At 69.0% G+C, this 56,454-nt stretch carries 60 protein-coding genes and 2 pseudogenes (1 of these 62 only partly in view); 32 read left to right on the forward strand and 30 right to left on the reverse strand.

What is annotated here, in order from left to right; translation table 11 throughout:
* Window positions 1-878 precede the first annotated feature (878 nt).
* Entirely contained in the window at window positions 879-2,366 is a 1,488-nt protein-coding gene (locus ACWGKS_RS08230; protein WP_358505878.1) for a SulP family inorganic anion transporter, read from the reverse strand.
* A gap of 157 nt (window positions 2,367-2,523) precedes the next feature.
* A complete protein-coding gene (locus ACWGKS_RS08235) occupies window positions 2,524-2,931 on the reverse strand; it encodes a MerR family transcriptional regulator (RefSeq protein WP_358505880.1) in 408 nt (135 codons plus the stop codon).
* 357 nt (window positions 2,932-3,288) lie between these two features.
* On the opposite strand from ACWGKS_RS08235, the gene ACWGKS_RS08240 reads away from it, so the two are divergent.
* Window positions 3,289-3,486, forward strand: a complete 198-nt coding sequence (locus ACWGKS_RS08240) for a tyrosine-type recombinase/integrase (RefSeq protein WP_358505883.1) — start codon at window positions 3,289-3,291, stop codon at window positions 3,484-3,486.
* A 46-nt stretch (window positions 3,487-3,532) separates the two neighbouring features.
* Here the strand turns inward: ACWGKS_RS08240 and ACWGKS_RS08245 are convergent, their stop codons facing one another.
* Entirely contained in the window at window positions 3,533-4,072 is a 540-nt protein-coding gene (locus tag ACWGKS_RS08245; RefSeq protein WP_358505886.1) for an MOSC domain-containing protein, read from the reverse strand.
* A gap of 517 nt (window positions 4,073-4,589) precedes the next feature.
* Between ACWGKS_RS08245 and ACWGKS_RS08250 the strand changes: the two genes are divergently transcribed.
* The 4 genes from ACWGKS_RS08250 to ACWGKS_RS08265 all read left to right on the forward strand — a co-directional run bounded on the left by ACWGKS_RS08250 (window position 4,590) and on the right by ACWGKS_RS08265 (window position 8,672).
* Window positions 4,590-5,597 (forward strand): MerR family transcriptional regulator, encoded by a 1,008-nt coding sequence (locus ACWGKS_RS08250; protein ID WP_452522168.1) that lies wholly within the window; start codon window positions 4,590-4,592, stop codon window positions 5,595-5,597.
* A 219-nt stretch (window positions 5,598-5,816) separates the two neighbouring features.
* A complete protein-coding gene (locus ACWGKS_RS08255) occupies window positions 5,817-6,824 on the forward strand; it encodes a MerR family transcriptional regulator (RefSeq protein WP_358505892.1) in 1,008 nt (335 codons plus the stop codon).
* Window positions 6,825-6,920: 96 nt separating this feature from the next.
* Entirely contained in the window at window positions 6,921-7,613 is a 693-nt protein-coding gene (locus ACWGKS_RS08260) for a class I SAM-dependent methyltransferase (protein WP_358505895.1), read from the forward strand.
* Between the two features lie 183 nt (window positions 7,614-7,796).
* A complete protein-coding gene (locus tag ACWGKS_RS08265; protein ID WP_358505898.1) occupies window positions 7,797-8,672 on the forward strand; it encodes an aminoglycoside phosphotransferase family protein in 876 nt (291 codons plus the stop codon).
* A gap of 277 nt (window positions 8,673-8,949) precedes the next feature.
* On the opposite strand, the gene ACWGKS_RS08270 is transcribed toward ACWGKS_RS08265, so the two are convergent.
* Window positions 8,950-10,554, reverse strand: coding sequence for an FUSC family protein (locus ACWGKS_RS08270; RefSeq protein WP_358505901.1), 1,605 nt, complete (start codon window positions 10,552-10,554; stop codon window positions 8,950-8,952).
* Between the two features lie 59 nt (window positions 10,555-10,613).
* On the opposite strand from ACWGKS_RS08270, the gene ACWGKS_RS08275 reads away from it, so the two are divergent.
* From ACWGKS_RS08275 to ACWGKS_RS08285, 3 genes and pseudogenes are all read left to right on the forward strand, one after another.
* Window positions 10,614-11,099, forward strand: a complete 486-nt coding sequence (locus ACWGKS_RS08275) for a MarR family winged helix-turn-helix transcriptional regulator (RefSeq protein WP_358505904.1) — start codon at window positions 10,614-10,616, stop codon at window positions 11,097-11,099.
* 249 nt (window positions 11,100-11,348) lie between these two features.
* A pseudogene (locus tag ACWGKS_RS08280) lies at window positions 11,349-11,534 on the forward strand (hypothetical protein); the annotation flags it as partial.
* A 70-nt stretch (window positions 11,535-11,604) separates the two neighbouring features.
* Window positions 11,605-12,339 carry an SDR family oxidoreductase gene (locus tag ACWGKS_RS08285; RefSeq protein ID WP_358505906.1) on the forward strand — a complete coding sequence of 245 codons (735 nt, stop codon included), beginning with the start codon at window positions 11,605-11,607 and terminating at the stop codon, window positions 12,337-12,339.
* A gap of 76 nt (window positions 12,340-12,415) precedes the next feature.
* Here the strand turns inward: ACWGKS_RS08285 and ACWGKS_RS08290 are convergent, their stop codons facing one another.
* Together ACWGKS_RS08290 and ACWGKS_RS08295 are read right to left on the reverse strand one after the other, a co-directional pair.
* Window positions 12,416-12,601 carry a hypothetical protein gene (locus tag ACWGKS_RS08290; protein WP_358505909.1) on the reverse strand — a complete coding sequence of 62 codons (186 nt, stop codon included), beginning with the start codon at window positions 12,599-12,601 and terminating at the stop codon, window positions 12,416-12,418.
* A 4-nt stretch (window positions 12,602-12,605) separates the two neighbouring features.
* Window positions 12,606-12,752: a hypothetical protein gene (locus ACWGKS_RS08295; RefSeq protein ID WP_358505912.1), complete on the reverse strand. Its 147-nt coding sequence runs from the start codon at window positions 12,750-12,752 to the stop codon at window positions 12,606-12,608.
* A 174-nt stretch (window positions 12,753-12,926) separates the two neighbouring features.
* Between ACWGKS_RS08295 and pip the strand changes: the two genes are divergently transcribed.
* Window positions 12,927-13,877 (forward strand): prolyl aminopeptidase, encoded by a 951-nt coding sequence (gene pip / locus ACWGKS_RS08300; protein WP_358505915.1) that lies wholly within the window; start codon window positions 12,927-12,929, stop codon window positions 13,875-13,877.
* A 43-nt stretch (window positions 13,878-13,920) separates the two neighbouring features.
* Here pip and ACWGKS_RS08305 read toward each other — a convergent pair whose 3' ends face one another.
* Both ACWGKS_RS08305 and ACWGKS_RS08310 read right to left on the reverse strand, forming a co-directional pair.
* Complete coding sequence (locus tag ACWGKS_RS08305) at window positions 13,921-14,574, reverse strand: response regulator transcription factor (protein WP_358505918.1); 654 nt, start codon at window positions 14,572-14,574, stop codon at window positions 13,921-13,923.
* Window positions 14,574-15,767, reverse strand: a complete 1,194-nt coding sequence (locus ACWGKS_RS08310; RefSeq protein ID WP_358505921.1) for a sensor histidine kinase — start codon at window positions 15,765-15,767, stop codon at window positions 14,574-14,576. Before ACWGKS_RS08310 ends, ACWGKS_RS08305 begins: the two co-directional genes overlap by 1 nt.
* A gap of 135 nt (window positions 15,768-15,902) precedes the next feature.
* Here ACWGKS_RS08310 and ACWGKS_RS08315 point away from each other — a divergent pair, with 135 nt between their 5' ends.
* The gene (locus ACWGKS_RS08315) at window positions 15,903-16,205 is read left to right on the forward strand and encodes an SHOCT domain-containing protein (protein WP_358505923.1); all 303 of its coding nucleotides are present in this window, start codon (window positions 15,903-15,905) and stop codon (window positions 16,203-16,205) included.
* A gap of 162 nt (window positions 16,206-16,367) precedes the next feature.
* Complete coding sequence (locus tag ACWGKS_RS08320; protein ID WP_358505925.1) at window positions 16,368-17,354, forward strand: adenosine deaminase; 987 nt, start codon at window positions 16,368-16,370, stop codon at window positions 17,352-17,354.
* A 58-nt stretch (window positions 17,355-17,412) separates the two neighbouring features.
* On the opposite strand, the gene ACWGKS_RS08325 is transcribed toward ACWGKS_RS08320, so the two are convergent.
* Window positions 17,413-18,369 (reverse strand): DUF2332 domain-containing protein, encoded by a 957-nt coding sequence (locus tag ACWGKS_RS08325; RefSeq protein WP_358505928.1) that lies wholly within the window; start codon window positions 18,367-18,369, stop codon window positions 17,413-17,415.
* 42 nt (window positions 18,370-18,411) lie between these two features.
* Entirely contained in the window at window positions 18,412-19,407 is a 996-nt protein-coding gene (locus ACWGKS_RS08330) for a GlxA family transcriptional regulator (RefSeq protein WP_358505931.1), read from the reverse strand.
* Between the two features lie 202 nt (window positions 19,408-19,609).
* Here ACWGKS_RS08330 and ACWGKS_RS08335 point away from each other — a divergent pair, with 202 nt between their 5' ends.
* From ACWGKS_RS08335 to ACWGKS_RS08345, 3 genes are all read left to right on the forward strand, one after another.
* Entirely contained in the window at window positions 19,610-20,290 is a 681-nt protein-coding gene (locus ACWGKS_RS08335; protein ID WP_358505934.1) for an ABC transporter ATP-binding protein, read from the forward strand.
* Window positions 20,291-20,300: 10 nt separating this feature from the next.
* Window positions 20,301-20,801 carry a redox-sensitive transcriptional activator SoxR gene (soxR, locus tag ACWGKS_RS08340; RefSeq protein WP_358505937.1) on the forward strand — a complete coding sequence of 167 codons (501 nt, stop codon included), beginning with the start codon at window positions 20,301-20,303 and terminating at the stop codon, window positions 20,799-20,801.
* 234 nt (window positions 20,802-21,035) lie between these two features.
* Window positions 21,036-21,419: an MmcQ/YjbR family DNA-binding protein gene (locus ACWGKS_RS08345; RefSeq protein ID WP_358505940.1), complete on the forward strand. Its 384-nt coding sequence runs from the start codon at window positions 21,036-21,038 to the stop codon at window positions 21,417-21,419.
* A gap of 348 nt (window positions 21,420-21,767) precedes the next feature.
* Here the strand turns inward: ACWGKS_RS08345 and rnhA are convergent, their stop codons facing one another.
* The 3 genes from rnhA to ACWGKS_RS08360 all read right to left on the reverse strand — a co-directional run bounded on the left by rnhA (window position 21,768) and on the right by ACWGKS_RS08360 (window position 23,760).
* The gene (gene rnhA, locus ACWGKS_RS08350; RefSeq protein WP_358505943.1) at window positions 21,768-22,241 is read right to left on the reverse strand and encodes a ribonuclease HI; all 474 of its coding nucleotides are present in this window, start codon (window positions 22,239-22,241) and stop codon (window positions 21,768-21,770) included.
* 304 nt (window positions 22,242-22,545) lie between these two features.
* Window positions 22,546-23,211 carry a peptide deformylase gene (def, locus tag ACWGKS_RS08355; protein ID WP_358505946.1) on the reverse strand — a complete coding sequence of 222 codons (666 nt, stop codon included), beginning with the start codon at window positions 23,209-23,211 and terminating at the stop codon, window positions 22,546-22,548.
* 105 nt (window positions 23,212-23,316) lie between these two features.
* Window positions 23,317-23,760 (reverse strand): SMI1/KNR4 family protein, encoded by a 444-nt coding sequence (locus tag ACWGKS_RS08360; RefSeq protein WP_067603760.1) that lies wholly within the window; start codon window positions 23,758-23,760, stop codon window positions 23,317-23,319.
* Window positions 23,761-23,986: 226 nt separating this feature from the next.
* Here ACWGKS_RS08360 and ACWGKS_RS08365 point away from each other — a divergent pair, with 226 nt between their 5' ends.
* Window positions 23,987-25,255, forward strand: a complete 1,269-nt coding sequence (locus ACWGKS_RS08365; RefSeq protein ID WP_358505949.1) for a sensor histidine kinase — start codon at window positions 23,987-23,989, stop codon at window positions 25,253-25,255.
* Entirely contained in the window at window positions 25,204-25,863 is a 660-nt protein-coding gene (locus ACWGKS_RS08370) for a response regulator transcription factor (protein ID WP_358505952.1), read from the forward strand. The genes ACWGKS_RS08365 and ACWGKS_RS08370 overlap by 52 nt, the downstream gene beginning before the upstream one ends.
* Window positions 25,864-25,939: 76 nt before the next feature.
* On the opposite strand, the gene ACWGKS_RS08375 is transcribed toward ACWGKS_RS08370, so the two are convergent.
* From ACWGKS_RS08375 to ACWGKS_RS08395, 5 genes are all read right to left on the reverse strand, one after another.
* Window positions 25,940-27,970 (reverse strand): AMP-binding protein, encoded by a 2,031-nt coding sequence (locus ACWGKS_RS08375; RefSeq protein WP_358505955.1) that lies wholly within the window; start codon window positions 27,968-27,970, stop codon window positions 25,940-25,942.
* Window positions 27,971-28,100: 130 nt separating this feature from the next.
* Window positions 28,101-29,267: a multidrug effflux MFS transporter gene (locus ACWGKS_RS08380; RefSeq protein ID WP_452522306.1), complete on the reverse strand. Its 1,167-nt coding sequence runs from the start codon at window positions 29,265-29,267 to the stop codon at window positions 28,101-28,103.
* A gap of 212 nt (window positions 29,268-29,479) precedes the next feature.
* Complete coding sequence (locus tag ACWGKS_RS08385) at window positions 29,480-29,926, reverse strand: DUF3037 domain-containing protein (protein ID WP_358505961.1); 447 nt, start codon at window positions 29,924-29,926, stop codon at window positions 29,480-29,482.
* A complete protein-coding gene (locus tag ACWGKS_RS08390) occupies window positions 29,923-30,690 on the reverse strand; it encodes a HipA family kinase (protein WP_358505964.1) in 768 nt (255 codons plus the stop codon). Before ACWGKS_RS08390 ends, ACWGKS_RS08385 begins: the two co-directional genes overlap by 4 nt.
* A 473-nt stretch (window positions 30,691-31,163) precedes the next feature.
* Window positions 31,164-31,868 carry a hypothetical protein gene (locus ACWGKS_RS08395; protein WP_358505967.1) on the reverse strand — a complete coding sequence of 235 codons (705 nt, stop codon included), beginning with the start codon at window positions 31,866-31,868 and terminating at the stop codon, window positions 31,164-31,166.
* A 172-nt stretch (window positions 31,869-32,040) separates the two neighbouring features.
* Between ACWGKS_RS08395 and ACWGKS_RS08400 the strand changes: the two genes are divergently transcribed.
* The 5 genes from ACWGKS_RS08400 (at window position 32,041) to ACWGKS_RS08420 (ending at window position 36,734) form a co-directional block, all read left to right on the forward strand.
* The gene (locus tag ACWGKS_RS08400; RefSeq protein WP_358505970.1) at window positions 32,041-33,105 is read left to right on the forward strand and encodes an AAA family ATPase; all 1,065 of its coding nucleotides are present in this window, start codon (window positions 32,041-32,043) and stop codon (window positions 33,103-33,105) included.
* Window positions 33,106-33,118: 13 nt separating this feature from the next.
* On the forward strand, window positions 33,119-34,087 hold the full coding sequence (locus ACWGKS_RS08405; protein ID WP_358505973.1) for a DUF58 domain-containing protein: 969 nt from the start codon (window positions 33,119-33,121) through the stop codon (window positions 34,085-34,087).
* A 69-nt stretch (window positions 34,088-34,156) separates the two neighbouring features.
* On the forward strand, window positions 34,157-35,104 hold the full coding sequence (locus ACWGKS_RS08410; RefSeq protein ID WP_358505976.1) for a VWA domain-containing protein: 948 nt from the start codon (window positions 34,157-34,159) through the stop codon (window positions 35,102-35,104).
* 128 nt (window positions 35,105-35,232) lie between these two features.
* The gene (locus tag ACWGKS_RS08415; RefSeq protein WP_358505979.1) at window positions 35,233-35,958 is read left to right on the forward strand and encodes an HAD family hydrolase; all 726 of its coding nucleotides are present in this window, start codon (window positions 35,233-35,235) and stop codon (window positions 35,956-35,958) included.
* A complete protein-coding gene (locus tag ACWGKS_RS08420) occupies window positions 35,958-36,734 on the forward strand; it encodes an NUDIX hydrolase (protein WP_358505982.1) in 777 nt (258 codons plus the stop codon). The genes ACWGKS_RS08415 and ACWGKS_RS08420 overlap by 1 nt, the downstream gene beginning before the upstream one ends.
* Window positions 36,735-36,787: 53 nt before the next feature.
* On the opposite strand, the gene ACWGKS_RS08425 is transcribed toward ACWGKS_RS08420, so the two are convergent.
* Both ACWGKS_RS08425 and ACWGKS_RS08430 read right to left on the reverse strand, forming a co-directional pair.
* Complete coding sequence (locus ACWGKS_RS08425; RefSeq protein WP_358505985.1) at window positions 36,788-38,053, reverse strand: APC family permease; 1,266 nt, start codon at window positions 38,051-38,053, stop codon at window positions 36,788-36,790.
* A gap of 219 nt (window positions 38,054-38,272) precedes the next feature.
* Window positions 38,273-38,551: a DUF1876 domain-containing protein gene (locus tag ACWGKS_RS08430; RefSeq protein ID WP_452456767.1), complete on the reverse strand. Its 279-nt coding sequence runs from the start codon at window positions 38,549-38,551 to the stop codon at window positions 38,273-38,275.
* Between the two features lie 208 nt (window positions 38,552-38,759).
* On the opposite strand from ACWGKS_RS08430, the gene ACWGKS_RS08435 reads away from it, so the two are divergent.
* From ACWGKS_RS08435 to ACWGKS_RS08460, 6 genes are all read left to right on the forward strand, one after another.
* Window positions 38,760-39,419 (forward strand): class I SAM-dependent methyltransferase, encoded by a 660-nt coding sequence (locus ACWGKS_RS08435; RefSeq protein ID WP_452522178.1) that lies wholly within the window; start codon window positions 38,760-38,762, stop codon window positions 39,417-39,419.
* Between the two features lie 126 nt (window positions 39,420-39,545).
* Window positions 39,546-40,106 carry a TrmH family RNA methyltransferase gene (locus ACWGKS_RS08440; protein ID WP_452456766.1) on the forward strand — a complete coding sequence of 187 codons (561 nt, stop codon included), beginning with the start codon at window positions 39,546-39,548 and terminating at the stop codon, window positions 40,104-40,106.
* A 251-nt stretch (window positions 40,107-40,357) separates the two neighbouring features.
* Window positions 40,358-41,737: a hemolysin family protein gene (locus tag ACWGKS_RS08445; protein WP_358505994.1), complete on the forward strand. Its 1,380-nt coding sequence runs from the start codon at window positions 40,358-40,360 to the stop codon at window positions 41,735-41,737.
* Window positions 41,734-42,744, forward strand: a complete 1,011-nt coding sequence (locus ACWGKS_RS08450; RefSeq protein ID WP_452522181.1) for a hemolysin family protein — start codon at window positions 41,734-41,736, stop codon at window positions 42,742-42,744. Before ACWGKS_RS08445 ends, ACWGKS_RS08450 begins: the two co-directional genes overlap by 4 nt.
* Window positions 42,745-42,881: 137 nt before the next feature.
* Window positions 42,882-43,043 (forward strand): hypothetical protein, encoded by a 162-nt coding sequence (locus ACWGKS_RS08455; RefSeq protein WP_452522182.1) that lies wholly within the window; start codon window positions 42,882-42,884, stop codon window positions 43,041-43,043.
* Window positions 43,044-43,087: 44 nt separating this feature from the next.
* Complete coding sequence (locus ACWGKS_RS08460) at window positions 43,088-43,354, forward strand: hypothetical protein (protein WP_358506003.1); 267 nt, start codon at window positions 43,088-43,090, stop codon at window positions 43,352-43,354.
* Between the two features lie 6 nt (window positions 43,355-43,360).
* Here the strand turns inward: ACWGKS_RS08460 and ACWGKS_RS08465 are convergent.
* From ACWGKS_RS08465 to ACWGKS_RS08480, 4 genes and pseudogenes are all read right to left on the reverse strand, one after another.
* Window positions 43,361-44,059 (reverse strand): annotated as a pseudogene (locus ACWGKS_RS08465) (Tn3 family transposase).
* Between the two features lie 9 nt (window positions 44,060-44,068).
* Window positions 44,069-45,151, reverse strand: a complete 1,083-nt coding sequence (locus ACWGKS_RS08470) for a DUF4158 domain-containing protein (RefSeq protein ID WP_452522184.1) — start codon at window positions 45,149-45,151, stop codon at window positions 44,069-44,071.
* Between the two features lie 734 nt (window positions 45,152-45,885).
* Entirely contained in the window at window positions 45,886-46,650 is a 765-nt protein-coding gene (locus ACWGKS_RS08475; protein ID WP_358506005.1) for a hypothetical protein, read from the reverse strand.
* A 563-nt stretch (window positions 46,651-47,213) separates the two neighbouring features.
* On the reverse strand, window positions 47,214-48,173 hold the full coding sequence (locus tag ACWGKS_RS08480; protein ID WP_452522187.1) for a tyrosine-type recombinase/integrase: 960 nt from the start codon (window positions 48,171-48,173) through the stop codon (window positions 47,214-47,216).
* Between the two features lie 511 nt (window positions 48,174-48,684).
* Between ACWGKS_RS08480 and ACWGKS_RS08485 the strand changes: the two genes are divergently transcribed.
* From ACWGKS_RS08485 to ACWGKS_RS08495, 3 genes are read left to right on the forward strand one after another with little or no spacing between them, the layout of a single operon-like run.
* Window positions 48,685-48,954, forward strand: coding sequence for a helix-turn-helix domain-containing protein (locus ACWGKS_RS08485; RefSeq protein ID WP_358506011.1), 270 nt, complete (start codon window positions 48,685-48,687; stop codon window positions 48,952-48,954).
* Window positions 48,951-49,394, forward strand: a complete 444-nt coding sequence (locus ACWGKS_RS08490) for a hypothetical protein (RefSeq protein ID WP_358506014.1) — start codon at window positions 48,951-48,953, stop codon at window positions 49,392-49,394. Before ACWGKS_RS08485 ends, ACWGKS_RS08490 begins: the two co-directional genes overlap by 4 nt.
* Window positions 49,391-49,840 (forward strand): DUF6292 family protein, encoded by a 450-nt coding sequence (locus ACWGKS_RS08495; RefSeq protein WP_452522189.1) that lies wholly within the window; start codon window positions 49,391-49,393, stop codon window positions 49,838-49,840. Before ACWGKS_RS08490 ends, ACWGKS_RS08495 begins: the two co-directional genes overlap by 4 nt.
* A 54-nt stretch (window positions 49,841-49,894) precedes the next feature.
* Here the strand turns inward: ACWGKS_RS08495 and ACWGKS_RS08500 are convergent, their stop codons facing one another.
* On the reverse strand, window positions 49,895-50,569 hold the full coding sequence (locus ACWGKS_RS08500; protein WP_452456762.1) for a class I SAM-dependent methyltransferase: 675 nt from the start codon (window positions 50,567-50,569) through the stop codon (window positions 49,895-49,897).
* Window positions 50,566-51,573, reverse strand: a complete 1,008-nt coding sequence (locus ACWGKS_RS08505; protein WP_452522191.1) for an NAD(P)/FAD-dependent oxidoreductase — start codon at window positions 51,571-51,573, stop codon at window positions 50,566-50,568. The genes ACWGKS_RS08500 and ACWGKS_RS08505 overlap by 4 nt, the downstream gene beginning before the upstream one ends.
* Window positions 51,574-51,654: 81 nt before the next feature.
* Here ACWGKS_RS08505 and ACWGKS_RS08510 point away from each other — a divergent pair, with 81 nt between their 5' ends.
* Window positions 51,655-52,251: a helix-turn-helix domain-containing protein gene (locus ACWGKS_RS08510; RefSeq protein ID WP_452456760.1), complete on the forward strand. Its 597-nt coding sequence runs from the start codon at window positions 51,655-51,657 to the stop codon at window positions 52,249-52,251.
* Between the two features lie 16 nt (window positions 52,252-52,267).
* On the opposite strand, the gene ACWGKS_RS08515 is transcribed toward ACWGKS_RS08510, so the two are convergent.
* Entirely contained in the window at window positions 52,268-53,671 is a 1,404-nt protein-coding gene (locus ACWGKS_RS08515; RefSeq protein WP_452522193.1) for an aminotransferase-like domain-containing protein, read from the reverse strand.
* Here ACWGKS_RS08515 and ACWGKS_RS08520 point away from each other — a divergent pair.
* A complete protein-coding gene (locus ACWGKS_RS08520; RefSeq protein WP_452522194.1) occupies window positions 53,670-54,680 on the forward strand; it encodes a DMT family transporter in 1,011 nt (336 codons plus the stop codon). The two genes, ACWGKS_RS08515 and ACWGKS_RS08520, sit on opposite strands and share 2 nt — an antisense overlap.
* On the opposite strand, the gene ACWGKS_RS08525 is transcribed toward ACWGKS_RS08520, so the two are convergent.
* The 3 genes from ACWGKS_RS08525 to amaB all read right to left on the reverse strand — a co-directional run.
* The gene (locus ACWGKS_RS08525) at window positions 54,655-55,080 is read right to left on the reverse strand and encodes an organic hydroperoxide resistance protein (protein WP_358506035.1); all 426 of its coding nucleotides are present in this window, start codon (window positions 55,078-55,080) and stop codon (window positions 54,655-54,657) included. The genes ACWGKS_RS08520 and ACWGKS_RS08525 overlap by 26 nt on opposite strands.
* A 14-nt stretch (window positions 55,081-55,094) precedes the next feature.
* Complete coding sequence (locus ACWGKS_RS08530; RefSeq protein WP_358506038.1) at window positions 55,095-55,592, reverse strand: MarR family winged helix-turn-helix transcriptional regulator; 498 nt, start codon at window positions 55,590-55,592, stop codon at window positions 55,095-55,097.
* Between the two features lie 167 nt (window positions 55,593-55,759).
* Window positions 55,760-56,454: the final stretch of an L-piperidine-6-carboxylate dehydrogenase gene (gene amaB / locus ACWGKS_RS08535; RefSeq protein WP_452522196.1), read on the reverse strand. 853 nt of this gene lie beyond the right edge of the window; 695 of the gene's 1,548 nt are visible here — the last part of the coding sequence; its start codon lies beyond the right edge, outside the window — the gene reads right to left on this strand; it ends in the stop codon at window positions 55,760-55,762.

Consider the following 56,454-nt stretch of genomic DNA (forward strand, 5'->3'; position numbering starts at 1 on the left):
ACAGATCTCCGGAAAGCCTCGAATCCTGACCCCCGATAAGTCAATGTTCTAGGAAGTCAGGGCCTCAGGGGCTCTCAGAGTCCACCCGCCACCCCGCAGGGGTCCGCCAACGTTATTCAGCGCAAGGCCCGAAGCAGCGAAAACGCGATGGATACACCCACCGCTGTACCAACTGGGGGCGCCTCACCGAAGCGGGTCACACCCCTCCACGCTCCCGAGGCCAGATCCCCAAGAGCCACCACCCCACTCTCACCACGCCTCCCTGTACTCGCTGGAGTGGCTACGCCCATCCGGGTACACGGCACTGACCGATCAGCCCGGCGGATCGGGGTCGAGACGGGGATCGCGGAGCGTTGGAACAGGAACCCGCGCTAAGCCTTCTCCCACGGGTTCGCACCGTCTGTGGGCATGCCGTTCGAGTTCGGGGGGCGAGGAGGAGCGGCGAAGAAATTCCCGTTAGCGGCCTGACCTGCGCCTCGGTTCGGTGACGGGCCGATTCTGGGCACCTTCAGGGCCATACGTTCTGGCCCATGCCCGGTGAGTTCCTCTCCGGTGAGCAGATCGCCCGCCAGGCCCGCTCCCGCTGGGCCGACATGCCTTGTCGTCCTGATGATGTTCGAGGGGCTGCGAACCGCCCGGCCCGTCACCTCATCGCCTTGCATGACGCGGCCCAGGTCCCCTGACCGGGACCGATGGCAAGATCGCGTGGTAGGCCTGCGTGAGCGGGTACGGGCGGTGGACACCGACGACACCGACCAGGTGCCGGCGTGCGTCGAGGAATGGTCCAAGGTCTGAGGGGCTGGACCTCTTCGGTCCGGCTCGACCCACGAGAGCGGGGGCTCCGAAGATCTTCGGAGCCCCCGGTGGGGAGATCGAGGTCAGTGGCCGCCGGCCAAAGTGCCCGACAGTTCGGTGTGCAGCTTGGCACTGGGCTCGTTCAGGCCGGTGATCTGAACCTGGACGCCGTGACGGCGGAAGTGTTCGCTCACCTGATCCAAGGCCGCCACAGCGGAGGAGTCCCACACGTGGGCGCCGGACAGGTCCACCACGACCTTGGTCAGGCCCTGCTCGGTGTAGTCGAAGCATTCGACCAGCTCGCCGGTGGAGGCGAAGAAGACCTCGCCGCTGACCGTGTAGACGCGGGTGCCGCCCTCGGGGTCCAGGACACTGGTGACTCGGGCCTGGAGGGCGGCTTTGCGAGCGAAGAGAATCATGGAGACGACAACGCCGACGATCACGCCCAGGGCGAGATTGTGGGTGGCCACCACCACGACCACGGTGACGACCATGACCAGGGTCTCGGTCCAAGGCATGCGCCTGAGCGTGGCGGGGGCGATGCTGTGCCAGTCGAAGGTCACCGCCGACACGAAGATCATCACCGCGACCAGGGCGGCCATAGGGATCAGGCCAACGATGTCACCCAGGCCCACGCACAGGATGAGCAGGAACACCCCGGCCAGGAAGGTCGAGATCCGGGTACGGGCACCGGACTTGATGTTGATCATGGTCTGGCCGATCATCGCGCACCCGGCCATGCCGCCGAAGAGCCCGACCAGGATGTTGGCGATGCCCTGGCCTCGGGCCTCGCGGCCGTGGTCGGAGCGGGTCTCGGTCTGGTCGTCGACGACCTTGGCCGTCATCAGCGACTCCATCAGCCCGACCAGCGCCAGGGTCAGAGAATAGGGCGCGATGAGGATCAGCGTGTCCAGGGTGAGGGGGACATCGGGCAGCAACGGCATGGGCAGGGCATCGGGGAGTTGGCCCTCATCGCCCACGGTTCGGGTGGAGATCCCCATGGTGACGGTCGCGACGGTGAGGAGGACGATCGCCACCAAAGGCGCCGGGACGGCCTTGGTCAGGTAGGGAAGGCCGAAGATGACGCCGAGCCCGATGGCGACCATCACGTAGACGGGGACGTCGAAGCCTGCCAGGTAGGGCATCTGGGACAGGAAGATGAGGATGGCCAGGGCGTTGATGAACCCGGTCATCACGCTGGGCGGGACGAACCGCATCAACTTCGCCACACCGGCCAGGCCCAGGGCGATCTGGATGAGACCGGCCAACAGGGTGGCGGCGATGAGATGGTCGACGCCGTACTCGATCGAAAGGGGTGCGACCACCAGGGCCATGGCACCGGTGGCGGCCGAGATCATCGCGGGGCGTCCGCCCAGGAAGGCGATGGAGACGGCCATGATGAAGGAGGCGTACAGGCCCACCCGGGGGTCGACCCCGGCGATGAGCGAGAATGCGATTGCCTCGGGGATCAACGCCAGGGCGACCACCAGTCCGGCCAGGACGTCGATGCGGAGCTGGGCCGCCGAGGGCAGGACGTGGCGGGGTCGGTGTTTTCGGGCAGAAAAGATCAAGGGAACCCATCAGAGTGCAGGCGACCCGGGCAAAGGGTCGCGAAACGTGCAGGTCGAAGCCACTCGGGGGCCGACCCACACGAACTCTACCCTCACGTTAGGGTTGGGATTGCGAGAGGTGGAGTGACGACCATCACCGCCCTCCCCCGAGGCCGTCTCAGATCCGCCCCGTCTCGGAGGCCCGCGCAAGGCGCAAACGCTCGGCGAACTCCTCAGCCATCGCCAGCTCCTTACGAAGGGCCTGGCACCGCGTGGCGATCGACGTCTCGAACTCGTCCAGATCAGCGTCCAACTCGGTGCGTTCCCGCACCGTGGTCTCCGGTTCGGCCAACAAGTCCAAAGTGGCGAGCAGCCTCTGCATCTCCTCCAAAGGAAAATTGAGCGGCTTCATCCGTTTGATCAGCTGCAACCGGTCCACGTCCTCGGCGGTGTAGAGCCGAAACCCTCCCTGGGAACGCGCCGAGGGCTCGACCAGCCCGACCTCCCCGTAATACCGGATGGTCCGCAGGGACAGCCCTGTACGTTCGGCGACCTCACCGATCTGCATGTGTCCACCGTCGGCCATGACCGCACCCTCCTCGCATCACGCCCCTTGGCGGGGCACCCTGTTGTGCAACGTTAACGCTGCCTTGCCCGCTTTGAGGACGCGAGCTGAGGGGCTGCACAGTAGCGGCGCAGCGCGGCACCCGTGGTCTGGTCAAGCCTCCTGGAAACCCACGGACCGGCCGGCCCGGCACACCCACCGATCGGCTGATCTCGGCCACCGACCCGGGCGCGGCCACCATCAACAACCGGCCGGCCACCGTGGACACCTTCTTCGCCCTACACGGCTCGGGCCGACCCCAAGTGGTGCCCGAGCACCTGGCCCGCCCCGGCCCCCCGAGCCCTGGAGCAACGGGTACTGTCGCGGTTCCTGCACACCGTGGCCCACCACGCCTCGACCCGGGCTCGGGCCCTCTGCCACCTGGCCTACTACACGGGCCCGCGCATCACCGAGATCGTCGCCCTGGACATCGCCGACATCAGACTCTCCACGTGCAAGGGCAGCGTGCGTGTGCGCGGCAAAGAGCGACTGTCCACCACGGCCGGCTCTCGCGCATCGGCCAACGGAACACGGTGATCAGGTGGCCCCTCGGCGAAGGCCGATGTTCGAGGCCGTCCCTACGTCAGACCCGCCCCAAGGGCACGTGCGCCCCCTCCGGTTCGCGCACCCCCACCTTCATCCCGGGCTCGACGACGCCCCCCTCCAGCACCACACCCATCACCCCGGCCCGAAGCACCAGCACACCCTGCTCGTCCCGGTACACCATCTGTTTGAGCAGCCCCGGACTGAACCCGTCGATCTGCGCGCACGGGTTGCGCAACCCGGTGATCCGCACCCGTGCCGTTCCGAACCCGAGCACGGTTCCCCGGGACAGTCCCAACAGGTCGATCCCCCGGGTGGTGATGTTCTCGCCCATCTGCCCGGGCGCGACCTCGAACCCGGCCAGGGCGACCTCCTCCAGGAGTTCGGCGTGGATCAGGTGCACCTGGCGCAGGTTGGGGCGGGTGGGGTCGACCGCCACCCGCGATCGGTGCTTGACGGTCCTGCCCAGGTGCGCGTCGCCCTGCACCCCCAACCCGGCCAGAAGACGGATCCGTGCCCGGAGGGGTTTACCGAAGGTGTGCTCGGGGCTGCTACCGACCGACTCCACGACGGGGGCCATGGCCACCCTCCTCTACCACGTGTTCCAACGGGCCCCTCAGCCTAGACACCCCGGAACGGACGACCGGAGATCGCCCCCTGCCCGACCCGGCCGGGTCGACTCACGGCGCTCACACGGGAAAGCGCCCATCGTTGAATTCCGCGGCACTCCTTCTCAACCCCCGGGGAACCACCAGGAGCGAGCCGGATCACCCGCGTCCTTGAGCATCCGGGTTCTCAGTCGATGGCGAGAACGAAGGACGCGGCAGGCATCGCCGCCCCACGACCATCGAGATCACGCGGAGCCGATCCGGGGCCCGATTCGCGACCGGTTGTGACAGCCCGCCCTCTTGAGTCCCCGACCTTGGGCAACCCTCGAAAGCCCTGTGACCTGCCCTGATGTCCTCGGGTCGCACGCGCCACCCATGTCATTGGCACATCGGGGGGGCGCTCTCCACCACCACCGAGCCCAAGGGGTGGACCACCACGACCCCTCGGGGTTTGCATCTCAAGTGGCTTGAGAGTGCACGGTTACCCCCATGGACAACCAGCAGTCGTACCCCATCGGAGACGCCGCCCGCCGCAGCGGCCTGAGCGTCAGCGCCGTGCGCTTCTACGCCGACGCCGGAATCGTGGAGCCCACACACCTGTCCCAGGCGGGCCACCGCATGTACGACATCGACACCATCGCCCGCCTGGAACTGGTGCGCACCCTGCGCGAGTTGGACACCGAACTGAACGAGATCCGCCGCCTGCTCGAAGGTGGCACGACCCTGCACGATCTGCTCACCACCCACCTGGCCATCGTCGAACGCCAAGAACGCACCCTGCGGGCCAGGAGGGCGGTGCTGCGCACCCTGATCAAGCAGGGCGCCACGACCACGCAGGCCGACCTGATGCACAAACTCGTCTCGATGACCGACGAGGAACGCGAACAGACCATCGACGACTTCTGGGACGAGGTCGGCGAAGGCCTCGACGTCCCCGACGGCTTCGTCGACCGTCTGCGCACGATGCGCCCACTCCTGCCCGCCGACCCCACCGCCACCCAGCTACAGGCGTGGATCGAACTGGCCGACCTGGTCAAGGACCCGGCGTTTCGCGACGAGGTCCGCACCTACCTGCACCAGACCTACTCCACGGACGTGGGCAGGAACATCGCGAGCCCGCCCTTCCAGGAATTCGTGTACGAGAGCGGGGCCGGGCTCTTCGAGGAGGTCCTGGCCGCACACCGCGCCGGTGAGTCTCCTCGCTCCCCTTGGACGCAAAAGGCCATCACCCGCTTCTTGGCGGCGGTCGCCGAGGTGTCCAACACCCCACTCACCCATCAAGTCCGCGACCGGTTGGCCGACGCCTACCGGCACATCCCCGATATCAAGCGCCAGATCGCCGAGGAGGACGCCCACTCCCAAGGCCCCGTCTACGACCAGACCCACGGTCGATACCTGTCCCTGGTGGCGGTGATCAATGGGTCCGCTCCCGAGGAGGACACAGGGCCCTACGACTGGATCGCCGAAGCCATGCGCGCCCCGACCGACGACGACTGAGCAGCCCACCCACACGCCCGGCGGCGGCACAGGTCGGCCACCGCCGCAGGGCCACTGGCCACGACACAGTGAGCGGACCACGCCCCCATCCATCGCAGGGCCCGACACGACCGTAGATGAGGCGCCGGCACCCACCCCCAACGCTTCCACCGGGTCGAGCCGGAACCGGCGAGCGAACAGGTTGCGCCTCAAGCGGCTTCAACCGCCACAGTGGGCTCCATGGACGACAAAGAACTACACACCATCACCGACGCCGCCCGCCGCAGCGGCCTCAGCGTCAGCGCCGTGCGTTTCTACTCCAACGAAGGACTCATCCCACCTGAGGGCCACAACAGCGCGGGCCATCGCATGTACACCATCGACGCCATCGCCCGCCTGGAACTGGTGCGCACCCTGCGTGAGTTGGACACCGACCTGCAGCAGATCCGTCGCCTCCTGGAAGGCGAAACCACCCTGCACGATCTGCTCACCACCCACCTGGCCATCGTCGAGAACCAGGAACGCACCTTCCGGGCCAGGCGAGCCGTCCTGAGCACCCTCATCGAGCAGGGGGGCACCACGGCCCGAGCCGACCTGATGCACAAGCTCCTTTCCATGACCGACGAGGAACGCGAACAGACCATCGACGACTTCTGGAACGAGATCGCACGCGGTCTGGACGTACCCGAGGGGTTCCTCGACCGGTTGCGAGAACTACGCCCCCGGCTACCCGACGAACCCACCCTGGACCAGCTCCAGGCCTGGATCGAACTGGGCGACCTGGTGGGCAACCCGTTGTTTTGCGAGGAGGTCCGCACCGGCCTGCACCTGGACCACGGCCTCAACGAGACCGGACGCAAAATCGCCGCCCCACCCATCCAGGAACTCATACACGAGGTCGGCCCTCCCATCTTCAAGAAGGTTCTGGACCTGTACCACGCGGGCCAGGACCCCCGGTCCGCGAACGTGCAACAGGTCATCGACCACATGCTGGAAGTGATCTGCGAGTACACCGACCAGCGCCCCGGCCCGCAGCTACGCGATCGCATGGCCGAAAGCTACCGGCAACTCTCGGACCTGATCCGCCAGGACCAAGAGCAGGACTCCACCTCCCAGGACGCGCACCAGGACGCCTTCATCCGCTACCGGGACCTGGTGCAGCGGATCAACGGCCAACAGGACCAGGACGAGATCATCGATGAGCCCGCCCACCTTTTGTGGATGGCCGACGCCATCAGCACCCACTGACCACCCCGAAAAGCCGGCATCATCGACCGGTGCGGCCCCACCCCAAACCGCCGCACACCCGGTTGCGACCCCCCACCCGATTCGAGGTCACCACACGTGAACAACTACGACGACTTCGCCGACGCCTACTCCATCGACAACGAGAACAACCTCACCAACGGCCACTACGAACGCCCGGCCATGATCGACCTCGCGGCGAACGTGCGGGGCAAACACATCCTGGACGCCGGCTGCGGATCCGGGCCCCTGTCCGCGGCCCTACGCGACCAAGGCGCCACCGTGACCGGCTTCGACGCCAGCACCAAGATGATCGAACTGGCCCGCCAACGCCTGGGGCCAGGCACCGAGCTGCACGTGGCCGACCTGGGCGGACCCCTTCCCTTCAACGACGGAGCCTTCGACGACGTGGTCTGTTCCCTGGTCCTGCACTACCTCCAGGACTGGAGCGGTGCCCTGGCCGAACTCCACCGCGTGCTCAAACCGGGCGGGCGTCTGATCGCCTCGGTCAACCACCCCATCATCCACAAGATGATCGCCCCCGAGTCCGACTACTTCGCCATCGCCCAGTGGTCACAAACCCACACCTTCAACGGACGACCCGCCACCCTCACCTACTGGCACCGGCCCCTGCACGCGATGACCGACGCCTTCACCCAGGCCGGTTTTCGCATCACCCGCATCAGCGAACCGCCCTACTCCCCCCACACCCCGGCAGAACTCATCCCCTCGGAGTTGGCGGGACGCACCTCCTTCCTGAGCTTCCTGTTCTTCGTACTGCACAAGGACTGACCCCCAGCGGCGCACGTTCCGTGGCCGGGCCCCGCCCCCGCCGAAAAACCCGTGGCGACCCCCGCCGCCCACCCGACATGCTCCTCCCATGTCGATCGCCAACACCCGCGCCACCGGGTTGCACGAGTCGTCGGGCCTTGGTGTGGTGGGCACCCTGGGCCAGGCCCCCACCCGAGCACGCCGGTGAGCACCCGCCCACAGGCGGACGAACTCGTGCGCGCGGTGGCCGCCCGCCACCGCATCACCCCCGACCGCATCCGATCGCTGCCGGTGGGGGAGGCCAACCACGTCCTGGCCCTGGGCCCCGACCTGGTCCTGCGCGTTCCCCGCCTCCGCGAACACGCCCAGGACCTGGCCAAGGAGGCCGAACTCCTGCCCCTGACCCACACCGCCCGGGTGGGCACCCCGGCCCTGGTCGAACACGCCACCACCCCCGTGCCCTACCTGCTACAGACCCGCTTGCCCGGCACCGACCTGGCCACCACACCCACACCCGCACCCGCTCTGCTGCGGGAGCTGGGCCAAAGAATGGGACGCCTGCACCATCTGCCCACCGCGAACCTTCGCACCCCACCCCGACAGGGCGAATCCACCGATCCGGCCGATCTGCTCCAACACCTGCACCACATCGGCATGCTCGACGCCCACACCACCACCTGGTGCACGAGCCTGCTGCGCCGCCTGAACGACGCCCACCCCCGCCCCGGGACGGTGTTGATCCACGGCGACCTGACCCCCACCAACCTGCTCGCCACCCCCGACGGTGCCCTGTCGGGGATCGTGGACCTGGGGGACGCGGCCTTGGCCGAGGCGGCGGTGGACTTCGCCAAACTCCCACCGCACTGGCTCCCCGAGGTCCTGGCCGGCTACCCGCACCCACCCCGAACAGAACACGCCTGGCGTTCGCGCATCCTTCTCCACCATCTGACCTGGGCCCTGGCCCGCCTGCGCGAACCCCACCCCCGACCGGGCCGGCGCCACTGGAGCGCCCCGCCCACCTCCCGTCTGCTCGCCCTGATGCGGCTGCTGAGCACCCACCCCCACTGGGCCCCCACCTGAGCGGCGTTGTTCAGCGCCACCGCCCCGGTGTGTTCGGGCGCCCGAACGGGCCAGACCGATGGCTGCCGAGGCAACACCCGCCCCCCCAGGCGCCCACCAGCGATGTTCACCCCACCGCCACGGCCCGCCCCGCCACGTTCACCGTGCGTTACGACACTTTGGATAGCGTCGGCGTTCATCCCCCTGCGAGCCCCCGGCAAGGACCATTTCCCTCACCGGGGCCGGGGAGGGCGGGCGCATGTGCGGATGCCACCCACCCCGGCCCCCACCTTGGCGCTCACACCCTCGTGTAGGAGCGGTCCCTGTCCAACAACGCCTGGGCGCGGGCGCACACCGCTTCGGCGTGCTCCAGCGAACCGGACCCACCGACCTCACCGGCGGCCACCGCCAATGCCTCGCGCGCCCGGGCGTGGGCCTCCACCAACCGGTGGCGCGCCCCGACCTCCATCCCCGCCTTCTCGGCGGCCACGCACGCGCGTTCACATTCGGCCAGGGCCCATTCCAGACGCCGGTGCAGCGACCTGTCGCGCACCAGCAGGGGCACCACCACGCCCACCACCGCGCCCAGCACGGTGGCGGCCAACCGCTCACCCACCAGGTCGGAGGCTCCCGCGCCGGGGTGGGCCAACGCCGACAGCGCCAACGTCAACGGGGTCACGCACACGATCGCGTACGCGTAGTTGGTGGTCACCAACAACTCCGCGCCCACCTGGCACAGCACCACCACGGCGATCAGCGTCCACACCGAGGAGGTGTCCACCACCGCGAACAGCACGGCGGCCGCGACCGTACCGGCCACGGTGCCCAACGCTCGTTGCAGGGTGCGGTGCCAGGTGACGGTCACGCTGGTGGCCTGCAACACCGAGGCCGCCGAAACGGTCGCCCAGTAGCCGTGTCCCATGCCCAAGGACCAGGCCAACGCGCCGGCGGCCAGGGAGGCCAGGGCCACGCGCAGCGCCCACAGCATGCGCGGGCGCGGTCCGGGCTCACCGGGCCGCACCAGGCGGATCCGGTCGGCGTGGGCGCTGAAGGTGCGCAGTTCCTCGTCGGTGACCAGCGGGTCCAGGTGGCGGCGGGTGCGCACGCGGCGGGCCAGCTCGCGTAGTTCGGCGGCCCGGCGCCCCTCCAGTACCCGGTCGCCGCCGGTGGCCAGCAGGGTGTGGGCGCGGGCGATCATCACCTCAAGGGTCAGCACGGTGTCGGTGCGCGTGGTGGTGCCCAACAACCGGTGGGCCCGGTGCAGGGCCGCTTCGGCGCCCTGGCCTCGCGCGGGGGTGGGGGCGTGCAGGTGGTCGGCGACCGCGTGCAGGGCTCGGGCCACGACCAGGCGGTGGCCGGCGCGGGGGTGGAAGAACACCCCGACCATGGCCATCACCCAGCACAGGGCGCTGGATGCGGCGATGGTCGCCGTGTTGATGGGCACCCCGGCCAGGGTTTGGGGGGCGTAGGCGGCCACTCCGGCGGCGAAGACGAACATCAGCCCGGCCGGGGCGCCCAGGTTCACGGTGTCGGAGGTGTACTTGGCCGCGGCCGCCACCAGGGCCACCACCACGATGGGCCCCAGCATGGAGGTCGAAAGGGCCGAGGTCAGCGCGCCGGCGCCCACCGCCAGGGTCAGTCCGCCGGCCACCAGGGCCAGGATCGGTGCGCGGCGACGGTAGGTGTCATCGCGCGCGTACAGGGCGGTGAAGCAGCCCATGGCGGCGTAGGGAGCCAGGTCCATGCGTCCGGCCAGGTACAGGGTGGTCAATACCGCCAGCAGACATAGGCCCACTCGGGTGGCGGTGACGACGACGTTGCCGCGTACGCGGCGGGGCGAGAGGGAGCCTTTGGAGTCGAAGAGGGTGCTCGACCGCCCCCAAAAAGAAGAAAAGTAGTTCACAAGTAAATTATTATAGGGTGGATACGATCCCAACGCCACCCAGCGAAAGACACCTCACCTTGAGCGACGCCGTGGCCCGCTTCCAAGAACACTGGGCCCAACTACACCCCGGCACGGACCTGACCGGTATGGAAGCCATCGGCCGCGTCCGCCGCCTGGCCGCCCTGGCCAACAACCGCACCGACGACGCCCTCACCGACACCGGCGTCTCCCGACCCGAATTCGAGATCCTGGCCGCCCTACGCCGCTCCCCCGGCGGCCTACGCCCACGCCACCTGACCCGCGAGACCATCTCCTCGGGCGCCGCCACCACCAAACGCCTCCAACGCCTCGAAGAAGCCGGACTGCTCACCCGCACCCGCATCGAACGCGACCGCCGCGAAACCCTGGTGCGCCTGACCCCCGAAGGCGAAACCCTCGCCGACACCCTCTTCGCCCGCCAACTGGGCATCGACACCGACCTGCTCGCCCCCCTGAGCCAGGACGAGAGCACCCAACTGGCCGCCCTACTGGCCCGTGTGCTCACCCCCATCGACCACACCTGACCCCGACACCGGGACCACACCCACCACCACGGGCTTCTGAGCCACATCACCCCGGCCCACCTGCCTGAGCCTTACCGAGATGAACCAAATAAGCTCAAAAGGGGCAACGACGTTGCGGGGCCCTCCTGAGCCGCTGAGCAGCCACAGCCCCTCCTCGGCCGATCGCGGTTCGATGAACCCGCTGCGGCCCCGTTCGGCTCCCGACCACGGTGTGCGCGTTCATCACCCCTTGGCCGAAGAAGACCTCCGGTGACCTGCATCGAGCGCACGGCCCACCCCCGCCTCACGAAGCCGACCTCCACACGGATACCGCACGGGCCCTTCACCCCACAGAACAATGAGATCGCCTGGACACGCGAACACACCAACAGCCCTCAAGCACTGCCGGCGGTGCCACTCGCGCTGAAGTACCACCAAAAGAGGGCACGCTTCCCCACCAGACGAAGCCGTCGCGTGGGCCGAACCTCTCGCGCCACGCTGGTCCGACATGTCAAGATGACCAGTCATGGGCGCATTGGACGGGAAGACCGCACTGGTGACCGGTGGGTCACGCGGGATCGGGCGGGCCATCGTGCAACGCCTGGCGCGTGACGGAGCAAGCGTGGTGTTCAGCTTCGCCCGCGACGAGGCCGCCGCCGCGGCGCTGGAGGCCGACGTGCCCAAAGCGACCGCGGTGCAGGCCGACCTGGCCGAGCGGACCGCGGCGGTCGCGCTGTACGACGCGGCCGAGCAGCAACTGAACGGGCTGGACATCCTGGTCAACAACGCCGGGTCGAGCACCGTGCCGGCGTCGATCTCGCAAACCAGCGACGCCGACTACGATCAGATCATGGCGGTGAACACCCGCGCGGTGTTCACTCTGATGCGCGAGGCCGGAACCCGGCTGCGCGACAGCGGACGCATCGTGAACATCTCGACGATCAACACTGTGGCGCCCACCGCCGCCACCGGAGTGCACGCGGCCAGCAAGGCCGCCGTCGAACAGTTCGCCGCCGGCGCGGCCCGCGAGCTCGGCGCCCGGGGGATCACCGTCAACAGCGTCTCGCCCGGAGCCACCGACACCGACCTACTGCACGGCAACAACCCCGGAGTCGACGTGGCCGATGTCGTCATCCCCATCACCCCGTTGGGTCGGCTGGGACGACCCGACGACATCGCCGACGTCGTGGCCTTCCTGGTCGGGCCGGACGGGCGATGGATGACCGGGCAGAACCTGCGCGCGGGCGGCGGGCTGGCCTGACCTGGACCGCCCACAAGATAAGCCGGGAGAGGGCAACGGGCAGTACATGCGCCCGGCGCGACCCGCTGCGGCAAGCTCAAGGTGAGCGACCGGACCGCCCACCGTGCTGAATCCGGGCGAACATGCGCCCGCCCGCGGCGTCCACACACTGATCGACCTGGAGCCGGCCCCGGGTGTGCTCGTCCTCGCACAGCGCCGCGATGCCCTCAAGTTCGGGCCGCACCCCACCCAACACCCGATCCACCACGATCTCGATCACCACCCGCTCAGGGGTCGGGCCCGCGCACCCGGTACCGCCGCCCATAACGCCGCACGGCCTCGGCCACCGCCGGATGAGCGGCCACGGTGCGCGCCACGCAACCGCAGGCGAAGGTGAACACCCGCGCCCGATACCGCTGCGGCTCATAGGTCACCCCCACCGGCACCTGGTGGATCCCACCCCCAGGACACGGCGAGGCCGGCGTGCACAAGCGCTACCGCGACCAGAACGACGAGAACGGATCGGCCACCCCATCGACCTCTCCCACCCAAATCCCCCAACACACCAAACGACCACACCCACCTCGACCCCGAAAGGACCCCCGCGCGTGCACCCCACCACCACACCCCACACCAACGGCCACCTACCCCGCCCCGGCGGCCACCACCTGTTCTGGCAAGAAACCGGCAACCCCCACGGAATACCCGTCCTGGCCATCCACGGCGGCCCCGGCTCAGGCTCCTCCCACAAATGGTCGTGCTTCACCGACCCCCACCACTACCGGCTCATCCTGCTCGACCAACGCGGCAGCGGACACAGCACACCCAACGCCGGCGACCCCACCACCGACCTGACCACCAACACCACCGCCCACCTCATCGACGACTTCGAAGCCCTGCGCACCCACCTGGACATCGACCGCTGGCACCTACTGGGCGCCTCCTGGGGATCCACCCTGGCCCTGGCCTACGCCCAAACCCACCCCGAGGTCGTGCGCGCCCTGGTGCTGTTCGCCATCACCACCGGCACCCGTGCGGAGATCACCTGGATCACCCACACCATGCGCCGTGTCTTCCCCCACCAATGGGAACGCTTCCGCGCGGCCGCGGGCCCGGGCGCCGACCCCCACCACCTCCCGGCCGCCTACGCACGCCTTCTGGCCGACCCCGACCCACAGGTTCGTTTCGAGGCCGCCCAGGCCTGGTGTGCGTGGGAGGACACCCACGTGGCCACCGCCCCCGGCCACACACCCCACCCCCGATTCCACGACCCCGCCTTTCGCGCCACCTTCGCCCGCCTGGTCACCCACTACTGGGCGAACGACTGCTTCCTGGCCCCCGACCAACTCCTCCAAGGGATGGAACGCATCGCCCACCTACCGGCCGTGTTGGCCCACGGTCGCCTGGACATCAGCGGACCCGCCGACATCGCCCACGACCTGGCCGCACGCTGGCCGGCCGCGAAGCTGCACATCGTCGAAGACGCCGCCCACACCACCAACGTCGCCGGTCTGGGACAGATCGTCGCCCAGGCCATGGACCGCTTCCGCGCCCTGTGACACCCACCGCTGATCCGCGCCCGCGCCCGCACCCGGGCACGGGTCAGCGCGCCAGACCGGCCCGGAAGGCGAACACCACCAACTGGGCCCGGTCCCTGGCCCCCAGCTTGACCATCGCCCTGGACACGTGGGTGCGGGCGGTGGCGGGGGAGACCACCAGCCGTTGCGCGATCTCCTCGTTGCTCAACCCCTCACCCACCAACGCCACCACCTCACGTTCGCGTTCGGTCAGCACCCCAACGTCCGGAACCACCCCGCCGATCCCGCCCCCGCGCTCGGTGAAGGCGGCCACCACCCGCCGTGTGACCGAGGGCGACAACAACGCCTCCCCCCGGGCGGCCACCCGCACCGCCGCCAACATCTCCTGCGGTTCCCCGTCCTTGATCAGGAAACCGCTCGCACCACCCCGCAACGCCTCGAACACGTACTCGTCCAACTCGAAGGTGGTCAGCACCACCACCCGGGTGGCCACCAGATCCGGGTCCGATCCGATGACGCGCAGCGCCCCCAACCCGTCCAGTTCCGGCATGCGCACGTCCATCAACACCACATCGGGACGCAGCTCACGCACCAACTCCACCGCCCGCACCCCATCGGCGGCCTCACCCACCAACTCCATGTCGCCTTCGGCCTCAAGCAGCACCCGCAACCCCATCCGCACCAACGCCTGGTCGTCGGCCACCACCACCCGCACCATCACCGCGACCCCCGCACCGGCAGATCCGCACGCACCCGCACACCGCCACCCTGGGCCACCCCCACCGACACCGTCCCCCGCACCGCCCAGGCCCGCTCACGCATCCCCGCGATCCCCATCCCCTCCACGACCACCCCACCGCTTCCCTCATCGACCACCTCCACCACCACCCACTCCCTCCCGCACTCGATCCGCACCACCACCCCCGCGCCGGGGGCGTGGCGCACCACGTTGGTCAACGCCTCCTGCACGATCCGAAACGCCGCCACCTGCACCCCAGAACCCGGCCCGGACCGCTCCCCCTCCCAGACCACCTCCACCCGGTGCCCGGCCCGGCGCACCGACTCGGCCAACCCCTCCACCCGATCCAACCCGGCCACCGGCCCCCGACCCACCTCACCCCCATCCCGAAAGACCGCCAACGTGCCGCGCAACTCCTCCAACGCCTCCCGGCTGGCGTCCCGGATCGCCGCCAACGCCACCGGAGCCTGTTCGGGACGCCGATCCACCACGTGCAACGCCACCGACGCCTGCATGCTGATCACCGACAGGCTGTGCCCGACCACATCGTGCACCTCCCGCGCGATACTCAACCGCTCCTCATAACGCGAACGCGCCAACTCCTGGGAGCGTTCACGCTCACGCCCGGCCCGCCGCGCCCTGGCGAACACCCCCGCCCCGGCCGGCAGCGCCATCGCCCCCACCGCGAACACCACCGCCGCAGGGGCCGAACCATCGGCCCACCCCCACCAGGGCCGCCCCACCTGCGAGAGCAACGCCGCACCCACCACCACCGGACCCGTCCACCCCAAGAACACCCCCGGGGTCAGACCAAGCCCCGCCGAGAACACCACCAGTGCGCACATCAGCACCGCCGGCCCCATCCCCACACCGGCGGCCATCACCAACACCGCACCCACCCCGGCCACCGCGACCGCGGGCCCCGGCCACAACCGCCGCACCGCCACCGCCACCACCAACACCACCACGCCCGCCCACACACCCCAAGGCAAGACCACCTGCTGCACCTGATCCCACCCGGCGCCTTGACGCGCCCAAGGAGGACCCCCCACACCCTGGCCGGTCCGGTCCCAGGCCAAAGACCCCCGGGACCACACCAACACCAACGCACCCAGCACCACACCCAAGGCCACGTCCACGACCACGGCGCCCCTGCTCACACGTTCTGCCACACCCCGACCCTAAACACCCACCCCCTCCTCGCACCTGATGCGGCGGACGTATCTTCACCTACGCCCACCAACGTAGGCACACAGCCGCCCCCACACCGATGCGCGCGAGGGGCCCCACCACCCAGGGTGGTGACCATGAACACCACAACACTCATCGCCGCCGCCCCGCACTGGCAGGGCGGCCCACCACCCTTCCTTCCCGGAGTCCTCATGTTCTGTGTGCTCATCCTGCTCATCCTGGGCGCCCTGGTCTTCACCATCGCCCGCCGCAAGGGCCACACCCCGCCCTGGGCCCACCCGCGCACCCCCCGACCGGAGGACGCGGCCCGCACCGTACTGGCCGAACGCTTCGCCAAGGGCGACATCACCGTCGAGGAGTTCATGGAGCGCGCCAGCGCCCTGAACTGGACTCCCGGCCAAGGCGACAACGAACACTGACCCACCACACACAAGCAAGGGGCGCCCCCACCACGGGGTCGCCCCACCTCTTCGTTGTGGGGGTGTGTCCCACGCCGCGCCCCCACCCGACCCAGGCACACCCCACCATCAGCCACAATGACCAAAACCCTGACAAACACACCACAAGGATCGTGGGCTCACATGGCCATCCCCAAAGCCGAACTCCACCTGCACATCGAAGGCACCCTCGAACCCGAACTCGCCCTCCACCTAGCCCAACGCAACAACATCACCCTGCCCTACACCGACGTCGACCACCTACGCACCGCCTACGACTTCACCGACCTACAATCCTTCCTCGACCTGTACTACCGACTCATGGACGTCCTACGCACCCAACAGGACTTCCACGACCTGGCCACCGCCTACCTCGACCGCGCCGCCACCCAAGGCGTACGCCACGCCGAGATCTTCTTCGACCCCCAAGCCCACACCAACCGCGGCCTCCCCCTGGACACCGTCATCCAAGGCCTGGTCTCGGCCCTGGACCAAGCCCGCACCCGCCACGACATCTCCACCGAACTCATCCTGTGCTTCCTACGCGACCGCCCCGCCACCGAAGCCATGGACACCCTCCAAGCCGCCCACCCCCACCTCCACCACATCACCGGCGTAGGCCTGGACTCCGCCGAGGTCGGCCACCCACCCACCAAATTCACCGAAGTCTTCCAAGCCGCCGCCGACCTGGGCCTGCGCCGCGTCGCCCACGCCGGCGAAGAAGGCCCTCCCGACTACATCTGGCAGGCCCTGAACCACCTGGGCGCCGAACGCATCGACCACGGCATCCGCGCCCTGGAAGACCCCGCACTCCTGACCCACCTGGCCACCACCCGCACACCCCTGACCGTGTGCCCCTTCTCCAACGTGCGCCTACGCGCCGTCCCCACCCTGGCCCAACACCCCCTACCCGCCCTGATGGACGCCGGCCTCCTGGTCACCGTCAACTCCGACGACCCCTCCTACTTCGGCGGCTACGTCCACGACAACTACCTGGGCGTCCAACAACACCTGAACCTGACCAACGAAGACCTGCGCGCCCTGGCCCGCAACTCCTTCACCGCCTCCTTCCTCACCCCCCAGCGCCGCGACACCCTCATCGCCGAGGTCGACGCCTACCGCTTCGACTGACCCGCACACAAAACCGGGGGGCTCCACACCCACGCGTGAAGCCCCCCGCCCCCTTCCCTCAAACCCACACCAAACGCCGACCATGCTCACCCGCATGAGCCACCACACGCCCATCCAACGCCAACGTGAAAAAACCCTCCCGCGCCGGACGCGCACCCTCCCACCCGGGAAAGACCCGCCACCCCTCGTTACTCACCCACCGCACACCCAACCGACCCACCAACGACGCGAACCCCTCCCGCTCCCGAGGCCCCACATACGCCAACACCGCACTGTGCAACACCACCACCGTGGCCCCCTCCGGCGCCCGCGCCACCAAATCGGGCAACTCCGCCACCAAATCCCCCGCCACCATCACCGGCGGATCGGCCGCCACCACCGCCGCCGCACCCCGCAACCGCTCCAACCGCCCCGCCTCCTGCCCACCCGGCCAGATCAACGCCTCCAACCACCCCACATCACCCGCATCACCCACATCCAACGGATTCAGGTCGATCCCCCCACGCCAGACCACCCGCGGCAACCGATCCGGAACAGGAACCCCACCCTCGGTGGCGCACTCCAACACCGGCCCCGGCCCCTCACCCAACGGCGGCGCCCCATCGAAGGAGTACCGATACCGGTCCGGGTACAGACACAACCCCGCCGACGCCCCCACCTCGATCAAAGCCAACGGCCCCGGTAGTTGCGCCAACACCGGCAACAGGGTGGCGCACCGACCCACCTCGTTGGTCTGGGTCGAGCGCTCCATCACCACCCGCACCACCCGCTCCCAGTGCTCCATCACGAACGCCCGCCACGCCGCGAAAGAGCCCACCGGCCCACCCAGGTAGCGCACCGCCCCCAACCACAGGTTCGGTTGCCTCTTACCCTCCGGCAGCGCCGACACCGCTCCCACCAGCTCCGCGTCCAAGGCCACCCCACGCGCGATCTCCGCATAGCCGGGCGAGTCACCCTGCTCGAAGTTGACCGCCATGTGCGCCCACACCCGCGCCACCCGATCCCGACCCCGCATCGCGCACCCGCTTCCACCAAGACTCAGCCGACCTCGCGCACCCTAACCCCCACCCCCACCCCCACACCCGACCACGGCCGACCCCACCGCGTACCGCTCCCGATACCGCGAAGGCGAACACCCAAGACGCCGCACGAAAGCCTTACGCAACGCCTCACCCGTACCGAACCCACACCCCCGCGCGATCGTCTCCACCGACGCCGCCCCCTCCTCCAACCGCCGCCGCGCCCACTCCAAACGAACCTGCTCCACATACCGACCCGGACCACACCCCACCTGAGCGGTGAACACCCGCGAGAACTGCCGCACCGACAGCCCCGCCCGAGCCGCCATCTTGGCCACCGACCAATCCGCCCCAGGCTCGGCATCCACCAGATACTGCACCTGCCGCACCTCCACCCGCTCGGCCACCTGCACCGCCAACTGGGTCGAAAACTGCGACTGCCCACCCGGACGCACCAGAAAAACCACCAACGTCCGCGCCAGCTCCAAAGCCACCGCCCGCCCCAGATCTTCCTCCACCACCGCCAACGCCAAATCGATCCCCGAAGTCACCCCGGCTGACGTCCACACCCGCCCCGACCTCACGAACACCGCATCCTCTTCCACCACCAAGCCCGGAAACTCACTGGACAACCGGGCGCAGTGCCGCCAATGCGTGGTCACGCGCAATCCCTCCAACAACCCCGCACGCGCCAATACGAACGCCCCCGAACACACCGACGTCACCCGAGCGGCCCGCCCCGCCAACTCCCGCACCACCCCCACCAACACCGCATCCGGATCATGAGCACCCTCCCCACCGGGTACCACCAGCGTGTCCACCCGCCCCACCTCCTCCACCGCCATCGAGGGCACCAACCCCAAACCGGACGAACACACCACCGCCTTGCCGTCCACCGAGACGGTCCGCACCCGATACCGTGCCCCCGGCGCCCGCGCCGCCCCCGCGAACACCTCCAACGGCCCCGTCGCGTCCAAGCTCTGCATCCCATCGAAAAGCACGATGACCACCTCGTGCCGCGCACCGTTTCCCATACGCACCACCCCACCGCACCCCGAAAACGACCACAAGGTCACCCACCCCAAACATCCGGACACACCCACACGCCACCTCACCCCCTCTTGACCACCCCACCCTTACGCTGTGAACTCGACCCGACACACAAAAACCATCCGAACTCCCCACCACCCCCAGCAGTCCCACCCAGGAGAACACCACCCACACGAACGGACACCCGTGAGGCTCTCCGACCGCACCCGCCTGCACCACACCACATCCGCACCCACCACCAGCGGGCCCCTGGTGCACCTACACGACGTGTCCCACCCCCACCTGCCACGCCTGGACCTGGCCATCCACCCCGGCCACCACATCGCCCTACTGAACCTGAGCCCCCCGGCCCGCCACGCCCTGACACACCTGCTCACCGGCCACACCCACCCCACCAACGGCCACATCACCACCCACACCCGCATCCACACCACCCCCACCCACCCCACCCTGGCCCAAACCATCACCGGCCACACCCACCCCGACCCCCACGACCCCTACCTACACCGAGCCCTGGCCACCTCAGGGCTCGCCCACCACCCCCACACCACCCCCACCCACCGACTCCCACCCCACCTGGCCCCCCACATCCACCAGGCCCGCACCCTCTACGCCCACACCACGCGCGCCCACCTACTCCTGATCGACCACCCCACCACCCCCACACCGGCCCCCACACCCACCACCGCCCACCTCACCCTCACCGACCACCCCGCCCTGGTCCGCACCGCCGACCGCATCCTGCTCTTCCACCAAGACCGCCTCACCGAAACCGGCGACCACCACCAACTCCTGCTACGCGGCGGCGCCTACGCACGCCTGTACGCCCTCCAAAGCACCCGCACTCCCACACCACCGGCCCCCTAAACTGGTCCCCGTGGCACCCCTAACCAAGGAACTCACCGTCGGCCAGGTCGCCCAACGTTCCGGAGTGGCCATCTCGGCTCTGCACTTCTACGAACGCCAAGGCCTCATCCACAGCCGCCGCACCGCCGGCAACCAACGCCGCTACCACCGCGACACCCTGCGCCGCGTGGCCTTTATCCGTATCTCCCAACGGGTGGGCCTGCCCCTGTCCCGCATCCGCCAGGCCCTGGAACGACTCCCCGAGAACCGCACCCCCACCCGCGCCGACTGGGCCTCGGTCTCGGCCCAATGGCGCGACGAACTCGACACCCGCATCGCCCAACTCACCCGCCTGCGCGATGACCTGACCGGATGCATCGGCTGCGGCTGCCTGTCCCTGAACTCCTGCACCCTGTCCAACCCCGACGACGAACTCGCCGCCGCCGGCCCCGGACCCCGCCGCCTGATGGTCGATACGCTCACCGAACCCGACACGGGGCTTGAGCAGCAATCGAACAACCGGCCGCGTTAGCGCCTCGCACCGGGCGGATCTATCGCCTTGAAGCAGACGGTGCCGCCGGGCCGCACCAGGGCCAGGGTGTCGGACAGGGCGGTGGCGCCCGCGTCCACGACACGACAAGGTCCTCCGGCGAAAGGGTGAACGCGCAGGTCGACCAGGGTAGGAAGTCCCGAGGGGCCACGCGCGGCGGCGTCCGGGCGCAGGTCCGGTCCGGGCTCGGGAACGATCAGGTCAAGGAGGGCGATCGTGGACGGTGCGACCTTGCAGGAAAGAGCCGAACAGCGTGCTCGCGAGCTGCCAGACACGGTCTCGGGTGAGTTCTTCGGTCCGGGTTACGAGGTCTTCAAGGTCCGGGGCAAGGTGTTCATGCTCATGACCGAAGTCCCGGGCCGGCCGGTGGTGATCATCAAGTCCGACCCCGAGGAGTCCAAGACCCTGCGCCAAGACCACGACGACATCAGCCCCGGGTACCACATGAACAAGAAGCACTGGATCACCCTGGCCCCGGGCGGCTCGATCAACGCCTCCCTGGTCCAGGAGCTGGTGGCCGAGTCCTACCGTTTGGTGGTGTCCAACCTGCCGCGCGCCGAGCGTCCCGTGGACCCCGACCGATTCCAGACCCGCGAATGAGCGGGGCTCTGCCGAACACAGGGCTCCAGAAGGTCGACCGCCTCGGCCGCAAACCTCCTGGAAGGGCCGATCGTCCTCAACGACCCGTTCCAGCGCGGCATCGCCGGGCGCTGAAGGGCATCACGGCCGGTGAGTACACCTGACCCCCAGGCTCACCCCATCGGGGGAAGACCACCCCACCCCAGGGGGAGGCCCCCACCCGACCCCACACCACCCCGCATCGGCCCGGCCCTTGCCACCCACGCCTACGCCCGCCGCACCCACCCCCGATGCCCCATCTGCCGGCGACGCCGAACAAAAAAGGGGGGCGGGCCGGCCACAACGGCCCACCCGCCCTTGCCCACCGGCTCACCCCGCGGCGGCCTCATCGCGCCCGCGCCGAGCCAGCTCATCGGCGTATTCGTTGCCCTCGTCCCCGCTGTGGCCGCGCACCCAACGCCACTCGACCTCATGGCGTGCGGCCAACTCGTCCAGTCGCCGCCACAGGTCCACGTTCTTGACCGGCTTCTTGCTCGCGGTGGTCCAGCCGCGCTTCTTCCACCCGTGCACCCAAGAGGTGATGCCGTTGCGCACGTAGGAGGAGTCGGTGTGCACGATCGCCGGCACCGGCCGGGTCAGGCTCTCCAAGGCCTGGATGGCCGCCATCAACTCCATCCGGTTGTTGGTGGTCTGGGCCTCGCCCCCGTACAGCTCACGCTCGTGCTCCCCATAACGCAGCCACACACCCCAACCCCCCGGTCCAGGGTTGCCGCTGCAGGCCCCGTCGGTGTAGATGACCACGCTTTGTGTCGAGGTCTGCTCGACCTGATCCCCGTTGTGCATGCCGGGCAATCTACCGCCCTCAAAGATCACGAAAAGGCCACACACCCCATAAAAAGGGCCACCACCAGAGCCACCTACCCCCAATGGAGCCCCACAGGCACCCGAAAAAAGCCACACAGACGACCAATGGCACCCTCCGTGACCGACCCACCATCCACTTCCCCACGGCCACCAACCACTACCCACCGCACCCATGCCCACACCCGCCGTGGAAAAACACCCACCGAACCACCACCCCCCACACACACGGCGGGCCGCGAACCCCCCAAGGTTCGCGGCCCGCCGCACACACACAAGAGTGGACTTAACCGGCCGAGTACGCCTCCAACTCCCGCGCCCGCTCCTCACGACGCGCGAACACACTGTCGGCCATCTCGCTCATCTTCTTCAACACCCGCTTACGCTCACGCTTGGACAACCGATCCACATACAACCGCCCCCACGTGTGGTCGGTCTCGTGCTGCAAACACCGCGCGAAATACCCACTCCCGGACAACACCACCTCAGCGCCGTCCCTGTCCACCCCACGCACCGTCGCATGCTCCGCCCGCCCCAACTCCGCGTGCGGACCCGGAACCGACAAACACCCCTCGCTATCCACCACCACGGCATCGGCCACATCACGCTCATCCAACACCGGATTGATCACATGACCCACATGCCGCACACCATCATCATCAGGACAGTCATAGACGAACACCCGCCAATCCACACCCACCTGACTACCCGCCAACCCCACACCCTCGGCCGCGTACATCGTCACGAACATGTCATCGACCAACCGCGACAACTCCGCGCCACCCAACATCTCCTCGGGCACATCACGACCGGCCCGATGCAACACATCCTCACCGGTCACCGTCACCCGCAACACCCGACCACGCGCCGCCTCCGGAGCAAGATCAGGGAAATCCGCCACCTCCCGCCCCTGGACGACGGTCACGGGCACGGGCACAGACTGCTCCGACATGGCTCTACTCTCCGGACAGGCGACAACAGACGGTACAAACACCGCCACACCCGAAAAAATAGCACGAACCGGCAGGTCACCCCCGCCACCCACAACCACCCACCACTACCGGAACCACGCATTGCCCTGAATGAAACACCGCGCCAGATAGTCCCGCAACGACACCACCACCAACCGACGCCGATCACTCTCATGATCCCACACCACGATCCCCGGCCCATAGTCCGTATGCACATACGCGAACTGCGGACCCATATCCGAATCACCGAAGAAGATCATCTCATCGAACGGCGCGTACAACTCCAGATAATCCGGCTCCCCACGCATCGCCAGATTGTCCTCCACCAACCGACGCGCACCCCACACCACCTCATCCCCGTACTCGTTCACCACCCCATCCGTCTCACGCAACAACGACGCCAACTCGAACGGCAAAGGCAGCATCAAATGCTTCTCCACCTCGGCCAGCATCACCTCATCGGCCGCATCACTCAGATCGGCCTCCGGATACATCTCCAAGATCAGTTCACGCCACACACCCACGATCATCACAGGTCGCGGCAACACACGAGAAATCGCACCCGGCGAGTTGCCCCGAAAATCCACCACACCACCCCGCACACCACCACCCCCAACACCCCAACCAGCCACAAAAACCCACCAAAGCCCCACCACCCACCACACCAACCAGAGGAGCCACCACCACCGACCCACCCCACCCCCACCACGCACAATAGAAACCAACAACCCACCCACCCAGGAAGAGACACCCACCATGCCCACCACCCGCACACCCCGCGGACCCCACACCACCACCTGGGCCTACCTCTTCCTCCTCATCTCCCACAACACAGCCGCCCTCCTCCTACTCCCCCTCGTCCTCGCCTCCGCCCTCCTCACCCTCCTCTGGGTCGGCCTCCCCTTCATCATCCTCACCGCCCTCACCCTCCGCACCATCGCCAACGCCCAACGCACCACCCTCACCAAAATCCTCCAAACCCCCGTCCCCGCCGCCTACCGCCCCCTCCCACCCACCGGCATCATCACCCGAGTCCGCATCATCCTCACCGACCCCGCCACCTGGCGAGACCTCCTCTGGCTCACCGCCTCACCCCTCCTCACCGCCCTCGCCCTCATCCCCGCCATCCTCTACGCCCACGCCACCTACCAAACCCTCTACGCCCTCCTCCTCTGGCACCACACAACCGACCTCTACGGCCTCACCGCCACCACCCAACCCCAAGCCCTCCTCGCCCTCATCCCCGCAACCCTCCTCGCCACCCTCGCCCACACCCTCACCCCCCACACCACCAACGCCTGCACCCGCCTCTCCCACCTCATCCTCGCCCCCTCCGAAAAAGCCCGACTCACCGCACGCGTCGCCCACCTCGCCACCAGCCGCGCCGACACCATCGACACCCAAGCCTCCGAAATCCGCCGCATCGAACGCGACCTCCACGACGGCGCCCAAGCCCGCCTCGTCGCCCTCGGCATGAACCTCGGCATGGCCGAAAACCTCGTCGAAACCAACCCACAAGCCGCACGCGACATGCTCACCGAAGCCCGCGAAACCACCCGCCAAGCCCTCACCGAACTCCGCGACCTCGTCCGCGGCATCCACCCACCCGTCCTCGTCGAACGCGGACTCCCCGGCGCCGTCCAAGCCCTCGCCCTCACCCACCACCTCCCCATCACCGTCACCACCCACCTCCCCGGCCGCCCCGCCGACCCCGTCGAATCAGCCGCCTACTTCGCCATCGCCGAACTCCTCACCAACACCGCCAAACACGCAGGCGCCACCCACGCCTGGATCCACATCAACCACGGCCGACAACGCCTCATCATCACCGTCACCGACAACGGCCACGGCGGAGCCACCCCCACCCCCGAAAGCGGACTCAACGGCATCGCACGCCGACTCGACGCCTTCGATGGCACGATGAACATCACCAGCCCCACAGGCGGACCGACCATCATCACCCTGGAGATCCCGTGCGCGTTGTCATCGCCGAAGACCTTGCCCTCCTCCGCGACGGACTCATAAGGCTCCTCCAAGCCCACGAATTCACCGTCGTCGCCGCCCTCGACAACGGCCCCGACCTCCAAGCGGCCCTCACCGAACACAAACCCGACATCGCCGTCGTCGACGTACGCCTACCCCCCACCTTCACCGACGAAGGCCTCCAAGCCGCCATAGCCGCCCGCGCCCACATCCCCGGCCTGCCCATCCTCGTGCTCTCCCAGCACGTCGAACAGCTCTACGCCCGCGAACTCCTCTCCGACGACACCGGAGGCGTCGGCTACCTCCTCAAAGACCGCGTCTTCGACGTCAACCAGTTCATCGAAGCCGTCCGCCGCGTCTCCTCCGGCGGCACCGCCATGGACCCCGCCGTCATCTCCCAACTCCTGGCCCGACAAGACCAGAGCGGCCCCCTGGCCCAACTCACCCCCCGCGAACGCGAAGTCCTCTCCGAAATGGCCGAAGGACGCTCCAACTCCGCCATCGCAGGACGCCTCTACATCACCGAAAAAGCCGTCAGCAAACACATCAACAACATCTTCACCAAGCTCGACCTACCACCCTCCTCCGACGACAGCCGCCGCGTCCTGGCCGTCCTCGCCTACCTCAACGGCCAAGACCCACACCAATAGACACCCACCCCCAACACAACGAAGCGGCCGCGACCCCCAAGGGACCGCGGCCGCAACCACCCACACTCAACAACCACTAATCACGACGCACCCGATACAAACCGTCGATCTCCTCCGAGAACGCACGCAACACCGCATCCCGCCGCAACTCACCCGAAGGATGCACCAACCCCGACTGCACCGTGAACTCCTCGGCCAACACATGGAACGACCGCACCGCCAAATGCCGCGGCACACTCCGATTGGCCTCATACACCAACCCCTGCACCTCACGCAGAAGATCACGATCCCCCGCGATCTCCTCCGGCGCCATCGACAACGGCCGCCCGTTCACCAACCGCCAATACTCCAACTGATCACGCACCAACGTCACCAACGCACTGGCGAACGGACGCCCCTCCACTATCACCAACACCTGGCTGATCAACGGATGCGCCCGCAACCGCTCCTCGAACCCGGCCACCAACTCCGCGTCCGAGCCCCCCTCCACCTCACCGGCACGCGCCACCACACCCGACTCCACCGACCTCACCGGTTCCGGCTCGGCCCGCACCGCACGTGCCTGCGACACCCAAGGCTCCTCGAACCCCCCGGGCTCCTCCACCGGAGCCACCGGCTCAACGGCCTCCTCAGCAACGCCCAGGGCGCGCTCCGGCTCCATCCCCGGCCGCTCCAGCGCACCCTCCACCCGACCCGGCACGAACCGCCCCGGAACCGGCTCCAACGAAGCCTGCGCCCGCACCCGGCCACGCACCCTCACGAACCCGACCTCGTCCACATCGGCCAACACACCCGTGGCCAACCAACCCTCACGGAACGCCGCCCGCGTCCCCTCCACATCGGCCCAATACCCCAAGAACACCGCACCACCGCGCAGGTGCAACTCACCCTCGGGCGAAACCCACCAACGACGATCGGACAACACCCGACCCACCGTCCCCGGCACACGATCGCCCACCGCGTTGGCGCTGAACACCCCACCCGTCTCCGCGATGCCGTACACCTGCATCACCGGAACACCCACACCACCGAAGTAACTGTCCAACCGCTCCGTCAACCCACCGCCCCAGCACACCGCCAGATGCACCCGACCGCCCAACACATCCCGGATCTTGGAGAACGACCAGTCGTACATCGACCGCGACAACCGGGCCCAGGCACCCTTCTTCTTCGCCTGGTCGAACTGCACCGCGGCGTCCATAGCCGCGTTGAACGTCCCCACCGAGTCCCAGTCCGTCGAATGCGCCGTAGCCCGCTCCGCCCCGTGCACACCCTCCAGATCCCTCGACGTGCACACCAACACCGTCGGCTTGAACCGCGCCAACTCCGCACGCAACCGCCCGGGCTCCACCACACCCAACCGGACCCCGCCCACCACACACGCCACCATCGTCGACAACCCCGGCAACTGCGACAACGGCAGATCCATCACCGCGCTCGCCCGCCCAGCCGCCAACTCCGACAACCGCGGCCACATCCGATCCACCAGATCCGCCGCCGACGACAACAACGCCCCGTGCGAGAGCACCGCACCACGCATCGAACGCGACTCCGTGCTCACCGGGTACAACACCACCGCCGGATCCTCCGGCACCACCTCGTCCCGCCGAAAACGCACCGCCGTCGCGTCCATGTACGCACCCAGACCCACCACCTCCGGCAAGTCCTCCTGGTACCGCCACACACGCCCCAGATCCGGCATCTCCCGCTGCAGACCCACCACCACACGATGAGCCCGCTCACCGGCGACCACCGCCACCGCAGGACGCACCTGACGCACCACATGCGCCAACCGCTCCGCCGAGGCCTCCACCGGCAACGGCACCAACACCCCGCGCACCGACCACACCGCGTACGCCAAACGCACCCAGTCGTGATTGGAAGGCGCCACCACCAACACCCGATCGCCATCGGACACCCCGGCGGCCACCAGACCCTTGGCCACCGACGTCACCTCGGTCGCGAACTCCCCCGCCGTCAGACGCTCCCAGTGCTCCTCCACCAGAACCGAGAACACCTGAGAGTGCGCATCAGAAGTCGCCACGTCATAGACGTGGTCGCCCAACCCGGACTGCGCTCGAACCAACGAACCGGGGGTCTCGCCCATAACCAACTCATCCTCTGCCACATCGGAAGGCGGGCCACACCGTTCTCACCCGCCTCATTCGGGGAATCGAGCCCTACTGTGCCCATTTCTCCACCGAACGGCAACCTAGGAGAAACCCCCGATCGACGGCTCATCCCACCTTTACCCGCGCACCCCACACGAACGAAAGCAACGACAACACCGCCACAGACGCCATAACCACGGACATGCTCACCAACGAAGCCTCACCCGAAGGCGTCATCCCCGCCAAAGCCGCGATCGCACCACCCAACGCGAACTGCAACGAACCCATCAACGCCGAAGCCGTACCGGCCACCGCCACCGGCTGACCGTCCAGAGCCGACACCGTCGCGTTCGGCATGATGAACCCGACACTGAGCATCATCACCGCCAACAGCGACGACACCATCCACAGCTGGGCCGTCCCGGTCAACGCCAACACCAACAACGCCAGCACCGCGACCAACGCCAACACAAGACCCATCAGCAACCGACGCTTGGTGTCCACCCGACCCACCAACAAACCGTTGCCCTGCGTGCCCAACATCGACGCCAACGCGTTCACCGCGAACAACCACCCGTACGTCTGCGGCGAGACCCCGAACTCGTTCTGCGACACGAACGAGAACGCCGACACGTACGTGAACAACATCCCGAAGCTCAGCCCCAGCGACAACACCGGCGCCACGAACCGCCGATCCCGCACCAGGGAACCCACCGTCGCCGCCAACACCCGCGGCCCCTGCGCCCGACGCTCCGAGGCGGGCAACGACTCCGGCAGCCAGAACAACACCAACACGAAACTCAGCGCCGCCATCACCGCCAGCACCCAAAAACTCAACTGCCAGGGCCCCACCAGCAACAGCTGCGCACCCACCAGCGGAGCCAGCAACGGCGCCAACATCATCACCAGCGCCAGCCGCGAGAAGAACCGCACCGCGTCATCGCCCTGGAACATGTCGCGCACCACCGCACGCGCGATCACCGCGCCCGCGGCACCGGCCACACCCTGCGCGAACCGCAGCACGATGAACGCCGTCACGTTCGGCACGAACACGCACAACACCGAGGTGACCGTAAACATGGCCACCCCGACCAGCAACGGCCGCCGCCGACCCCAGGCGTCGCTCATCGGCCCGATCACCAACTGACCCGCGGCCAACCCCAGCATGATCGCCGTCAGGGTCAACCCGATCTGTGCTTCGGAGGTGCCGAGGTCCCGGGTGATCTGCGGGAACGCCGGCAGGTACATGTCGGTCGCCAACGGGCCCGTGGCCGTCAGCACACCCAACACCATCACCAACAACGCGATGGAACGACGCGACCGCACCTTGGGCCGGGCCGCCTCTTCCGAGGGGGTGGGGGTGGTCGAGGTCTGCACGGGCACTCCAGTTCAGGAACGGGGAAGGGAAGGCGGGAAGCGCACCAGAGGGTGCGAACCACTCCATAGCAACACCGAAGGGACGCGATTCGCTCCCCACCCGACCACACCGAAACCTGTGATGTCCCTTACCCAGAGGGGATATTCGACCGCACCAGGCGGTTCAACAACCTCTCCACCTCGTTCTCCGGATCCAACGTCAGACCACCATGCACCGGCCCGGCCTGCACGATCGTGCTCCGCGGCGCGGTGAGCCACCGGAACCGTGGTCCGGGACGCACACCCGCGGCCTGCCCGGCCTCTTCCCCGCCGCGGCACATCCGCTCCACCGCCTCCAGGGCTCGACGCACACCCACCACGTCCACACCCGGATCCAGCGCACGCAGCCGGTCCTCGTCCAGGTCCCAACGCGCGGCCAGGAACGCGCGCTCCTGGCTGTAGAGGATCACCCCGACGTTGACGCACTCACCACGTTCCAGGCACGGCACCACACGCAGCAGCGCGTACTCGAACACCACCCGATCGCGTTCGATGCCCACCTGCCCGGTGGTCACCACGCTGTAGCGCTCGCTCATGAGCCCACCTCCGGAAGCCAGGACCGATCGGCCATACGGGCCATCAGATGGCGAACGTAGGCCTCACGAACGGCCTCGGGCGTATCGAACCCGGGTTCCTCCTCCAGCCACACGTCGGGCACCAGCTCCACCACACCGCGCAGCAGCTCCTCGTCCACCAACGGCGCGAACGCGTCGTCGGCCGCGGCCAGGTCCGGGGAGGAACCCGACAGCACGTGGTCGGAGGCGTCGTAGGGGCGGGAGACGAACCGGTCGGCGTTGGCCCAGGAATGGTGGAAGATCAGCGTGGCACCGTGGTCGATCAGGTAGGGCGCACCGTGCCACAGCAGCATGTTCGGGTTGCGCCAGGAACGGTCCACGTTGCCGGTCAGGGCGTCGAGCCACATCACCCGCCCTGCGAAGACCGGGTCGACCTCGAAGGTCAGCGGGTCGAAGCCCAACGAACCCGGCAGGAAGTCCATCCCCAGGTTCAATCCCTCACTGGCCTTGAGCAGCTCCTGGACCTCGGGGTCGGGCTCACCGCGACCGATGACGGCGTCGAACTCCACCATGGCCAGCTCGGGAACCGGCAACCCCAGGGCACGCCCCAACTCACCGGTGACGACCTCCGCGACCAGGGTCTTGCGTCCTTGCCCGGCCCCGATGAACTTGACGACGTACATCCCCAGGTCGTCGGCCTCGACCAGACCGGGGAGCGAACCTCCTTCGCGGAGCGGTAGCACGTACCGCGTCGCGATCACTTTCTTCAGCACGCCGGCCAGCATAGTTGCGATGATCACGCGCGCGGCGCGGACCGCGGAGCCGACCGACCGCCGCCCGCGAACAGAACCAGCGGACAAGGAACGCGTCAGCGGCCCACTACCGGATCGAGCCGACCGGCCCTCGCCGCGCCACCCACCGACAGCCACGGCAACGTCTCCTATCCACCCCTGAACACGTTCTAGAACCATTCCACCTCGAACACGACACGCCGAACCACTCCCCGACACGGAATCCTTAAAGATGGGCGGCGTAGCCGCTCGAATTTGTTTGTCGAGGGATGCTTTTAGAGAAAAGCTCCGCCACCTTTATGACGTAGATCTATACTGATGGAACAGAGACCATCTCATGCATCTCCGATGGATCTCGGCCGATCTCGGAGCCGGAAGGACGCGGAGCCCGGGCGCTCCCCTCCCCGGGAAGGCCCGCACCCGACCACGTCGACTCCCCCACCCCACCCGCGCCTCTCCCCGTCGGCTCAGAGGTTGTCCTCGGGCTGCTCGCCCCACTCCTCTTCGCCGTCCTGCCCCGGACCGGGCAGCGTCGGCACCGGGGTGGGCTCGGCGTCCTCCCCCGGTGAGGGCTCCTGCTCGGGTTCGGACTCCTCGGCCTGCTCCTGCTCGGGTTGCGGGGGCGGCTCCGGCTGGGGGAACTGCATCAACCACAGGTACAGCGCGAACACCAACACCAGCAGCAACAGCAACAACGCCCCCAGGGCGCCGATGAGCCACCAGTTGGCCTCACCACGGGCCACCCTGCTGTCGCGCGCACCGGCCAGGGCACTCCAGCGCACCGCCGACACGCCCCGCTCCCCCGCCCAGTGCGGCATCACCATCGGACCGCTGCGCACCACAGGGCCACCCCGACCGGCACGCTCCAAGAACGCCCCCGCGTCCTCCCGCGCCCCCTCCTCATGGGGACAGGCCACCCACAGGGCCGACCGACCCTTGGTGCGCGCCGCCACCACCTGATCGCTGTGGTCCACCTCCCGGGCGAAACGCTCACGGGTGGGTTCGTCGATCCCGGCGGCGTCGTTGAGCATGGCCACGCTCACCTGACGCCCGCTCTTGTCCCTGCCCAGGTAGACCACACCCAGCCGCGACTCGCGCAACCGACCCGACAGCCGATACCCGCCCAGTTGGCGCGGGTCCCCCTCGTGCAGCCCCATCGTGGGAACCGACATCGACGTACCCCCTTCCATCGACCTACCCCGCGAGCGACGACCGTCGTCGCCACCACCCGTGCCGGGAACCGAACCATGACCCCGGAAACAGGTAGTGTCGCCCACAGGTGATCCAAAACCTACTCCTCATGGTGCCCTCACGGTCGGCACCGACGTACTGGGAAGGCGGGACATGGCAGAAACCTCACCCGGGAACGGTTCCTCCGCTCCGAAACCGGACAACGCTCCGGGGGAACCCACCCGACTGCTGCGCGCGGCGCTGCACGAGGTCTCCACCGTCATCGTCGGCCAGGAACGCATGGTGGAACGCTCCCTCATCGCCCTGGTCGCCCGTGGACACTGCCTCATCGAGGGCGTACCCGGCATCGCCAAGACCCTGGCCGTGTCCACCCTGGCCAAGGTCACCGGTGGTTCGTTCTCCCGCCTGCAGTTCACCCCCGACCTGGTGCCCTCCGACATCGTCGGCACCCGCATCTACCACCCCTCCACCGAGAGCTTCGACGTCGAACTGGGTCCGGTCTTCGCCAACTTCGTGCTGGCCGACGAGATCAACCGCGCGCCCGCCAAGGTCCAGTCGGCCCTGCTGGAGGTGATGGCCGAACGCCAGGTCTCCATCGGCGGCACCACCTACCCGCTGCCCTCGCCCTTCATCGTCATCGCCACCCAGAACCCCGTGGAGTCCGAGGGCGTCTACCCGCTGCCCGAGGCCCAGCGCGACCGGTTCCTGATGAAGGTCGACGTGTACCACCCCAAGGCCCACGAGGAGATGGAGATCCTGCGGCGGATGAGCTCCGAGCCGCCCACCGCGCACCAGGTCCTGGACCCGGTCACCCTGAGCGAGCTCCAGGCCGACGCCGAACGCGTGCACGTCCACCAGCTCATCGCCGACTACATCGTGCGCCTGGTCATGGCCACCCGCGAACCCGAGAACCACCAGATGCCCGACCTGCGCCAGGCCCTGGAGGTGGGCGCCAGCCCACGCGCCACCCTGGGGTTGGTGGCCGCCGCCCGCGCCCTGGCGCTGCTGCGCGGACGCGACTACGTGCTGCCCGACGACGTGCGCGTGCTGGCCCGCGACGTCATCGCCCACCGTCTGGTGCTGACCTTCGACGCCCTGGCCGACGGCATCACCACCGATCAGGTCGTGGACCGCATCCTGTCCACCGTCCCGGCCCCGCGGGTCATCTGGGACGAACCGCCCTCCGGCGAGACCGCGTCCTTCACCTCGCACCGATGAGGGGAGGCCGACCGTGAACGCACCCGCCATCGGCACCGACCCCCGGCTCCGGGCCGCCCTGCGCCGCCTGGACCTGCGCATCGTGCAACGCCTGGACGGCCTGCTGCACGGCGAACACCTGGGGCTGCGCCTGGGACCGGGCTCGGAGGCCGCCGAGGCGCGCCTGTACCAGCCCGGCGAGGACGACGTGCGCCACATGGACTGGGCCGTCACCGCCCGGACCGACACCCCTCACGTGCGCGACCTGGTCGCCGACCGTGAACTGGAGAGCTGGACCCTGTTGGACATGTCCCCGAGCATGGACTTCGGCACCGGCATGTACTCCAAACGCGAGGTGGCCGTGGGCGCTCTGGTGGCCGCCAACCTGCTGACCCAACGGGTGGGCGACCGCTTCGGCGCCCACTTCCTGCACCAGGGTCGGGTGCGCCGTTGGCCCGCCCGCTCGGGCAAGGAGGCCCTGTTGGCGTTGCTGGCCACCATCGCCGCCGCCCCGACCGGGGACCAGCGCGCCCTCGACCCCGACAGCGCCACCCTGGCCGACGCCGTCGGCGACCTGGTGCACACCCGGCGCAGGCGCGGCCTGCGCGTGGTCGTCTCCGACTTCCTGGATACCCCCGCCTTCGGTGGCACCGTCACCTGGGAACGTCCTCTGCGTCAGTTGTCCGCGCGCCACCAGGTACTGGTGGTCGAGGTCCTGGACCCCCGTGAACTGGACGTGCCCGAGGTGGGTGACGTGACCTTGCGCGATCCGACCACCGGTCGGGTGCGCGACGTGCGTCTGACCCGGGCGGTGCGCGAGCGGTACCGTGAGGCCGCCACGACCCAACGCGAGGCCATCCGCGCGGCACTGCGCCGCTGCGGCGTTCAGCACCTGGTGTTGCGCACCGACCGGGACTGGGTATTGGACATCGCGCGGTTCGTCATCGGACAACGACGTACCGCGCACCACATGGCCCGCCACACCCCGGGGGTTCCCCGGTGAGGCGCGCCGACGCGCACAAGGCGTGGGAGGGCCCCACGCCGCCGACGTTGACGGGGGACTGAGGCCACCATGACCTTCCTGGAACCCCAGCGGCTCTGGTGGCTGCTGCTCATCGTGGTGCTGGTGGCCGCCTATGTGTTCGCCCAACGTCAGCGGCGCGACTACACGCTGCGCTTCACCAACCTGGAACTGCTCGACCAGGTCGCCCCACACCGGCCCGACGTCCGTCGACACGTCCCGGCCGGCCTGTTCGCCATGACGGTCGCGGTCCTGATCGCGGCCATGGCGGTCCCGGCGATGCCGGTGGAGGCCCCGCGTGAGCGGGCCACGATCATCGTGGCGGTGGACGTGTCGCTGTCCATGGCCGCCACCGACATCGAACCCGACCGGCTGTACGCGGCCAAGGAGTCGGCGCGCGGGTTCGTGGAGACCCTGCCCGACCGGTTCAACGTCGGGTTGGTCTCCTTCTCCTCCACCGCCACCGTGGTCTCCCCGCCCACCCAGGACCACTCCGCGGTCACCGGTTCCATCGAGGGGTTGCGCCTGGGCCCGGGCACCGCCATCGGCGAGGGGGTCTTCGCCTCGATGGAGGCCATCCGCGGCTTCGACGAGGACGCCGAGGAGGATCCTCCGCCCTCGGCCATCGTGCTGCTCTCCGACGGTGAGAACACCAGTGGCCGCGACATCGCCCAGGCCTCCGCGGCCGCCGCCGAGCAGGAGGTCCCCGTCTCCACGATCGCCTTCGGCAGTGGCGCGGCGATGATCGAGATCGACGGCTACCAGGTGCCGGCCGACATCGACAAGGAGGCCCTTCGGGGTCTGGCCCAGGACACCGACGGTCACTTCTACGAGGCCGAGAGCGAAACCGAACTGGACGAGGTCTACGAGGACATCGGTTCCTCGTTGGGCACCGAGTACGTCCATGAGGAGATCGTCACGCGCTTCGTCATGGTCGCGCTCCTGTTGTCGATGGCCACCGCTTTGACGTCCCTGCTGTGGTTCCAGCGCCTTCCCTGATCGGTCCGAGACCCACCCGAAGAGATGGTGACTTTGGTCACATCCCTTTAGGTGGGCTTTACACCAATTCCTCTGATGTAACCGGTTAGCGTTGGCATGTTTGCCATGCCCAGCCACAACGAGGAACGATGCCGAACACACCCGCACCCCCGACCGCGCTCTGTTTCGATCTGGACGACACCCTCATCGACGACGTCGCCGCATCCTCCACCGGACTGCGCGCGGTCATGGAGCGGCTCGGACACTCCCACTTCGGCTCCGCCCGCGCCCTGTGGGACACCCAGACCGAGATCTCCTTCGGTGCCTACCTGCGCGGTCACCTGTCCCTGGACGAACAGCGACGCCAACGCATCCGCGCCCTGGCGGTCCAGGCCGGCCACAACGACATCGCCGACCAGCACTGCGACGAGCTCTACCGTCTCTACCTGGACGCCCACCGCTCCGCCTGGCAGGTCTACCCCGACACCCACACCACTCTGGCCGCGCTGGGCCGGGCCGGCTACCGACTGGCCGTGGTCACCAACGGCGTCGAGGCCATCCAGCACGCCAAGCTCCAGGCCTTGGAGCTGACCGGCTACTTCCACACCGTGGTGTGCGCCGACACCGCCGGGACGGGAAAGCCCGACCCGCGCATCTTCCACTTCGCCGCCCAGCGACTGGGCGTGGACCCCTCCGCCTGCTGGCACGTGGGCGACCAGATCCAGGCCGACGCCGTGGGCGCCACCGCCGCGCGCATGCACCCGGTCATCATCGACCGCACCGGGCGCCCGCCCTTCGAGGGTCTGACCACCATCACCGACCTGGACAGCCTGCCGCGCATGCTCGGACTGGCCGCTCCCGCCGGTGGCATCTGATGATCTCCGACGAGGTGTTGGCCCGTCGGGTCACCGTGCACCTGATCACCTCCGGGCCCCACGGCCCGGAGCTTCGGGGCGCGCGCGTGCTCTTCGGTCAAGATCCCGAGGAGCTCGCCCGCGAACTGGGCGGATTGGCCGCCGACGTCCCCTTGGTGGCCCTGGACGTGGTCACCGAGACCGTCAGCCTCTCGCGCAGCCGGGCCCTGCACGTGGACCGCATCGTCTACACCAGGCCCGAGCTGCGCTCGGCCTGGCCCTCGGTGGTGCCCGTCCAGGGTCTGACTCCCACCGCGCCCGAACTGGCCGAGGACGAACCCGGCCCCGGGCCGAAGGACCTGCCCCGGCTGCGCCGATTCGCCTCCTACGGCCTCGTCACCGACCCGGCCGGGCGCATCCTGCTCAGCAAGATCGCCGAGGGCTTCCCCGGCGCCGGTACCTGGCACCTGCCCGGCGGCGGCGTGGACCCCGGTGAGGACGTGCGCGCGGCGCTGCGCCGCGAGGTGCTGGAGGAGACCGGACAACACGGGGTGGTCGGCGAACTCATCTCGGTCTCCGCCCACCACCGCAGGCCACCCGCCGCGGCCCTGCACATCTACGCGGTCTGGGTCTTCTCCCACGTGCACGTGGGCGCGCCGACCCGGGCCCACGTCACCGAGGAGAACGGCTCCACCTGCGACTGCGCTTGGTTCACCCCCGAGGAACTCCCCGGCCTGCGCCTGTCCACCACCGCCCGGATCGGGATGGGCCTCCTGGTCTCCCGACCGGGCCACTGACCCACGGCGGATCCAACGGGGCTCGCCCCGCCGGCCCGCTCACCGGACGCTCTTCAGGAGGAGGGCGTCCGGTGGAGCAACCACCACACACCGGCGCCCGCGCCCAGCACCGCCATGCCCAGGGCCACCACCGGAAGCGGCAGGCTGGTGGCCAGCACCACACACCCCGCCAGACCGCCAACAGGGGCGATCAACGGCGGCCGGTCCTCGTGCGGGCCCAACCTCAGCGCCGAGGCGTTGGCGATGGCGTAGTAGACCAGCACACCGAAGGCCGAGAAGGCGATCGCCCCGGCCAGGTCGGCCACCATCACCAGGACGACCACGACCACCGCCACGGCGATCTCCGCGCGGTAGGGGACCCCGAGTCGGGTGTGGGACACCCCCAACGAGCGGGGCAGGTGACCGTCCGAGGCCATGGCCGCCACGGTGCGCGAGACCCCCAACAGCAACGACAGCAAGGCCCCGGTGCACGCCAGCACCGCGCCGGCCACCACGAACGGCGCCAGCATCGGGAACCCGGCCACCCGGACCGCGTCCACCATCGGCGCGGTCGAGGTGGTCAAACGCTCGCGCCCCAGCACGATCAGCAGCCCCGTGCCGATGGCCAGGTACAGTACCGACACCCCGCCCAGCGCCAAGGTGACGGCCCGCGGGATGGTGGTGCGCGGATCGCGCACCTCCCCGCCGAGCGTGGTGATGCGCGCATATCCCGCGAACGCGAAGAAGATCATCCCGGCCGAGCCCAGAACGCCGAAGGATCCGGGCCAAGGGCCCATGCCGTCGACCTCGGCGACCGCGGCGAAGCGTCCGCTGAGCACCATCGCCACGAACACCGCGACGAGCACCGCCAGCACCAGGACCACCAGGGTCTTGACCACCACCGTCGAACGCCGCACCCCTTGGAGGTTCAGCGCGGCCAACGCCACCACCACGGCCACCGCCAGGGGTTTCTCCCACCCGGGCAGCACGTAGGCGCCCAACGTCAACGCCATCGCCGCGCAGGAGGCGACCTTGCCGACCACGAAGGACCAACCGGCCAGGTACCCCCACATTTCACCGAGGCGTTCGCGCCCGTACACATAGGTGCCGCCGTTCTCGGGGTGGCGGGCGGCCAACCGGGCCGAGGAGATGGCGTTGCAGTAGGCGACCGCCCCGGCGATGACGATGGCGACCGGAAGCCAGGCGCCGGCGCCCAGTGCCGCCGGTGCGAAGACCGCGAAAACCCCGGCACCGAGCATCGCCGCGACGCCGATGGCGGCCGCGTCGATGGTGCTCAATACCCGGGCCGGTCCGGCCTGCGGTCCGGAAGAGGTGGCCAACGAGCTCTCCTTGGTCGACTGATCCGACTTTCCGAGTGTGCACGATGTGACCGACCCTTGGGCCCAGGCACGCTCCGGACCTTCGACCGTTCCGGATCGGGGAGGGGCACGCTCCGGAACCGGGGCGGACACAGGATGAGGCCCCCGGCACACGCCGAGGGCCTGCTCACACCGTCCCCCGCCGGTCGGCCGCTACCGGCGCCGACCGATGGGGCCTGCTCACGTGGGTCGCCAGGGCGAACCGGTGTTGTCGTTGATGTCCTCGGCGGCCACCTGTCGCAGCTGTCGGGACAGGTCCGACAGGGCGCGCGAGACCGCCAACTCCTCGCCGATCTCGGGCATGTCCAGGTCCCAAGGGTGCTTGCGGGCCATGCCGTGGCCGCGCAACGCGGTACCGTCCTCGGCCTCCAACCCCACCTCGGCCCAGGTACGAGCCATCTCCCCCTCGCTCTCCTCGGCCACGACCACGTCGACGTTCCACCGCTTCGTCGTCTGCATGGCGATCTCCCCTCGCGTGCGGTGAGTGTTCGATGTTCGCGTCGGGCCCTGAGCCGACCAGGGCCCGGCGGGGTCCCCCACGAACCTCGCCTACTCCCATCATCGCGCCCGGATCCGCGACCCCGTCGGGGGTTGACCCTTTCGTTCCCGCCCGTTGGCGAGGTTTTTGGCCACCGGACCATCACCCTTCCCCTGATAACGTCACGGCGTGGCCCAGCACTACTTCGACTCCGATCCCGACGCCGCCAGCCGGCCCTCCACGGCCGACCTGGTCCTGCCCGACGTGCACCTGCGTCTGCACACCGACCGCGGCGTCTTCTCCCCCGACAAGGTCGACCTGGGTACCCGGGTCCTGTTGGAGAGCGTTCCCGCACCACCTCCCGAGGGCGACCTGCTCGACGTGGGCTGCGGCTACGGTCCCATCGCCCTGACCCTGGCCCACCGGGCGCCCAACGCCCGAGTCCTGGGCGTGGACGTCAACTCCCGCGCGGTGTCCCTGGCCCGCCGCAACGCCGCCGAACACGGGATGGACCACACGCGCTTCGCCGTGGTCACCCCCGAGGGCGGCCTGGCCCTGGAACAGGGGAAGGGCACCGACACCCCGCCCGGGGCCGGCGACCTTCAGGGCCCCTTCGACGTCATCTGGTCCAACCCGCCCATCCGTGTGGGCAAGGACGTCCTGCACGGTCTGCTGCTCACCTGGCTATCCCGCCTGGCCCCCGGCGGGGTCGCCCACCTGGTCGTCCAGCGCCACCTGGGGTCGGACTCCCTGCAGAAGTGGTTGGAGTCCCAGGGCCACCCCACCGAGCGGCTCACCTCCCGCGCCGGCTTCCGGGTCCTGACCGTGCACCCCGCACCCACCATCTGAACCCGGGAAAATCCCCTTTTCGGACGCCATGCCCGATCCCCCACGTGCAGGTCGGCGCACGGAACGGTACGCTTGGGCGACCGGCGCCGGACCACCCGGCCCCCATCGACGAGGAACACACCGCAGTTGAGCACGCAGTTGCGTCCCACGGACGTCAAACGCCTGAACCGTCAGTGGCGCAGGCGCACCGAAGGACGCCTGTCCCTGATGGTCGAGTCGGTCACCCAACCCTTCAACCTGGGTTCGATCCTGCGCACCTGCGCCACCCTGGGCGTGGACCGGCTCTGGCTCACCGGCAACAGCGCCGACCCCGATGACCCCAAGGTCGGCAAGACCGCCCTGGGCACCGGGGCCAAGGTCCCCCACGAGCGCCTGGCCACCACCGCGGAGGCCCTGGCGGCCGCCCGCGCCGACGGCTACAAGGTCGTGGCCCTGGAACTGGCCAAGGGCGCCGTCCCCCTGCACGCCGCGCCCCTTGAGCCCGACGTGTGTCTGGCCGTGGGCGCCGAGGACCACGGGTGCTCCCCCGCGCTGCTCAACGGCGCAGACGCCATCACCTACATTCCCCAGATCGGTCGGGTCGGCTCGCTCAACGTGGCCGTGGCCACCGCGATCGCCCTGACCGAGGCCCGTCGCAGGGAGTGGGCCGGCTTCGGCGACGAGGCCGACGCCCCCATCGGTTCCTGAATCGAAGAATCGTCACCGGGGGCGGGAATCTTTCACCGCCCCCGAACGTATCCTCTTCGACCCCATGTTCCACAACAATCACATCATCCGAGGCGCTACGGCGCAGAGAGAGGAACAGTGGATTCGTCCCGAAGTACCAGCAGCATCCCCCGTGGATGCTGTGACTCTGACACAGACGAGCCCCCTTCTTGGCGGGGCGCACACCTTCGAAAGAACTCGGCCCTTAGACGGACCCAGGCGGTGTGTGCCCGATGAGCACCGTCCTCAGTATCGCCTTCGGCGCGCTGGTGGTCTTCTTGATCACCGTGGCGACCGGATACTTCGTCGCCCAGGAATTCGGCTACATGGCCGTGGATCGCTCACGCCTGAAGGCGCGGGCCTCGGCCGGTGACAATGGGGCCAAACGGGCCCTGGCGATCACCAATCGCACCTCGTTCATGCTCTCCGGCGCCCAGTTGGGCATCACGGTGACCACTCTGTTGGTCGGTTACGTGGCCGAACCGATGATCGGTACCGGGGTCGGAGAACTGCTCGGTGAAGCCGGCGTGCCGAACGGCACCGGTCTGGCCATCGGCACCGCCCTGGCCCTGATCTTCTCCACCGTCGTGCAGATGGTCTTCGGTGAACTGTTCGCCAAGAACCTGGCCATCGCCCGTCCCGAGCCCGTGGCCCGCTGGTTGGCGCTGTCCACCGGTATCTACCTCAAGGTCTTCGGGCCCGTCATCTGGTTGTTCGACCAGGCCTCCAACCTGCTGCTCAAGGCGGTCGGTATCACGCCGGTCGAGGACGTCCAGCACGCGGCCACCCCGCGCGACCTGGAACGCATCATCGCCGAGTCCAGGGAGAGCGGGGACCTGCCCGCCGAGGTGTCCACCCTGTTGGACCGCACCCTGGACTTCCACGACCAGACCGCCGAGCACGCGATGATCCCCCGCCCGGAGGTCACCACGGTGGAGGAGAACGACCCGGTCAGCCTGGTCGTGGAGCACATGTCCTCCGGACACTCGCGCTTCCCCGTCCTGGGACAGGGAGTGGACGACATCGTCGGTGTCATCTGCCTGCGCGACGTGCTCGCCCTGGGCGACCGTGACCTGGCGGGCGTGCGCGTCAGCGAGATCGCCAGGCCCACAGTGATGGTCCCGGCGTCCCTGCCCCTGCCCGGGGTGCTCGGCCAACTGCGCGAGGTCGACGAGGAGTTCGCCTGCGTGGTCGACGAGTACGGCGGTCTGGCCGGCGTCATCACCACGGAGGACCTGGCCGAGGAGCTCGTCGGCGAGATCGCCGACGAACACACCCCCGAGGAGGAGTCGCCCGCCCGGTTGGGCGGGGACAACGGCTACCTGGTCCCCGGTGGGCTGCACATCGACGAGGTCGAGCGGCTCATCGGCCACGACCTGCCCGATGGCGACTACGAGACCCTGGGTGGTCTGGTCATCCACGAGCTGCACCGGCTGCCCAAGGCCGGCGACCGTGTCGACCTGCCGCTGCCCCGACCCTCCAGTGCCCATGACGACGATCCCGACATGGCGTTGGCCATGATCGTCCACGCCGTCCAACGGCACGTGCCCCACAGCATCGAGGTCAGGTTGCGTGAGGTCCAGGGCGAGGACGCACAGGAGGTGCGGGCATGAGTGAGATGAACGTGTGGTTGGCGATGGCGCTGACCGTGGTCTTCATCGCGTTGAGCGCGTTCTTCGTGGCGATCGAGTTCGCCCTGGTGGCGGCTCGCCGCTACCGGTTGGAGGAGGCCGCGCACACCAGCGCCTCGGCCCGGGCCGCTCTCAAGAGCGCCCGCGACCTGTCGCTGCTGTTGGCCGGCTCACAGCTGGGCATCACCCTGGCCACCCTGGCCCTGGGTGCCATCTCCAAGCCTGCCTTCCACCACCTGCTGGAGCCGCTCTTCGGTTCCCTGCCAGGATCGGTGGGGTACGTGCTCTCCTTCGTCTTCTCCCTGATCATCGTGACGTTCCTGCACCTGATCGTGGGTGAGATGGCGCCCAAGTCCTGGGCGATCTCCCACCCGGAGAAGTCCGCCACCATGTTGGCCATCCCCATGCGGGCGTTCATGTGGCTGACCCGCCCGATCATCGTCATGCTCAACTCCATGGCCAACGCCGTGCTGCGCCGTTTCGGTGTGGAGGCCGTGGACGAGATGGCCAGCGGGCACAACCCCGAGGACGTGCGCGAGCTGGTCGAGCACTCGGCCAAGGCCGGTGCCCTGGACTCCGAGCGCCGTGACCAGCTGGCCACCGCCTTGGAGGTCAACTCCCAGCCCATCAGCGAGCACATCACCCCGCGCGAGGACATGGCCTGGGTGGGACCCGACGCCGGTGTGGAGGAGATCAAGCGCGTCTCCCGACAGACCACGCACCTGCGTCTGGTCGTGATGGAGGACGAGCAGCCCGTAGGGGTCGTGCACGTACGCGAGGCCCTGACCGGCGCGGCCGACACCACCGCCGAGGACCTGATGCGTCCGGTCCTGACCCTGGATCCGACCACACCCATGTACGCGGCCATGGGCATCATGCGGGAGAGCCGCAACCACCTGGCCCTGGTCGAGAACGAGGACGGCCTGGTGGGGCTGGTGACCCTGCAGGACATCCTGGAGCGGTTGTTGCTGCTGGACACCGCCGCCTGACGTCGGCGCCGCGACGCGGCGCGGACGGGAACCACGGGGAGGGCTCTTGGGCCCTCCCCGTTTCATTGGTCCGTTGGGCGTGGGAACCCGGTCCCTCGGCTCCGGAAGGAAACGTCCTCCGCCTTCCAGGTGTGCTCGTGGCCGGCCGCTCGTTGAAGCAGACGCGCGTACTCGTGACCGACGCCCTGGACGGCGCCCCGTGGGTGGTGATGTCGACCCTGGTCACAGCGCTGGAGCGGATCATCGTGATGGGCCCAGAGAGCGGGCATCCGCGCCCGGTGATCATGGGGGGCGAGTAGGAACGGATGTTGACACCCATAGCGGGACCCATCACCCTGTCGGGATGGACGGTGACGCGGTGGCCTTCGTCAAGGCCGATGTGGAACGGGTGTGCGCGGAGTTCGCAGACCTGGCCCCGGCAGTGCGGCTACGCAAGCTCGCCGAGCTGCGAGCGGCCCTGGACGAGACCCTCGGCCAGGCGGCCGTGTCCGCGATGAGCGACGCCCGATCCGAGGGGTGGGGGCTGCGCCGGATCGCGGCGTTCTCGTCCGTCTCCCACGAGCAGGTACGGCGCACCCTCGCCGCAGCAGACGAGGGCACCGCGGGATGAGGGGCCCTACTGGCCGGAGCGAGGCGCGCGTAGGGGACGCGGCTGCCCGGCACCGATCTCAGGGGCGAGCTTGAAGCTGTAGCGGCCCAGCATGTTCAGGTGCTCGCTGCCCAAAGGGCTCAGGCGAGCGATGTCGGCGGCGTGCACCCGGGTGCCCTCGGCTCGGATCTGCTCGATGGCGCGGGCGGTGTAGACGGTGTTCCACAAGATGACGACGTTGACCACGAAGCCGAGCGCACCGAGCTGGTCCTCCATGCCCTCTCGGTAGCGCTGGCGCAGCTCACCCTTTTTGCCGTGGAAGATCTTGCGGGCCGGGGTGTGGCGGGATTCTTGACGGTTGAGCTGGGTGTTGACCCGGCTTCAGAGGAGTTCATCGTCGAAGTAAGAGGCCAGGTAGATCGATCGGTCCAGGCGTCCCAGCTCCATCAGGGCCCGGCCGATCGGGGTGGGGGTGCCGCCTCCGGCCAGGTAGCGGAACAGTTCGCTGGTCTTGACCGGGACGACGAAGCGCAGCCCGTCGGCGGAGGCCGGCTCGCCGCCGCCCCAGACGGCCACGATGTCCAGACGTGAGTGGTAGTCGACCAGGTCGGCGTTGGCCGGGGTGAGGGTGGCCTCGCGGATGTAGTTCTGCTCGGTCCAAAACAGCCGGTCCAGGGACAGGGCCTCGCTGGCCTCGGAGACCATCGGGCGCATGCCGACGTTCATGGCCTGGGCTCACAGCACGGCGGCGATGGAGGTGATCATGTCCTCCTTGCGAGAGGGTGTCTGGCCGCCCACGTGGGTGAACCGGTCAAGGCACCCGGTCCAGGAGTGGACCTCCAACAGCACCTCGGGGAAGTCCACAACGGGAACGCGGGCGGCCACATCGGCGCGCAGCGCGGACAGTGAGGCGGGCTCGTCCAAGGCGTCCAGGCCGGACAACACGAGGTGGTCACGACCCTCGCGATCTTCGATGCGCACCGAGGGGTTGGCCGCAAGGCCGTCGGCGAGTTGGGCGACGGCTTGGGCGCGGGCGGCCTTGGCGAAGCGTGCCAGGGCCACAATCCGTCCCGGTGGAACCGAGGACAGGTTCCAGGCGGAGGCGCCCAGGGAGCGGATGGCGGCGTAGCGGTCCAGGGCTTTGACGACGCCCTTGCCGCTGATGTCGGTGGGGCTCTTGCGGTAGCGGTCCAGTTGGGAGACGCGCCCTCCTTCGGCCACGTTGACCAGGGCCTGAAGGGTTGTGCGCTGCTCGGGTGTGGGGGCCGAGGACAGGAGTTTGAACTGGCGCAGGGCCACGCGCTCGCGCACACCGGCGATGAGCCGTTCCAGGGTGGTCACGCCGGGAAGCAGGATCTTGGCCTCGACCAGGCGGTTGGTGGCCAGGTCGAACAGCACGCTGGGGCGCTCGTTGCCCGACCAGGAGCGCCGGTAGGCCCAGATGCCCAGCAACAGCCACTGGTGGGGGCCGAAGAGGGTGTAGCCGTAGCGTTCGCGGATCAGCTTCTGGTGGTCCCAGCGGCCTTTCTTCTCCCCGTACCCCTTGAGGTCGTCGGCGGTCAGGCCGAGTTGTTCGGCGATGAAGTCGACGACGGCGGTGGGCACCTCGGTGGGGTCATCCAGGAACGTGCCCAAAAAGCGCACGGTGGTCAGTTGCAGGGCCAGGCCGAGCTGGTTGCGCGGCCCGTAGGCGCTCATCGCCAGGCGGCGCGCGTCGGCGTCCAGGTGGAAGAAGGCGCCCAGTTGTGACTCGTCGGGGACGGTGTTGAAGCGGCTGTAGCGCTCGCGCTGGGCGGCGGTGAGGAAGTTGACCGGCATGAGGGGATGCCTTCCATGGAGCCCGCCCACCGCCCTGGGGCGGTGGGCGGGCTCGGCACGGGGATTGTCCCAGGGGCAAGCCGATCAGGAGGCCGATTCGGCACAAAAGCTCGGATATGGGGGCGGTTATCCGCTCACCCTGCGCTGTCGCAGCCCTCTATAGGGCTGCTTCAACACGCTGCCGTTCGAGTGCGGCCAGAGCGACGGTAGCTCGACTGTGGCCTTCCAACCCGTCCATGACAGCACCGACCACGAGGTGCTGGTGGCGATGGCTTCGGTCAGGCCTTGAACACGTAGCTCAGCTCCGCCTCTGTTCGGAGGCGGAGCTGAGCACCTTGCCCGCTAGGTGATCGTTAGCGACGAGATTTCGCGGCTCGCCGTAGCTCCAGGAATCGCGGGCCTACCTGCGGAAACGATATTCTGTTACCGCTTTCTCCCATATCCGGTCCGCACCCCCAACATGTCCCGCTCCCAGAGGAGAGCGGGGCGTTTTCACCTTCATGTCACAGACGTCTTACCGTGCGTCTACACGATCGGGCCGGACACGTCTCAAGACGAACATGCACCCGACAACGATCAGCCCCAAAGCCGCGAAGCCCAACCAATGGAGGGTGCCTCCGGAGTCAGCGAGGCTGGGGACGAGCAGAACCAATCCCGCCCCGGCCAACGCCATGGGGATGAGAAAGGCGAGGAAGAGCCGGTAAGACCCCTTCCCTTTAGACATGGTGATCACCTCAGAAACAGCTCGCGATCGCTGTGATCGAAGCACCGCCGACGACCGCGAACCCGCCGACGCACGCCGCGCAGACCGGGGCGGTGACAGGAGTCATGGGAACGGAGCAGGAACCGACGCAGGCATAGGCGATGGCGGCGCCCACCGCGCCGCTGACACCGAGCACCGCGGCGACGCACGCGCCCGTGTTGGCGCTCTCGGCGACCGCTTCGTTCGCGGCCGCTGTCTCGTCACGGAGCTGCTCGTCACCCACGAACGGGATACCGGTGTCCTCGCTCTGCGTGAGCGCACCGTCCACGTAGCTGCTGATGTGGAAATTGCCGGAGTCGGCCTGGCTGTACAGGGTCTCGGCGTACTGGATGACGGCGCCCTCAGCATCGAAGAGAACCGTCAGGTTACTCAATGGCTCGCTGTAGCCGCCCGAGATCGGGACACTCACCGACGTGTGCTGCGGCTGGTCCGAGTCGGTCTCGATCTGGTAGGCCTTGGCTCCGTCGCGCACCAGGGCCTCGGCCGACGCGTGCACCGTCACTTCGCCGTCGCCGACGAGCGCGGACACATCGGCCGTGAGCCGTTCGGCCGGTGCGCCCTCGATCAGGGCCATGTCGTACGCGTCATCTTGGTTGGCGCCCGCGGCCACGGCGCCGTTGTCAGAACATTCGGTGGCCGACTGGGCCGACGACACCTCAACCGAACCCGCTCTTGGCGGCGTCGGCGATGCCACAGCCGTTCCGGCCGGGATCATCAGAAACGCTGCGGTGACCACACCGATCACGTTGATCGTACGAATGGGGGTCCTCTCGATGAGGGATGGATGGGGTCAGACCCTCCCCTTGCCGTAGCGGCGGCGAGACAATCGCACGGGGCCACCTTCGGTCACACTAAGCAGTGAAATCACTGCTCACGGCAATAGTAGGAGAAGTAGGCCTATACCAAGGCCTCAATACCCCTTGCATCCCAGCCGCCACTGTGGCAGAAAACCCGGCGGTCTACCACAGCCCAAACGCCTCCGGCGAGGGCCTCAGGAATCCAGGTTGGGGAGGGGAGGCCAGTCGGGTGCACCTCTGCTGTGGCCGGGGCAGGGACCCTCAGCTCTCACCCCGTCACCCACCAGCGGTCGAAGACCAGCACACCGAGCCCGAGGCCGCCAGCCCTCCGCGCCACCGGGAGCTGCGGCTTCCGCTCTACGTCGCTCCACCCGGTCACCCGGCAGCGTTCCCGGGCCGAGCCTCGCTCCGCGAGGTGGCACCCCGGACACGGCGTGCTCGCGCGGAGCGCGCCGACGGATGACGGGATGGACCTCGAGGAACGGGGGCGTGCGTGGACCGGTCATCGGTCCACCGTGAGCGCCTCCAGCGCGGCGGCCTTATCGGCTTCGGTGGGCAGGGCGTAGCGGCGGGTGGTGTTGATGTCGGCGTGTCCCATCAGTTCGGCGACCGTGACCAGGTCGACCGGCTCGCGTGCCGGCTCGCCACGGCCGCGCACCAGGTCGGTGCCGAAGGTGCGGCGCAGCACGTGCGGACCGAACACCTCGCCGTCATCTGACGGTCCGACCCCCGCCGCCGCGCCCAGCGCGGTGACCGCCGCGGCGGCTGCCCGCGTCGACAGCCGGCCCCCGTCGTAGTTGCGCACCAGCGGTCCCGCGCCGGGGCGGCCGAGATCGTCCAGGAGGAGTTCGAGGGAGGAGCGGATCTCGGCGTGCAACGGCACCGTGCGGTCTTTTCCGCCCAGGCGTCCCTTGCCACGTACTCGCACCGTGCCCTTGCGGGCCGAGGCCCGGAGGTCGGCCACGTCCAAGGCGACGATCCCGGCGATGCGCAGCCCGGCGTAGTAGGCCGGGTGGCAGATCACCCGGTCACGCACCGAGGCGTCCCGGGCCACGGTGCGCAGGAACCGCAGCAGCGTGCGCTGGTCCAACGCCCGGGGCGCGGAGGGGCGGCTCAGGTGTTCGCGCACCACTGCGGGGCGCCCCGAGCCGCGCAGGGCGAAGAAGGCGTCCAGCGCGGCGAGCCGGTTGTTGATCGTGGCCGCCGACAGGCGAGCGCCCCCGCGGGTGCGGGTGTTCTTCAAGGTGCGCCGCCAGTCGCGCACCGCCCAATCCCGCGCGTTCGTATCGGTGAGCGGGTCGCCGTCCAGCGCGCCGGCCTCGCGCGCGTCGGCGAGCCAGGCCAGGAAGTGGCCGACGTTGCGCAGGTACTTGTCGCGGGTGGCCGCGCCCAGGTCGGTCGCCGAGGCCAGCCTCGCGGCGAAGGTCGCACGTTCTGCGTCCAGGTCGCCGGGCAACGCCACGGTTCGGCGCGGTCGCCCGGTGCGTGTGTTTCCAGAAGTAGAGCCTCCCGCAGCGAGGCCGTGCAAGTCACCTGCGAACTACGTGTCCTGCTGGCGAAGGGGCGGAAATGTGAACCAAGGGTGTCAACAGATGTGACAGTTACCGGAACTCACCGTTCCGTTCCTACTCGGACCCCATCATCGACCACGGTGAACCCGTGGGCGCGGCGGCCCGCACCACACCGTGAGCGGGGGCGGGCGTCTTCGGACGTCCGCCCCCGCTCGTTTCGTGCTCACCCGGCCGTCGTCATCGTGCGTTCGTCGACCGAAAAAAATCTTCCTGCATTTTAAACTCCGGTCGCGTTAACCCCCTACTCAAAGGGCGCAAGGGCTCGCAGAGTATGAAGAGGTCTTCGGGAGGGAAGAACCGAAGGGACCCTGGTCCCGATCCCTGACATGCTGGAATTACCAGGGCGTGTTCACTCAAGACCCACCCCTGTACACGCTTCACTGCGATTGCTAGGTTCACGTTATGACCCAACCGCGGGAACTCCGCGTCATCGAGCAGAAAAAGCTCCTGGTCAGTGTCCGCAAAGCCGCCCAAATACTCGATGTATCAGAGCGCGTGGTATATGACCTCTGCTACAGCGAAGAACTGGAGTCGGTGAAGATCGGACCCAAGAAATGGATTCGTAGAATCACGTGCGAATCACTCAACAAGTACGTCGACAACGCCGTACGCGAATCCCGAATCGACCACGAGCACGGATCACAGACACCGTTGAAAGGTGGTGCCCCGTGAATACACTACCCACAGCCGAAAGAATTCCGGCCCTTCCCAGGCGCGAACCGACCCGACCGATCGAGCCCTCGGTCTCCGGACCCCGCAGACTGACCGCGTGCGCTCGCGACGTGGCCGCCCTGATCGAGGCGGACCCCGGGCTGTGGCCGGCCCTGACCACGTGTGTCACCGACACCAACGGGCTGACCACCGTCCACTACGCCGCCGTGCACGGCGGTGGTCTGGCCTCCTCACTGTTCGGCCCCGACGGGGTCGTCTCCCGCTGGCGCGCCCGCCTGCACGCGCCCACCGAGGCCAGGCGCGAACGCTCCCAGGGCCGCGAACGTGTGGTGACCCTGCGCGGCCACCACTCCGGATACGCCGTCACGGTGCTCTTCACCGTCCTTTCCGGCACCCGCGCCCCCGACGGGGACACCCCCGAACAGGAGTCCGAGAGGTGACCACTCCCCCATCCTCGTCCCGTCTGCTGTACGTGGACGTCAACACCACTCCTTGGCCGCTCAACCACCACGCCTACGTGCACGCGTGCGCCGAACGGTTGCGCAAGGGGGTCGACCACGCCCCGCGGGTCCACTTCCCCGAGAGCCACCTGCAACGGAGCGACACCCGCGGAGCGCTGGTGCGTCTGGACGGACCCGACCACGACGACGTCCTGCTGACCTGGGACGAACAGCGCGGCTGGGCCCGGCTGGAACAGTCCGTCCGTCGTCCCTTGGTCCTTGGCGCCGAGCCCCTACTGGAACCGGAGGCCTTCGCCCACGCCGTCACCGCCCTGCTGAGGCCGGGGACCCGACAGCTGGTGATGGTCCTGGATCGTTCCCGCCTGTTCGCCCATCCGGTGGACGTGGTCTTCGAACGCCGACTGGCGGCCTACCGGGATCTGTAACCCTCCCGGGAGAGTCCTCCTTCGAAACGGGAGGGAAGGAGGACCCCACACCCGTCAGCGGACCCTGTGGGCCAGCACCACAGCGTCGGTCATGGTCACCTCGGTGCCGTCACCACGGCGGCGTGTGCGCGACCGCGGCTCCGCCGCCAGCACCCGCCACCGGTCGGTTCCCAGTACCGCCGTCACCTCCTCAGGCGCCACGTGGGCGCGCCCGTGGCCGGCGTGCGGGGCGTGCCCGTGGGCGTCGGAGGGGTCGTGGCCCACGATGAGCAGCCGCCCCCGCGGCGCGACCCGGTCGGCCAGGTGTTCCACCAGCTTCACGAAGGGCCCCTCGGGGTGTGCGTAGTGGCTGGTGACCAGGTCGAACCCGCTCAGGTGCGGGTCGAGTGCGCCGGCGTCGGCCCGCACCCACCGGATGCGCGCGGCGGCCTCGGCGTCGACCCTGCCCACCGATGCCCGGGCCCGCTCCAGCGCGTTGGCGGAGATGTCCACCGCGGTGACCTCCCAGCCGTGCCGGGCCAGCCACAGACTGTCGGCGCCCAGCCCGGCGCCGACCTCCAATACCCGACCCGGATCCAGGTCGCCGGCGGCGGCCACCAGTTGCGGGTTGGGCTCACCCGGCCCGTGCTGCCCGTGCTCACCGTGCCCGTGGCCGTCCCGGTAGCGTTCTTCCCAGAACTCCCGGTCGAAGTCGTTCCCCATGTGCGTCCCCCCGTCGTCGTTGCTCACAGTCGGTGCCCCTGGCCCACACGCGCGGCCACCTCACGCTCGGCCTCGGCCGAGAAGGGGCGCCGCGCGGCCAGGGCCCGGTCGATCTCGGTGTTGACGAGGTCGGCGTTGATCTGCGCCGCGACAAGGGTGCCGGCCGCTCCGGAGGCCCCCACCTGGGCGGACACGTCGGTGGCGTTGCCCGCCACCCACACCCCGGCCACCTCGGCGCGGCCCATGGCATCCACCGTCAGGTGCTCGCCCACTCCCATGGGGTGGGTCACCGGTGCCAGACCCAGCGGGGCCAGGAAGTCGACCCTGGCCACCATCCGGCCGGCCACGACCAGTGCCCGGCGCTCCACCAGTCCTCCCCCGGCCAGACGTACCCCCGCCAGGGCATCGGCGACCGTCTCCACCCCGGCCACCCGGTCCTCGATCACCTTGATGCCGCGCACGGCCAGCCGCTCGGCCTGTTCGTCCTCCACCGTGGTCCCGTTCGCGAAGAAGAGCACGTCCGCGCTCCACTGGCTGAACATCAGCGCCTGGTGCACCGACATCGGCCCGGTGGCCAGCACTCCGATGGGTTCGTCACGTACCTCCCACCCGTGGCAGTAGGGGCAGTGCAGTACGTCGCGGCCCCAGCGCTCGGCCAGTCCGGGGATGTCGGGCAGTTCGTCGACCAGTCCGGTGGCCACCAGCACCCGGGCCGCTCCCACCGTGCGCCCGTCCTCCAGCGAGGCCACGAACGCGCCCGCCTCGCCCTCGACCGAGCGCACCCGCCCCCGCGTGACGTGGGCCCCGTAGGAGCGGGCCTCGGCCCGCCCCCTCTCCAACAGCTCACCCGGGGGCGTGCCCTCCAGGCCCAGCAGACCGTGCACCCCGGCCGCCGGGGCGTTGCGCGGCTCACCCGCGTCCACCACCAGCACCGATCGTCGGGCCCTGGCCAGGGTGAGCGCCCCGCTCAGCCCCGCCGCGCCGCCGCCGATCACCAACACCTCGTAGAAGTCCTCGACCTGATCGTCCACTGTGGACCACCTCCACGGACCACAGTGCGCCCCGCCCCCACCATCCGACAAGCCCTGTTGCCGGTGTGGCAAAATACGGGGATGGACCACGATCTCGATCAGGCTCTGAACTCCGTCGGACCACGCCTGCGCACCCTGCGCACCCAACGCGGCATCACCCTGTCCGACCTGGCCACCACCACCGCCATCTCGGTGAGCACCCTGTCACGGTTGGAGACCGGCGAGCGCAGACCCACCCTCGAACTCCTCCTGCCCCTGGCGCGCGCCTACGGGGTCACCCTCGACGAACTCGTCGACGCACCACCCACCGGCGACCCGCGTATCCACATGCGTGCCACCACCCGAGACGGCATGACGATGATCCCCCTGACCCGTCGCCCCGGCGGCATCCAGGCCTACAAACTCGTCTTTCCACCGGGCACCGACCGCCGCGAACCCGACCCCCGCACCCACGAGGGCTACGAGTGGCTCTACGTCCTCAACGGACGCCTGCGCGTGGTCCTGGGCGAACACGACCTGGTTCTCAAGGCCGGTGAGGCCGCCGAGTTCGACACCCGTGTCCCCCACTGGTTCGGTTCCGCCGACGAGCGCGCGGTGGAGTTCCTCAGCCTCTTCGGAGCACAGGGCGAGAAGGCCCACCTGCGCGCCCGCCCCAAGCAGGGTGATCGACCCGCCTGAAGACCCGTCGACGCCCTCACCCCCGGGACAGCACCCGGCCCAGCCGACGGGCGCCCTCGACGAAACCGCCCGGATCGGGACCGGCGTAGTTGAGCCGAAGGTAGGGTCCGGCCGGCTCGGCCGGAAACCACTCATCGCCCGGCGCCACCAACACCCCCTCCTCCTCGCACCGACGCGCCAGGGCCTTGACGTCGCTCCCCTCGGGCAGTCGCACCCACAGGTTCAACCCGCCCGCCGGCACCGCCTCCACCATCGTGGTGGGGGCGTGCTCGGTCAACGCCGCCACCAACAGGTCCCGACGCTGGGCCAACCGCCGGCGCAACCCCTTCACGTGTGTGTGCCAGGCCGGGCGGGTGACCACGTCCAAGGCCACCTGTTGCAGCACACCGGACACGTACATCGACTCGCTCTGGGCCCCGGCCGACACCCGTTCCCGCACCGGCCCACGGGCCACCACCGCCGCCACCCGCACCGCCGGCGACACGCTCTTGGTCAGCGAACGCACGTACACCACGTGCCCGTCGTCCTCACGGGCCGCCACCGGAACGGGGTCGGCGTCGATCCCGAAGTCGTGCGCCCAGTCGTCCTCGATCAGGAACGCCCCGTGCGAGCGCACCACCTCCAGCACCTCCTCGATGGTGCGCGTCGACCACCGGGCACCGGTCGGGTTGGCGAAGGTGGGTTGGGCGTAGAAGGCGCGCGCCCCCGTAGTGGCGAACGCCCGGTCCAACTCCACCGGGTCCGGTCCGTACGCCCCGCTGGGCACCGGCACCGCGGCGATCCCCGATCGCGCCGCCGCGGAGATGGCGCCCCAGTAGGTGGGCGACTCCATCAACACCGGTCTCCCCGGGCCCGCCAAGGAACGGAACACCGTACTCAGCCCGCTCTGGCTGCCGGGGAAGATCACCACGTCCCCGGCCGTGACCGGGCTGAGCGTGCCCGGGGTCGACTCGGCCAGGGCGGCGGCGAACCACTCCTGCAATTCGGCCAGGCCCGCCGCCGGAGGTCGATCCACCACCGCCCCGCCCCGGCCGGCCCGTGCCAGGGCCGAACGCACCAAGGACTCGGGCAGCAGTTCCCGATCCGGATAGCCCGAGTGCAGGGCGATGACGTCGTTGGGGGCGGTGCGAAGCGCCACCGAGGGACGCCGGGCCCTTGGGGAGGCGCCCAGAGCGGCGCTCTGCCAACCGTAGTCACGGGCGCGCACCACCCGAGGAGCGCGCACGAAGGAACCCGCCCCGGGTCGACTCTCCACCAGCCCTTGCGTCACCAGCACGCGCAGCGCCTTCTGCACCGTCACCGGGCTCACCCCGTGGCGGGCCACCAACTCCCGGCTGGTGGGCAGCCTCGCCCCGGGCGCGGCCCCACCGATCCACTCGCGAAGCCACGCCACGATCCGCCCACTGCTATCGTTGGACATGAAGAAACACGATAGCGCTATCGCGCAAGAGGCGCCACCGCTACTCATCTCGCGGGCCGGTCTGGGCTGGGGCCTATTGGGCGTGGCGGCCTTCTCCCTCACCGTCCCCCTGACCCGCCTGGCCGTGGCCGACGGAGGCCTGGCACCCCTGTTCACCGGCACCGGTCGGGCGGTCGTGGCGGCCCTGCTCGCCGCCGGCGCCCTGGTCCTGACCCGACAACGTCTTCCACGCCCTTGGCAGTGGGCCCGACTGGGTCTGGTCGCCGCGGGAATCGTCGTCGGTTTTCCCGTACTGACCTCGCTGGCGCTGACCGGTACCGGCGCCGCGCACAGCGCCGTCGTCATCGGCCTGCTGCCGGCCGCGACCGCCACCGTGGCCGTGCTTCGCACCGGCGAGCGCCCCGGTGCGCGTTTTTGGGCCATGGTCGCCCTGGGAGCCGTGGCCGCGGTCGCCTTCGCCACGCTCACCGGCGCCGCTCCCGGGCCACCCGACCTGTTCGACCTGCTGCTGTTCGGCGCGGTCGTGGCCGCAGCCCTCGGGTATGCCGAGGGCGGCCTACTCGCCCGGGAACTAGGTGCCTGGCAGACCGTGTCCTGGGCGCTGGTCCTCAGCGCCCCGGTGACCCTTCCCCTGACCCTGTGGTCGCTCTCCCAGCATCCGCCCCAGGCCACCGCCGCCCAGTGGGCGGCCTTCGCCTACCTGGCCTTGGTCAGCATGTACCTGGGGTTCTTCGCCTGGTACCGGGGGCTGGCCATCGGCCCCATGGCCCGCGTAAGCCAGGTCCAACTCACCCAACCGGTCATGACCATCACCTGGGCCGCCCTGCTGCTGGGCGAGCCCCTGACCGGGCCCGTCCTGGCCGGTGGCGCGGCCGTGCTGGCCTGCGCCGCCGTGGCGGTGCGGGCACGCCTGGAACCGGGCACGCACGAGCGGGGCCGTACCCACACCGGGTGGGTACGGCCCCGCGGGCGAGCGGCTACGCTCAGGCGGTCTTCGCGGCCAGGTTGACCACGATGTTGCCGCGGGTGGCGCGCGAGTAGGGGCACACCTGGTGGGCGTCCTCGACCAGCTTGTCGGCCTCCTCCTGCGACAGGTTCGGCAGGTTCACGGTCAGGTCGACCACCAGGTCCAGACCCTCGTCCTTGCCCAGGGTGACCTGGGAGTCGATGCTGGATCCGGACACGTCGGCCTTGGTCTGGGCGGCGACCTTCTTCAGGGCACCGTGGAAGCAGGCCGCGTACCCGACGGCGAAGAGCTGCTCGGGGTTGGTGCCCGGGCCGTCGTCGCCGCCCACGCCCTTGGGCACCGACAGGTCCACCGACAGGCGGCCGTCGTCGGTCTTGCCCGAGCCCTTGCGGCCCTCACCGGTGACGGTGGCGCTGGCCGTGTACATCTTCTGGAAAGCCATGACTTGTCCCTTCCTCAGGGGTCGAGCCGCTCGCTCGGCCCCGTTCGCGATGTGGTTCGGTGCCCCGCCTGGGCGGTCACCGAACGGGTGACGTGGTCGAGTAGCGCACGCAGGTCCTCGACCTTGCCCTCGGGCAGGTCGGTGGCGCACAGGACACGAGGGGGAATCCCCTCTGCGCGCTCTCGTAGGCGCTCGCCCTCATCGGTGAGAGCCACGTGGACGATGCGTTCGTCCTCGGGTCCGCGTCTGCGGGTGAGCAGCCCCGCCCCCTCCATCCGACGCAGCAGGGGCGAGAGCGTACCGGTGTCCAGGCTCAACGCCAGCCCCAGTTCCTTGACCGGCAACGTCCCCCGTTCCCACAGCACCAGCATCACCAGGTACTGCGGGTAGGTCAGCTCCAGCTCGGTCAGGATCTCCCGGTAGAGCCCGGTCAGGGCCCGGGAGGCGGTGTAGAGGGCGAAGCACAGCTGGTTGTCCAGAGCGAGGGGGTCCCCCTCCTCGGTGCCGGCCATGTCCCCTCCCCACGATGCGCGTCTCGGCGTTCGTCGGCCACGCTAACAGAATTCGGTTGTGCACAACACTATTGGGCGCGACTATTTTGGTCGGTGTCCTCGCCCGGCCGAGAACGGGCGCCCTGGCGGGGCCCGCACCCCTGGGGGCACGGGCTCCGCCGATCACCTCACAAGAACTCCACGCCCTGGGCCAAGGGCAGCTCACCGCCGTAGTTGACGGTGTTGGTGGCCCGCCTCATGTACGCCTTCCACGAGTCCGAACCCGACTCCCGTCCCCCACCGGTGTCCTTCTCGCCACCGAAGGCCCCACCGATCTCGGCCCCCGAGGTACCGATGTTGACGTTGACGATCCCGCAGTCCGACCCTGCCGCCGACAGGAAACGCTCGGCCTCGGCCTGGTCCTGGGTGAAGATCGCCGAGCTCAACCCCTGCGGCACCCCGTTGTGCAGCTCCACCGCCTCCTCGAAGGTGCGGTAGGACATCACGTACAGGATCGGCGCGAAGGTCTCCTCCCGCACCACCTCGGTCTGGGACGGCATGCGCACCACGGCCGGCTCCACGTAGAAGGCGTCACCGGCCTCCTCCTCCAACCGGCGTCCACCGCCCACCAGCACCCGCCCACCATCGCCCTGGGCCCGCTCCAGCGCCGAGACCATCGCCTTGTGACCGCGCTCGCCCACCAACGGCCCCACCAGGGTCGATTCCTGATAGGGGTCACCGATCCGGTCGCGCAGCTGGGCGTAGGCGTCCACCACCCGCTCACACACCGCCTCCACCACGTCCTCGTGCACGATCAGCCGGCGCAGCGTCGTACACCTTTGACCGGCCGTGCCCGCGGCGGAGAACACGCTGCCGCGCACCA

Source organism: Nocardiopsis sp. NPDC055879, from assembly GCF_053615935.1.

What these genes read in the sequence shown, in the direction of transcription:
- ACWGKS_RS08415 (WP_358505979.1), top strand. Translation starts at nt 35,233, where the DNA reads ATGCCGAACACACCCGCACCCCCGACCGCGCTCTGTTTCGATCTGGAC.
- ACWGKS_RS08430 (WP_452456767.1), bottom strand. Translation starts at nt 38,551, where the DNA reads ATGCAGACGACGAAGCGGTGGAACGTCGACGTGGTCGTGGCCGAGGAG.
- ACWGKS_RS08525 (WP_358506035.1), bottom strand. Translation starts at nt 55,080, where the DNA reads ATGGCTTTCCAGAAGATGTACACGGCCAGCGCCACCGTCACCGGTGAG.
- ACWGKS_RS08285 (WP_358505906.1), top strand. Translation starts at nt 11,605, where the DNA reads ATGGGCGCATTGGACGGGAAGACCGCACTGGTGACCGGTGGGTCACGC.
- def (WP_358505946.1), bottom strand. Translation starts at nt 23,211, where the DNA reads ATGTCGGAGCAGTCTGTGCCCGTGCCCGTGACCGTCGTCCAGGGGCGG.
- ACWGKS_RS08485 (WP_358506011.1), top strand. Translation starts at nt 48,685, where the DNA reads ATGACCCAACCGCGGGAACTCCGCGTCATCGAGCAGAAAAAGCTCCTG.
- ACWGKS_RS08320 (WP_358505925.1), top strand. Translation starts at nt 16,368, where the DNA reads ATGGCCATCCCCAAAGCCGAACTCCACCTGCACATCGAAGGCACCCTC.
- rnhA (WP_358505943.1), bottom strand. Translation starts at nt 22,241, where the DNA reads ATGCACAACGGGGATCAGGTCGAGCAGACCTCGACACAAAGCGTGGTC.
- ACWGKS_RS08420 (WP_358505982.1), top strand. Translation starts at nt 35,958, where the DNA reads ATGATCTCCGACGAGGTGTTGGCCCGTCGGGTCACCGTGCACCTGATC.
- ACWGKS_RS08445 (WP_358505994.1), top strand. Translation starts at nt 40,358, where the DNA reads ATGAGCACCGTCCTCAGTATCGCCTTCGGCGCGCTGGTGGTCTTCTTG.
- ACWGKS_RS08520 (WP_452522194.1), top strand. Translation starts at nt 53,670, where the DNA reads ATGAAGAAACACGATAGCGCTATCGCGCAAGAGGCGCCACCGCTACTC.
- ACWGKS_RS08375 (WP_358505955.1), bottom strand. Translation starts at nt 27,970, where the DNA reads ATGGGCGAGACCCCCGGTTCGTTGGTTCGAGCGCAGTCCGGGTTGGGC.
- ACWGKS_RS08305 (WP_358505918.1), bottom strand. Translation starts at nt 14,574, where the DNA reads ATGGTGCGGGTGGTGGTGGCCGACGACCAGGCGTTGGTGCGGATGGGG.
- ACWGKS_RS08390 (WP_358505964.1), bottom strand. Translation starts at nt 30,690, where the DNA reads ATGCTGGCCGGCGTGCTGAAGAAAGTGATCGCGACGCGGTACGTGCTA.
- ACWGKS_RS08515 (WP_452522193.1), bottom strand. Translation starts at nt 53,671, where the DNA reads ATGTCCAACGATAGCAGTGGGCGGATCGTGGCGTGGCTTCGCGAGTGG.
- ACWGKS_RS08385 (WP_358505961.1), bottom strand. Translation starts at nt 29,926, where the DNA reads ATGAGCGAGCGCTACAGCGTGGTGACCACCGGGCAGGTGGGCATCGAA.
- ACWGKS_RS08530 (WP_358506038.1), bottom strand. Translation starts at nt 55,592, where the DNA reads ATGGCCGGCACCGAGGAGGGGGACCCCCTCGCTCTGGACAACCAGCTG.
- ACWGKS_RS08315 (WP_358505923.1), top strand. Translation starts at nt 15,903, where the DNA reads ATGAACACCACAACACTCATCGCCGCCGCCCCGCACTGGCAGGGCGGC.
- ACWGKS_RS08330 (WP_358505931.1), bottom strand. Translation starts at nt 19,407, where the DNA reads ATGGGAAACGGTGCGCGGCACGAGGTGGTCATCGTGCTTTTCGATGGG.
- ACWGKS_RS08450 (WP_452522181.1), top strand. Translation starts at nt 41,734, where the DNA reads ATGAGTGAGATGAACGTGTGGTTGGCGATGGCGCTGACCGTGGTCTTC.
- ACWGKS_RS08365 (WP_358505949.1), top strand. Translation starts at nt 23,987, where the DNA reads ATGCCCACCACCCGCACACCCCGCGGACCCCACACCACCACCTGGGCC.
- ACWGKS_RS08360 (WP_067603760.1), bottom strand. Translation starts at nt 23,760, where the DNA reads ATGATCGTGGGTGTGTGGCGTGAACTGATCTTGGAGATGTATCCGGAG.
- ACWGKS_RS08470 (WP_452522184.1), bottom strand. Translation starts at nt 45,151, where the DNA reads ATGCCGGTCAACTTCCTCACCGCCGCCCAGCGCGAGCGCTACAGCCGC.
- ACWGKS_RS08325 (WP_358505928.1), bottom strand. Translation starts at nt 18,369, where the DNA reads ATGCGGGGTCGGGATCGGGTGGCGCGGGTGTGGGCGCACATGGCGGTC.
- ACWGKS_RS08245 (WP_358505886.1), bottom strand. Translation starts at nt 4,072, where the DNA reads ATGGCCCCCGTCGTGGAGTCGGTCGGTAGCAGCCCCGAGCACACCTTC.
- ACWGKS_RS08510 (WP_452456760.1), top strand. Translation starts at nt 51,655, where the DNA reads ATGGACCACGATCTCGATCAGGCTCTGAACTCCGTCGGACCACGCCTG.
- ACWGKS_RS08380 (WP_452522306.1), bottom strand. Translation starts at nt 29,267, where the DNA reads ATGGTGTTGGGTGTGCTGACGGCCACGGGCCCGTTGGCGACCGACATG.
- ACWGKS_RS08235 (WP_358505880.1), bottom strand. Translation starts at nt 2,931, where the DNA reads ATGGCCGACGGTGGACACATGCAGATCGGTGAGGTCGCCGAACGTACA.
- ACWGKS_RS08410 (WP_358505976.1), top strand. Translation starts at nt 34,157, where the DNA reads ATGACCTTCCTGGAACCCCAGCGGCTCTGGTGGCTGCTGCTCATCGTG.
- ACWGKS_RS08460 (WP_358506003.1), top strand. Translation starts at nt 43,088, where the DNA reads ATGGACGGTGACGCGGTGGCCTTCGTCAAGGCCGATGTGGAACGGGTG.
- ACWGKS_RS08395 (WP_358505967.1), bottom strand. Translation starts at nt 31,868, where the DNA reads ATGTCGGTTCCCACGATGGGGCTGCACGAGGGGGACCCGCGCCAACTG.
- ACWGKS_RS08250 (WP_452522168.1), top strand. Translation starts at nt 4,590, where the DNA reads ATGGACAACCAGCAGTCGTACCCCATCGGAGACGCCGCCCGCCGCAGC.
- ACWGKS_RS08400 (WP_358505970.1), top strand. Translation starts at nt 32,041, where the DNA reads ATGGCAGAAACCTCACCCGGGAACGGTTCCTCCGCTCCGAAACCGGAC.
- ACWGKS_RS08255 (WP_358505892.1), top strand. Translation starts at nt 5,817, where the DNA reads ATGGACGACAAAGAACTACACACCATCACCGACGCCGCCCGCCGCAGC.